Raw genomic sequence first — 54,810 nt, forward strand, 5'->3', positions numbered from 1 at the left:
TCAAGAAGGCCGTCGTCATCCTCGACGAGAAGAAGGCTGCGGCGCTGGCGCATGCTGTCGACGCCGCGGGCACCGGTGCGGTGACCAAGGTCGAGGCCAAGCCCGGAACCCGCAGCCCGTACGCGCCGTTCACGACCTCCACCATGCAGCAGGAGGCCGGTCGCAAGCTCTCGATGAGCGCGAAGCAGGCGATGAGCGTCGCCCAGCGGCTCTACGAAAAGGGCTACATCACCTATATGCGTACCGACTCCGTGGCGCTGAGCACCCAGGCGGTGCAGGCAGCTCGCAGTCAGGCCGTCGCGCTCTACGGCGACACTGCGGTTCCCCTCAAGCCTCGCGCCTACAAGTCGAAGAGCAAGAACGCGCAGGAGGCGCACGAGGCGATCCGCCCCTCGGGTGAGAACTTCCGCACCCCGAAGTCCGTCGCCTCGGAGCTCGATCGCGAAGAACACCGCCTCTACGACCTGATCTGGAAGCGCACCGTCGCCAGCCAGATGGCCGACGCGAAGTACGAGACCACGACCGTCACGATCGCGGTCGACATTTCGGCGGAGCCCAGTGCGGGCGCGCAGAACGCCGAGTTCACCGCGTCCGGCACCGTGTACACCTTCAAGGGCTTCCTCGAGGCCTATGAAGAAGGACGCGATGAGAAGCGCAACGACAAGGATGCCGACGAGAACCAGTCGCTCCCCGTCGTGGCTGTAGGCGACGAGCTTCGCATGTCGGATGCCGAGGCCAAGGGTCACCGTACGACCCCCAAGCCGCGCTTCACCGAAGCATCGCTGGTCAAGGCGCTCGAGGAGCACGGCATCGGCCGCCCCTCGACGTTCGCGAGCATCATCGGCACAGTGATCGATCGAGGCTACGCGACCAAGCGCGGCCAGGCGCTGGTGCCGACCTGGCTCGCCTTCAGCGTGGTCAGACTGCTCGAAGAGCATTTCGCCGACCTGATCGACTACGACTTCACGGCCGCACTCGAAGACGACCTCGACGCGATCGCCCGAGGCGAGCAGAAGCGCGTCGAGTGGCTGCGTTCCTTCTATTACGGATCTGATTCGCACGTCGGCCTCCGCCAGACCGTCGACAATCTCGGCGAGATCGATGCGCGGGCGCTCAACTCCACACCCATCACCGATACCGCCACGCTGCGTTTCGGCAAGTACGGTCCCTACCTCGAGGTCGCGAATCCGGAGGCGCCCGACGAGAAGCCGCGCATCGTCAACGTGCCCGAAGACCTGGCGCCAGACGAGCTGACCGCTGCCAAGGCGCAGGAGCTCATTGACGCGCCGGTCGCCGGCGACCGAGTGCTGGGCACCAACCCGGACAACGGCAAGATCGTCGTCGTCAAGGACGGACGCTTCGGACCCTACGTGCAGGAGAACGACCCGGTGTCCGAGGATGCCGCCGTCGACGAGGCGACCGGCGAGGTCGTCGACGCTCCCAAGCCCAAGCGGGGAGCGAAGAAGGCCGCGGCACCCAAGCAGCGCACCGCCTCGCTGTTCCGCTCGATGTCGGTCGACACGATCGACCTCGACACCGCCCTGCGGCTGTTGAGCCTGCCGCGCGTCGTCGGAGCCGACCCCGAGAGCGGCGAGGAGATCACCGCGCAGAACGGCCGATTCGGTCCGTACCTCAAGAAGGGCACGGACTCCCGGTCGCTCGAGAGCGAGTCGGAGATCTTCGATGTGACGCTCGAGAAGGCGCTCGAGATCTACGCGCAGCCGAAGTACGGTGCCGGTTCGCGCCGTGCGTCGAGTGCGCTCGCCGAGTTCGAGGCCGACCCGGTCAGCAACAAGCCGATCCGCATCCGCGACGGGCGCTTCGGTGCCTATGTCACGGACGGCGAGACGAATGTGACGATCCCCCGCGGGCAGAAGGTCGAGGACATCACCTTCGAGGTCGCGGTGCAGATGCTCGCCGACAAGCGTGCGAAGGGTCCCGCCCCCAAGCGCGGTGCAGCCGCGAAGAAGGCACCGGCCAAGAAGCCCGCCGCCAAGAAGCCCGCCGCGAAGAAGGCGCCGGCCAAGAAGGCACCCGCGAAGAAGCCCGCAGCCAAGACGACGGCGACGGATGCCGAGAAGGCCGCCGCACGGTCCGCAGCAGCGAAGAAGGCAGCGGCGACACGTGCCGCGAATGCGGCGAAGAAGGCCGGTTCGTGACGGCGGAGTCCGGTGTCTGGATCACTCTCGAAGGCGGCGACGGGTCGGGCAAGACGACCCAGGCGAACCTCCTCGCGGATTTTCTTACGGATGCGGGACGCACCGTGGTGCGCACCCGCGAACCGGGTGGGTCGGAGGTCGGCCAGCTGATCCGCGACATCGTGCTGCATCACCGAGGCGACATCGCGCCGCGCGCCGAGGCCCTTCTCTACGCCGCCGACCGCGCACACCACGTCGCGACGGTCGTCCGGCCGGCTCTCACCCGTGGCGAGGTGGTGCTGCAGGATCGCTATCTCGACTCATCCGTCGCGTACCAGGGTGCAGGGCGTGTGCTCGACGGTGAACAGATCCGCAATCTGTCGCTGTGGGCCGCCGAGGGCGCGCTTCCCGACCTCACCGTGCTGCTCGACCTCGACCCCGAGTCGGCGCGCGTTCGACTCGACTCGGCTGACAAGCCCTTCGACAGGCTCGAGGCCGAGAAGACCGAGTTCCACGCGCGGGTCCGCGACGCATACCTCGCCCTGGCGCAAGCCGAACCGGAGCGGTTCCTGGTTCTCGACGCCGCGGCGGCGCCCGAGGTCATCGCCGCGCAGATCCGCGAGCGGGTCGCCACGCTGATCGGCTGAACTGCCCGCTCGGTATGCCACCTTCCGCCGACGACCCGGCGCCTCCGGGGGCCGTTGCCGCGCACGTCGGTGCTCCCGATTAGGCTGAGGGCATGCCCCAGACTGTCGCCGCCCCTTTCCCGTGGGCCGATGTGTGGGGGCAGGATGCGGCGGTCGACACTCTGCGCAACGCCGCATCCGATCCTTCCGCGCTCTCGCACGCCTGGCTGATCACCGGCCCTCCCGGGTCGGGGCGCTCCACGCTCGCGCACGCCTTCGCCGCCGCGCTCGTAGCGGATCACCCCGATGACGAGGCGGCGATGCGTCAGGTCCTCGCGGGAACGCATCCCGATGTGACGGCACTGCGCACCGACAAGGTCATCATCACGATCGCGGAGGCTCGTGCGCTCGTCGAGCGCTCGTACTTCGCGCCGTCGGCCGGCCGCTATCGCGTGATCGTGGTCGAAGACGCCGACCGCATGGTCGAGCGCACCTCCAACGTGCTGCTGAAAGCCCTCGAAGAGCCGCCCGAGCAGACGGTCTGGATCCTCTGCGCCCCGAGCGAAGCCGACCTGCTCCCGACGATCCGTTCCCGTGTGCGTTCGCTGAGACTGCGCGAGCCCGACGTCGCAGACGTCGCGCGTCTGATCACGCTCCGCACCGGTGTCGACGAGGGCATCGCCGAGCAGGCCGCCCGTCATGCGCAACGGCACATCGGCATGGCCCAGCGCCTCGCCACCGATGAGGCTGCCCGTCGTCGCCGCGACGAGACCCTGCGGTCGGTGCTGGGGGTTCGCGGTGTCAGCGACGCCGTCGAGGTCGCCGGGCGCATCATCCAGGCAGCCACGGACGACGCCAAGGCGCTGACCGCCGAACGCGACGCGGCTGAGCGCGCGTCTCTGCTCCGCACGGTCGGCATCGCCGAGGGGCAGGCGGTTCCGCCGGCCCTGCGCTCGCAGATCTCCGCGCTGGAGGACGACCAGAAGAAGCGTGCGACCCGAAGCCTGCGTGACGGCATCGACAGAGTGCTCACCGATCTGCAGTCGCTCTTCCGCGACGTCGTCATGCTGCAGTTCGGCAGAGACGACGAACTGATCAATCGAGAGCTTCGCGAAGATCTGGCCGCGCTGGCAGCGGCCTGGCCAGAGACCCGTACCCTTGTCGTACTCGACCACCTTGCCGACACCCGCCAGTCGCTGGAGCGCAACGTCGCACCGCTGCTCGCCCTCGAGAGCTTGCTCGTGACTGTCACGAGCGGGAGGACACCGTGAACAATCGACCGACTTCCCGCATCCGGCGTGCCGTCGCCGTGATCGCCGGCCTCGCCGCGGCCTCGGTCGCCCTCTCCGGGTGCCTGTACTCGATGATCCCCGAGCAGGCCGAGCCGAAGCCGTCGACCACGAACGCGCCGGACACCGACGGCGTGGCCGAAGACCTGCTGCCGTTCTACGGGCAGACGCTCACCTGGAGCGAGTGCGGCACGGGGTTCGACTGCACCGACGTGACCGCGCCGCTCGACTGGGAGAACCCGGGAGAGGGCGAGATCACCCTCTCGGTCGTGCGTCACCAGGCGACGGGAACATCTCAGGGCTCCCTGCTGACGAACCCCGGTGGCCCCGGCGCCAGCGGTGTCGAACTCATCCGCGACAGCCTCGACTTCGCCGTCGGCGCCGATCTCATCGAGAACTACGACGTGATCGGATTCGACCCCCGTGGCGTCGGAGGGTCGACCGCGGTGACCTGCTTCGATGCTGCGGGCATGGACGACTACCTCTACTCGATCCCCGAGGGCAAGCGGGGGAGTGCGGAATGGGAGGCCGAGCTGCTCGAGTCGCACAGGGAGTTCGCCGATGCGTGCGAGGCGAACAGCGGCGGCATCCTGCCCTACGTCACCACGATCAACGCCGCGCGTGACATGGATCTGATCCGCGCCGTGCTCGGCGACAAGCAGCTGAACTACATCGGCTACTCGTATGGCACGTTCCTCGGCGCGACGTACGCCGACCTGTACCCCGACAAGGCCGGGCGGCTCGTGCTCGACGGTGCGATCGACCCGGCCGTCTCGGGTCTCGACGTCGGCGCGACCCAGGCGCTCGGATTCGAGTCGGCCCTCCGTGCGTACATGCAGAACTGCCTCGACTCGGGCGAGTGCCCCTTCAACGGCACGGTCGACGAGGCCATGGCCGACCTCGGGGCGCTGCTCGCGAGCGTCGACGCGGCTCCGCTCGAGAACGGCGACGGACGCATGCTCGGCGCGGACGCGCTGATGACCGGCATCATCGCGGCACTGTATTCGGCAGACAGCTGGCCGTACCTCACGCAGGCGCTCGACGAGGCGCTGCAGGGTGACCCGACGACGGCATTCTTCCTCGCCGACTTCTACAACGGGCGTGAGAACGGCACCTACCTCGACAACTCGAGCGAAGCGTTCCGCGCCTACAACTGCATGGACTATCCGGTCGAGGACGACCCGGCGGCCGAGGCTGCGACCGAGCAGAAGATCGCCGACGGCGCACCGACCATCGCTCCGTACTGGAGCGGTCCGGACTCCTGCTCGGTGTGGCCGTACCCGCCGACCGGCACGCGTGGCGAGATCAACGCCGAGGGTGCAGGGCCGATCCTCGTGGTCGGCACGACCAACGACCCGGCGACTCCGTACGAGTGGTCGGAGTCGCTCGCCGGGCAGCTGGAAGAGGGCGTGCTGATCACCCGGGTGGGCGAAGGTCACACCGGATACAACAAGGGCAACGCGTGCGTCGACGGCGCTGTCGAGGCGTTCCTTCTCGACGATGTCGTGCCCGAGAGTGACGTCCGCTGCGAGTGATCCTGGCTCGATTCGCGGTGCGGCTCCGGAACGGGTAATATCGATGATCGCGCCGCTTTAGCTCAGTCGGCAGAGCATTTCACTCGTAATGAAAAGGTCGTCAGTTCGATTCTGACAAGCGGCTCCAGCAGGCCCCGTGATGTGAACAACATCTCGGGGCCTTTTGGTTTCCTGCCTTGGGGTGACCGGCGAGGCGGCGTACTCTCGGATCATGAGCACAGCACTTCTGATCGTCGACGTGCAGAACGACTTCACCGAGGGTGGTGCGTTGCCCGTCGCCGGCGGGGACGCCGTGGCATCCGCTGTGTCCGCTTTCCTCGTCGAGCACGCGGCGGAGTACGACGTCATCGTCGCGTCGCGTGACTGGCACGACGCCGAGGGCGACAACGGCGGCCACTTCGACGAGACACCAGACTTCGTCGACTCCTGGCCCGTGCACTGCGTCGCAGGCACGCCCGGCGCCGACTACGATCCGCTGCTGGTGACCGATGCCGTCACGCATCATGTGCACAAGGGGCAGGGACGCCCCGCATACTCGATGTTCGAGGGCGCGACCGAATCGGGCGAGACCGTCGGCGCGATCCTCACGGCCGCGGGTGTTCTGACGGCCGATGTCGTCGGCATAGCCACAGACCACTGCGTGCGGGCCTCTGCGCTCGACGCGGTGGCGCACGGGGTGCGAGTGCGGATCTTCACCGATCTGATCGCGGGTGTGGCGCCTGAGCCGAGTTCGGCGGCTCTCGCAGAGCTGGCTCACGCGGGTGCCGAGCTCATCGAGAGCGACGCTGCGTGACGCGCAGCGTCCTGCTGCTGCGAGCGGTCAACGTCTCGGGTCGCAATCGAGTGCCGATGGCTCAGCTGCGCCAGGTGCTCGCTCCGGTGCTGGGTGAGGTCTCGACCTACATCGCGAGCGGGAACATCGTGTGCGAGCATCCGGATGATCCGACCTCGGCGTGTGCTCGGGTCCGAGCGCTGATCGCGGGCGAATTCGATGTCGACACCCCGGTGATCCTGCGGACGCATGACGCTCTCGTCCACGCTCTCGACACCCATCCGTTCAGCGACGCGTCGGAGAAGCTGCTGCACGCGATGTTCCTCGAGGCACCGGCCGCGCCCGGGGCCGTCGAGGCGCTGCAGCAGCGGCTCGTGCCAGGGGAGCGGATCGCGCTGATCGGCGATGATCTGTGGATCGACTACGCAGAGGGCGGTGTGCACAGCACGCGCCTCACCAAGGCCGTCCTCGATCGAGCGCTCGGTGTCGCCGGCACGGCGCGCAACCTCCGCACGGTCCGAAAGCTCGTCGAGCTGACCGTGTGAACCCCTCCAGGCTCGGAATCAGCCCGAGGTCTCGCGGCTGAGAGCGGCGGGAGGCGTCAATGGGTGTGCCTGCAGGTCGACGCGATGCGTGCCGCAGCCGGCGCACCGGACGTACACGATGACGCCCTCGCTGGTCGGATGCCGTGAGTCCGCGACCCAGGCGTGCTCGTGCGCGGTGGTGATCTGGTGGGGGATCGGCAGGGTGTGCAACGTGGTCATACATCCAGCGTGATGTAATGGCCTTATGCATCTCAACCCTTACGGCGAGTATGCGGTTCTCCTGGCCGCCTCCCTCGCCGATGACTTCCCCGTCGATCGTGCGGGCATCGAGGAGCGCACCCTCGAGATGGGCATGACGATGACGTTCCCGCCCGCCCCAGACGATCACGAACGGGTCCGCGAGGTCGTCGACGACTGGCTGCGGGTCGTCGACGCCGCGGCTCCGGATGCTCGTGCGGAGATCCTCAACGCGCAGATGGTCCGCGCTGCGGCATACCCTCGCCTGACGAATCACGACGGCGAAGGCTGGCACCTGCACTACCGCGACGACGTGAGATCTCTGCCGTATGTGCTGCGGGCGGTCTTCGCGGTCGGCACGTCGTTGCACCTCGTCACGCGTGGCATGGATCGACTGGGCCGCTGCGCGGCCCCACCCTGCACGAACGTGGTCGTCGACGTGACCCGCAACGGGCGGCAGCGGTTCTGTTCGGTGCGCTGTGCGAACAGAGCGGCGGTCCGGCGTCACAGGGCGCGCACTGGCGCCTGACACCGGACCGCCGGGTGTTCAGATCACGCGGTCTGCTCTGCGTGTCGCCCCTCGGCGACCTCTTCGATCAGCTTCGCGTTGAAAGCGGGGAGATCGTCGGGCGTGCGACTGGATACGAGACCCTCGTCGACCACCACTTCTTCGTCGACCCAAGTGGCTCCGGCGTTGCGGAGGTCGGTCGCGAGGCTCGGGTAACTGGTGAGCGTGCGTCCGTCGACCACGCCGGCCTCGATCAGGATCCACGCGCCGTGGCAGATGACGGCGACCGGCTTGTGCTGCTCGAAGAACGAGCGGGCGAGATCGATCGATGCCTTGTCGAGCCGCAGGTGATCGGCGTTCACGACGCCGCCCGGAAGCACGAGAGCGTCGAACTCGTCGGCCTTCGCCGTCTCGGAGGTGAGGTCGACGTGCTGCACGTGACCGTTCTTTCCGGTGATCTGCTGTCCGTCCGGTGCGATGAGCGTGGCGCTCGCGCCCTCGCTCTGCACCGCGTCCCACGGGCTGGTCAGCTCGCTGTCCTCGAATCCGTCTGTCGCGAGGAATGCCACTCGGCTGTCGGTGAGAGTCGCCATGATGCGTCCTTTCGTGGGGTGAGTGTCCCGGATGGGGACGCCACGACTCTCTCGCAGGGTGCTGATGTACTGAAGGGGGTGGCCGGATCCGGCCGACGGTGATAAACGGTGGGCCCCGTGGGGCTCGAACCCACGACCCGCGGATTAAAAGTCCGATGCTCTGCCAACTGAGCTAGAGGCCCGCCCCTCCAGTCTAGGGCGCAAAGAAGGAGCCGCTGACGACGTGTCGCCAGCGGCTCCTTCTCCATCCCACCGACCTCCCCCGAGAGGTGAGACGGCTTACCGAGTGTCAAGCCTCGGTGTTCCCTGGCCTTACTCGGCCGGGGGCATCAGGACCGTGTCGACAAGGTACACGGTCGCGTTGGCGGTCTGAACTCCACCGCAGATGACGGTGGCGTCGTTGACCATCAGGTCGTCGCCGCTGCCGGTGACCTCGAGCTCGGCACCCTGGACCGTGGCGTGCATGCCGGCGATCTCGTCAGGAGCGATCTGGCCGGGAACCACGTGGTACGTCAGGATCGAGCTCAGCGTGGCGCTGTCGGTCTTGAGGGCCTCGATGGTGGCCGGGTCGATCTTCGCGAAGGCGTCGTCGACCGGAGCGAAGACGGTGAACTCGTCGCCGTTCAGGGTGTCGACGAGGTCGACATCCGGGTTCAGCTGTCCGCTCACTGCGGCAACCAGCGTGGTGAGCAGCGGGTTGTTCGACGCTGCGGTGGCGACCGGGTCGAGAGCCATGCCCTCGACGGATCCTGCGCCGTCCGGAACAGCCTCTGCGTAGGCGGCGCAACCGGGGCCGACCAGGTTCGCGGCCGGGTCCATCGTCTCGGTCTCAGGAGCCATCGTCTCGGACGACTCGGGGGCCGTCGACTCCGACGGCTCGTCGGTGGTGGTGCCGCCCATGGAACATCCGGCGAGCACGAATGCGCTCGCAAGACCGAGGGTGATGGCTGCGGTGACCTTCTTCTTGGTGCTGAACATCTCGAGCTCCTTGAGAATCTCAGCCACGGCCTCTCCGTGGCGTTGACAGTCGTTCGGAGCCCCTCCGGGATCGGATGGGAGAAATCGCAAAGATTTTTTCTCGCCGCCGAATCCAATCCGTTTCGGGGGTCCGCGGCGAACAGGTTTCGACGAAGAACACTTAAGAGGACTCGTTTCCGTCACTTTCGGGCGGTGGCTGCACGGGAAAGCGGGGTGAATGCGGCATGCTGTTAGAGATGGTCATCGACGGAATGGACGTACCCGAAGACGGTACGGCTCGGGATGCTGTCGCTGACCTGCTCGTTCGCATCGGCGACGGTGATCAGCGCGCATTCGCGGAGCTCTACGACACTCTGTCCTCCCGCGTCTTCGGCCTCATCCTCAGGGTCCTCGTGAACCGCTCGCAGAGCGAAGAGGTCCTGCAGGAGGTCTTCTTGGAGATCTGGCAATCCGCTTCGAAGTTCGCTCCGAACAAGGGGCAGGGAAGAACCTGGGTGATGACGATCGCGCACCGTCGTGCGGTCGACCGGGTTCGGGCGTCCCAGTCCAGCGCGGACCGAGACGTACGAGCCGGGTTCAGAGATATCGGAGTCGCGCACGACAGTGTCGCGGAGACGGTGGAACTGGGCATCGAGGGCGAGAAGGTCGTTCACGCGCTCTCGGGTCTTCCTGAGGCGCAGCGCGAAGCTCTCGTTCTGGCCTACTACGGCGGTTACAGTCAGAACGAAGTGGCGGTGCTCGTGGGAGCACCGCTGGGGACGATCAAGACACGGATGCGAGACGGGCTCTCGCGACTGAGGACAGCTATGGGGGTGACGGCATGAACGAGCAGGAATTCGCAGAACTCGCAGCAGGAGCAGCGCTCGACGCGCTGTCGCCCGCTGATCAGCAGCCGTATCACGCCGCGCTCGCAGCACACCCGGAATGGCAGCCCATCGTGGATGCCGACGCCGACAGCGCAGGCTTCCTGGCCGACGGCGCGACGCAAGCCGCCCCCTCGCCTGACATCCGCGCCGCCCTGCTCGCACGCATCGCCGTCACCCCGCAGGACGGCGACGTCGTCCTCGCGGACTCGATGACCGACGCCACACCTGACGAGACGACGGATGCCGCACCGGTGACCGACTCAGCGTTCGCCGCGCTCGGTGGAGAGGACGCCCCGAAGGCTCCGGCGCACCGGCTTCGCTTCCTCTTCGCGCTCGCCGCATGCCTCGCGCTGCTCGTGGGCGTGGGAGCGGGAGCGGTCGCTATCAACACCTACATCAACCGACCGGCGAGTGTCGTCGCGCTCGAGGACATCCAGGCGGCCGATGACGCCCAGCAGGCCAGCGTGTCGCTCGAGAGCGGTGGCACCGCGACCGCGCACTGGTCGGCGTCGCTCGGCACCTCCGTGCTCGTGACCGACGGCGTCCCCGCGCTGTCCGAGGGGGAGACGTATGAGCTCTGGTACGTGCGGGGTGAGACCCCGATCCCTGCCGGAGTGTTCGCGGTCGACGACGGATCGGCGACTGCAGTGCTCGATGGCGAGATGCACGCCGGCGACGTGATCGCCGTCACGGTGGAGCAGGCCGGAGGCTCGCCGTCCGGCCTGCCGACGACAGACCCCGTGGTTGTCATTCCCACCGCCTGACCGTGTCGATCACGCGTACCCTGGACTGATGCCCGAGCAGTTCTCGCGTCCTGTGCGCCGCCCCACCAGTGCTTTCGACAACATCGTCAGCACCCACGACCCCGCAGAGGAGACGCGGGTCGCGCATGCGACCGCATCCGCCCTGCTCACCCGTGTGCGCGCGGACGACAGCGGGGTGAGCGCGGACCGACTCGTGGCCTTCACCGCCGAGCACGGTATCGACGAGATCGCAGAGCTGTGGTCCAAGGCCCCGGCGCGAACGTTGCCGGGCGCGCTGTGGCGCCTGTACCTGTTGCAGCTCGCGATACACGGCGATCCGCACACGGCGGCCCTGCTGTACGAGCGTGGCCGGGTCGAGCTGACGTCCGTCGATCCGGTGGTCGCGGGAGCGCCGGTGCCGGCGAACCCCGACGAGCTCGTCACCCTCATCGACACGATCCTCCGTGGCGCGTTCCGTGGCGACTTCGCGGTCGCCCTCGACAGGGCGGCGGCGTTCTGCCGGGTGCAGGCATCCGGTGCGACGCACACCGCCGACGACTACGAGCCGACCGAGCCGTCGCGCGCGAGCGAGCTCACGACGCGGGCGCTTCGACTGAGCAGCTACGCGCAGGACCTGTCGGCCTCAGCAGCGCTCTGGCGCACCGGAGCACTGGTCTGATTCGGCCCGGCTTTCGTGCCCTGGTCCATGACCGGGTATGAAAAGACCGGGCCGCAAGAACGCCTCTCGGCGGAAGGCCGCTCGCAGCGGCAAAAATTGGAGCCCGGGGTTATGCGGCCCGGCCACTCCAGTGTAACAAGATCGCGCTGAAGCTATTCCCGGCCTCTAGGCTCGGATCATGACACGGCGCTTCGCTCTGATGATCGATCCTGCGGCGGCTGACGCCGACCGCTCCGACTTCGCAGACACGTTCACCCTCGTCGATGCCGCCGCCCCGGCACTGAGCGTGGGGGAGCTGAGCACGCAGCGCGGCGACGGAGTGTTCGAATCGATCGGTGTGATCGACGGCCATGCACAGGAGGTCGTGCCGCACCTCGAGAGGCTCGCCCACTCGGCGCAGCTGTGCGACCTGCCGCTACCCAACCAGGCGCAGTGGCATCAGGCCATCGAGCGTGCCGCCGCCCACTGCGAGCAGGGCGAGTACGTCATCAAGCTCATCCTCAGCCGAGGGGTCGAACACGGGCCCACGCCGACGGCCTGGGTCACGGCTGCTCCGGCATCCGACTTCTCTGCTGTGCGCGTGCGGGGAGTCCGCGTCGTCACCCTCGACCGCGGGTACGACCTCGACGTCGCCGAGAAGGCGCCGTGGCTGCTGCTCGGGGCGAAGACCCTCTCGTATGCCGTCAACATGGCGTCGCTTCGCGAGGCGCACCGACGCGGAGCCGACGACGCGATCTTCCTGTCGCGCGACGGCTTCGTGCTCGAGGCGCCGACCGCGTCACTGATCCTGCGCCTCGGCGACCGGTTCGTGACACCGGCACCCAACGGCGGCATCCTGCATGGCACGACCCAGCTCAGCGTCTACGAACACCTCACCGCACGGGGGTTCCTCGCCGAATACGCCCAGGTGCCGGCATCCGACCTGCCACGTGCTGATGCCGCCTGGCTCGTCTCGAGTGTTCGTCTCGCCGTCCCGATCACCGCCGTCGACGGCGTGGACCTGCCTGTCGATCACACTCTCACGGCCGCGCTCAACGAGTATCTCCTCTCACCCCGCGACTGAGACGACGAAACGCCGTGTGACCAGACGGTCTCACGGCGTTTCGAACCCTCGGTTCCGAAGCTGTGCCCGAGAGGAGCGAAGGCTCGAACGGACTGGAGGGGAGGAGGGGTGGAAGCTTATCCGAAGCGACCCGAGACGTAGTCCTCGGTGGCCTGCACCGATGGGGTGGTGAAGATCGCCGTGGTCTCGTCGTACTCGATGAGCTTGCCGGGCTTGCCGGTGCCGGCGATGTTGAAGAACGCGGTCTTGTCGGACACGCGGCTCGCCTGCTGCATGTTGTGCGTCACGATCACGATCGTGTACTCGTTCTTCAGCTCGGCGATCAGCTCCTCGATCGCGTAGGTCGAGATCGGGTCGAGCGCGGAACACGGCTCGTCCATCAGCAGCACCTCGGGGGCGACGGCGATCGCGCGTGCGATGCACAGACGCTGCTGCTGGCCGCCGGAGAGGCTGGAGCCCGGGCGGTCGAGGCGATCCTTGACCTCGTTCCAGAGGTTCGAGCCCCGCAGGGAGCTCTCCACGAGCGCGTCCTGGTCGGACTTCGACATGCGGGAGTTGTTGAGCTTGACGCCGGCGAGGACGTTCTCCTTGATGGACATCGTCGGGAACGGGTTCGGACGCTGGAACACCATGCCGACCTGACGACGCACCAGCACCGGGTCGACGCCGGGACCGTAGAGGTCGTTGCCGTCGAGGAGGACTTCGCCCTGCACGCGTGCGCCGGGGATGACCTCGTGCATGCGGTTCAAGGTGCGCAGGAAGGTGGACTTGCCGCAGCCGGACGGGCCGATGAACGCCGTCACGCTGCGTGGCTGGATCTCCAGGGAGACGCCTTCCACTGCGAGGAAATCGCTGTAGTAGACGTTCAGGTCATTGACTTCGATGCTCTTGGACACTGCGGTTCCTTCAGGATCGGGATCGGACGGCTCAGCGGCCGGCAGTCTTGGGGGCGAACACCTTCGCGACGATTCGCGCGATGAGGTTCAGCACCATGACGATGAGGATGAGGGTGAGGGCGGATGCCCAGGCGCGATCCAGGGCGGCGTCCGGGGCGGTGCCCTGGTTCATGTACTGGTTGTAGGAGAACACCGGGAGGGTCATCATCTGACCGCTGAAGATGTTCGTGTTCATGCTCATGGTGAACCCGGCGGTGAGCAGAAGCGGGGCGGTCTCGCCGATCACGCGGGCGATCGCGAGCATGACCGAGGTGGTGATTCCCGCGATCGAGGTCGGCAACACGACCTTGAGGATCGTGAGCCACTTCGGCACGCCGAGGGCGTATGCGGCCTCGCGGAGCTCGTTCGGCACGATGCGCAGCAGCTCCTCGCTGCCTCGCACGACGACCGGGGTCATGAGCACGGCGAGCGCCAGAGCTCCCATGAAGCCCATCGAGATGCCCGGGCCGAGGATCAGGGAGAACATCGCGTAGATGAACAGACCTGCGACGATCGAGGGGATGCCGGTCATGACGTCCACGAGGAACGTGATGGCCTTCGCGATGCGTCCCCGGCCGTACTCGACCAGGTAGATCGAGGTCATGAGGCCGACCGGGATGGAGATCACCGCGGCCGTGAGGGTCACGAGCAGCGTTCCCCAGATCGCGTGGACGATGCCGCCGCCCTCGCCGACGACGTTGCGCATCGACGAGCTGAAGAACTCGGCATCGAACCGCTCGAGGCCGTTCGCGACGACCGTCCAGAGCAGGGAGACGAGTGGCAGGAGAGCGATCAGGAACGCCGTGGCGACCAGGGCGGTCATGAGGCGGTCGATCGCGTTGCGTCGGCTCTCGGCGATCGAGGAGATCACCGTGATGAGGATCATGTAGAGCACGATCCCGACGATCACGGTGCCGGCGATGTTGAAGTCGGCGAGGTCGCCGCCGACGGAGGCGACGCCGAAGACGATGGCCGAGATGAGGAAGCTGCCGCCGAGCAGCGCCCAGGGGGCCCACTTGGGCAGTTTGCCCGAGGTGAGGGCGACGCTGTGCGACGTGGCGGGAATCGCGGTGAGGACGGTCATGTCAGTTCGCTCCCGAGAACTCGGCGCGGCGCGCGACGATCCAGCGCGCCAGCGCGTTGACCGCGAAGGTCACGATGAAGAGGATCAGGCCCGTCGCGATCAGCGTGTTCACACCGGTGTCGTGCGCCTCCGGGAAGGCCAGCGCGATGTTCGCGGGGATCGGTGTGGGGTTGGTCGAGGTGAGCACCAGGAAGCTGACGACGGCAGAAGGGGAGAGGACCATGGTGACGGCCATCGTCTCACCGAGCGCTCGGCCGAGCGCCAGCATCGCAGCCGAGACCATGCCGCCGCGGGCGAAGGGGAGGACCGCCATGCGGACCGTCTCCCAGCGGGTGGCGCCGAGCGCGAGCGCGGCCTCCTCGTGCAGCTTCGGGGTCTGCAGGAAGATCTCGCGGCAGATCGCGGTCATGATCGGGATGATCATGACCGCCAGCACGAGAGCGGCCGTGAGGATCGTCTTGCCCGTGGGAGAGACCTGACCGCCGAAGAAGGGGATCCAGCTCGCGTTGGCGTTGAGCCAGGCGTAGAACGGCTGGAGGAGAGGTGCGAGGACGAGCCCGCCCCAGAGGCCGAAGACGACCGAGGGGACTGCGGCCAGCAGGTCGATGACGTACCCCAGGAGCGCGGCGAGTCGGCGCGGGGCGTAGTGCGAGATGAAGAGCGCGATGCCGATCGCGATCGGCGCGGCGACGATGAGTGCGATGAACGAGACCCAGATCGTGCCGAAGACGAGCGGGCCGACGTAGGTCCAGAAGGACTCACCGCGGAGGATGTGATTGCCCGAGGTGTCCGCTTCGAGCGCGGGGATGCTCTGGATGATGAGGAAGGCGGCGACCGCCGCGAGGACGACGAGGATGATGGTCCCCGCGCCGAGCGCAGTGCCGGAGAAAACCCGGTCGCCGAGGCGCTGCTTGGCTTTGATCGGTGCGGGCGGCGCTGTGGGCGCCTGCTCGGTCGTGCTCATGGTCTCCCTGTCTCGGGCGGAAGGGTGAAGCCGCGAACCGAGTCGGTGCCCTCGACATCCTGCGGATGCGAGGGCACCGACGTCAGTCCTCAGCCATGGGTGTGGTCTCAGCCGACCTGGATGGTGTCGATCGCGGTGAGGACCTGCTCGCGCAGGCCATCCGAGATCGGGGCGCTGCCGGCGTTGGCCGCCGCGGCGTCCTGGCCCTCGGCGCTGGCCATGTACTCGAAGTAGGCCTTGACGAGCGCAGCCGAGTTCTCGTCCTCGTACTGCTCGCAGCCGATGAGGTAGCTCACGAGAGCGATCGGGTACGCGCCGCCCGTGGCCGAAGCCGGGTCGACGTCGAACACGAGGTCGCCGGCGCCACGGCCCTCGACCAGCGGCGAGTTCTCGACGAGCAGCGAGGCGGCCTCGGCGGAGTACGCGATGTACTCGCCGTCGACGCCGACGTGAACCTGACCGAGGTCGCCGATCTGCGACGCGTCGGCGTAGCCGATGGTGCCGCTGCCGGCGGTCAGCGCCTGGACGACACCGGAGGTGCCCTGTGCTGCCTCGCCGCTGCTGATCGGCCACTCACCGGAGACCTCGTAGGTCCAGACATCGGGCGCGGTCGCCGCGAGGTAGTTGACGAAGGTCTCGGTGGTGCCCGAGTCGTCGGAACGGTGCACGGGGGAGATCGCGAGGTCGGGGAGCTCGACACCGTCGTTCTGGGAGGCGATCGCGTCGTCGTTCCAGTTCGTGATCGTGCCGGCGAAGATGCCGGCGATGGTGGCCGCATCGAGGTTGAGCGTCTCGACACCCTCGACGTTGAACGCCACGGCGACGGGGGAGATGTAGAGGGGGACCTCGACGATGTCGTCGGTCACGCAGGCGCCGAAGCCGCCGGCCGCCACCTCCTCGTCATCGAAGGCGCGGTCGGAGCCGATGAACGTGCTGCCGCCGGAGAGGAAGTTCTCGCGGCCCGTTCCGGATCCGGTGGGCTCGTAGTTGACGGTGACGTCGGGGTTGGCGGTCTGGAACTCGGCGACCCAGGCCTCCTGGGCGGCTGCCTGCGACGACGCGCCGGTGGCGTCGATCGTGCCGGACAGGCTCGATTCGGTCGGCTCGCTGGAGCCGCCGGCTCCGCCTTCGTTCGTGGCACAGCCGGCGAGAGCGAGTGCTGCCACGGCGCCGATGGCGCCGATACGTGCGATTCGGGAGATCTTCACTGTGGATCCTTCGATCTTTGATGTGGTGGGGCCCGGTGCAGGGCACACAGTGACGCTATGTGCGGCGGTTAACGAGACTCTCCCGCTCAGGTGAACGGGAGGTGAACGGCATGAGTCTCTCTGGGGCATGCGAAAGGCCGCATCCGTTGCCGGACGCGGCCTGTGCTGCCGCTCGCAGCGCGCTAGACCTTGGGAATGTGCGTCTCGATCGCGATGATCCCCGAACCCGGATTGGATGCCGAGAGGTGCACGACGGAGAAGGCCGCCGGTTCCAAGGCTGCCGCGCTGCTGACATACGAGCCGCGGACCGTTCCGGTCGCCAGGGCGGTCTCCGTCAGGATTCCCGGGAGCACAGGGCCGTGGCTGCACAGCACGGCCGGCTTGCCCGAGCGCACGCGTCGACCGACGACGGAGCGCAGATCGTCTTCGCCGTCCTCCCAGGCGTCCTGGCTGATCTTCGGTGTGGTGACGGTCTTGCGATCGAGGGCCTTCGCGAGCGGTGCCACGGTCTGCATGCAGCGCACGGCATCGCTCGTGATGATCTTGCGCACCCCGAACGCGCGCAGCGGGCCGACGATCGACCTCGCCTGCCGCAGGCCGCGATCGGTCAGAGGTCGTTCGGCATCCGGGCCGTCCCAGTCGCCGCGAGAGAGCGCCTTCGCGTGGCGCAGCGCGATGATGGGGAACGTGCGCAGCACGCCGTCGTCGACGAGCTGAGCGAAGAAGTCGAGGATCTCGATGTCGACCGGGTAGCTCAGGCGTGCGCGGGCCTTCTTGAGGCTGACCCATTCGAGGGCGGCGATCTCGCGATTCGGCACGAACGTCGAGGCGCGGATCGCGTCGGGCGTCGCCTCCGCCGCCCAGTAGTGCACGACCTTCTGCTTGCTGGAGGGCAGGTGGTAGCGGCTCACACCGACGGGAACTCCGAGGGAGACGCGGATGCCGGTCTCCTCGTGCACCTCCCGCACTGCCGTCTCGGCGAGCATCTCGCCCGGGTCGACCTTGCCTTTGGGAAGCGTGACGTCGCGGTACTTGGTGCGATGGATCAGAAGGATCCGCAGCTTGCCGTCGATGAGTCGCCAAACGACGGCTCCGGCCGCGTAGACGGCCTTGTCCGTCCACTTCGACCGTGTGGCCTTGGTGCTCGCACCGTCGCTCATCGAACCGCCCGTGCGCGACGACGTCGTTGGATCAACCCCATGGTCTTGTCCTGCAGGTCCACGAGGGGCTTGCCCTCGGCATTCTCCGCATGCCTCGTCCAGACTCCGTCGGTCCCGAGGTGCCACGAGGTGGTGCCGGGGTCCATGGCGAGGTCGAAGAAGTCGAGCAGGTCCTTCATGTGGCCGGGGTCGGTGACGCGCACCAACGCCTCGACTCGACGATCGAGGTTGCGGTGCATCATGTCGGCGCTGCCGATGTACACCTGGGCGTCGCCGTCGTTGTGGAACGCGAAGATGCGCGAGTGCTCGAGGTACCGGCCGAGGATGCTGCGAACAGTGATGTTGTCGCTGATGCCCTCGAGGTCGGTGCGCAGGCTGCAGATTCCGCGTACCCAGACATCGACCTTCACACCGGCTGCGCTGGCGCGGTACAGGGCGTCGATGACCTCTTCGTCGACCATCGAGTTCACCTTGATGCGGATGCCGGCCGGCTTGCCGTTCTCGGCATTGCGGCGTTCGTGGTCGATCTGGCGCACGAGGCCCTTGCGCAGGTGGAGCGGAGCTACGAGAAGGCGCTTGAACTTCTTCTCGATCGCATAGCCGCTGAGCTCGTTGAACAGACGGGTGAGGTCCTTGCCGACCTGGGCGTCGGTGGTGAACAGCCCGAAGTCCTCGTAGATGCGGCTGGTCTTCGGGTTGTAGTTGCCCGTGCCGATGTGCGAGTAGTGGCGCAGCACCCCGTCTTCCTCACGGATGACGAGCGCGAGCTTGCAATGGGTCTTGAGCCCGACGAGACCGTAGACCACGTGGACGCCGGCCTTCTCGAGCTTGCGCGCCCAGACGATGTTGTTCGCCTCGTCGAAGCGGGCCTTGACCTCGACCAGCGCCAGCACCTGCTTGCCCGCCTCGGCGGCGTTGATCAGCGCCTCGACGATCGGGCTGTCGCCCGAGGTGCGGTAGAGCGTCTGCTTGATCGCGAGCACGTGCGGGTCGCGCGCCGCCTGCTCGAGGAAAGACACGACGCTGGTGGTGAACGACTCGTACGGGTGGTGCACGAGCACGTCCGACTTGCGGATCGCCTTGAAGATGTCGGCTCGCGTGTTGCTCCCGGTCGGCTGGAACGCGACCGCCGTGGTCGGAAGGTGCGGCGGGTAGCGCAGATCGGGACGGTCGATGCGCGACAGATCGAAGAGACCTCGCAGGTCGAGCGGCCCGGGGAGTCGGTAGATCTCCTGGTCGGTGATCTCGAGCTCGCGCACGAGGAGGTCCATCGTGACCTCGTCCATGTCGTCGGTGATCTCGAGACGGATCGGCGGACCGAAACGGCGACGGAGCAGCTCGGCCTCGAGCGCCTGGATGAGGTTCTCGCTCTCGTCCTCCTCGATCTCGACGTCTTCGTTGCGGGTGAGGCGGAAGGCGTGGTGGTCGAGGACCTCCATGCCGGGGAAGAGGTCGCCGAGGTGGTTCGCGATGAGCTCTTCGAGGGTCAGGAAGCGCTTGATCTCGCCGGTGCCAGGAACCTCGACGAAGCGGGGCAGCATGGGAGGCACCTTGAGGCGCGCGAACTCCTGACGCCCCGTGCGGGCGTTGCGGATGCGGATCGCGAGGTTGAGGGACAGTCCCGAGATGTAGGGGAAAGGGTGCGCGGGGTCGACGGCGAGCGGCATCAGCACGGGGAAGACCTGCGCCCCGAAGTACTCGGAGAGCTTGGAGCGCTCTTCGTCGGTGAGTTCGGACCACTCGGTGATCTCGATGCCGGACTCGGCCAGCGCCGGACGCACGAGCGATTTCCAGGCGTCGGCATGACGCAGCTGCAGCGCGTGCGCCTCGCGGGCGATGTCGGCCAGCGCATCGGCGGGGGAGCGGCCGATGTTGGTGGGCACCGCCAGGCCGGTCACGATGCGGCGCTTGAGTCCGGCGACGCGCACCATGAAGAACTCGTCGAGGTTGCTCGCGAAGATGGCGAGGAAGTTCGCACGCTCGAGTTCGGGGAGCGACGGATCCTCCGCGAGTTCGAGCACCCGCTGATTGAACGCGAGCCAGCTCAGCTCGCGATCGTGGTAGCGGTGGTCGGGCAGGAGCGCGTCGTGGGACTCGATGGCATCGAAGTCGTCATCTTCAGCGTCACCGAGACCTGCGTCGGCGAGTGCGGGATCGATCATGGGGTACATCTAAGCACCGTGAGGTGACGCGCGCGTGAACTGACGTCGTGTGCGTCACCGCGATGCGGCTACCGTCTCCTCGTCGTAGACGTTGAATCGGTACCCGACGTTGCGGACCGTGCCGATGATCTGCTCCTGGTCGCCCAGCTTCGCCCGCAGGCGTCGCACGTGCACGTCGACCGTTCTGGTGCCGCCGAAGTAGTCGTAACCCCACACCTCGCTGAGCAGCTGCTCGCGGGTGAAGACCCGCGATGGGTGTGTGGCGAGGAAGTGCAGCAGTTGGAACTCCTTGTACGTGAGGTCCAGCGGGCGCCCTCTGAGCTTCGCCGAGTAGGACTGCTCGTCGATCGTGACGCCGGACGCCTGCACGCGGGTCGGCTCTGCGACCTCGTCGCGGCGGGCGAGCGCGAGCCGCACGCGGGCGTCGGTCTCGGCCGGGCCGGCGGTGGCGAGAAGCACGTCGTCGATGCCCCAGTCTCCGGACAGCGCGCTCATCCCGCCCTCGGTGACGACGAGCAGCAGCGGCGCGTCCTGGCCGGTGGCGCGCAACAGGCGGCAGAGAGACTTCGCACCGACGAGATCGAGGCGCCCGTCGACGATCACGATGTCGTATTCGGGGGCGCTCACGAGTTGGGCGGGCTCGGCCGGGATCTGGCGCACTCGATGGCTGAGAAGCTCGAGTGCGGGCAGGACCTGCTCCGAGACCGGAGCATTGGTCAACACCAGGACCTGGGCCACACGCACTCCTTCCGGACGGCGGGGTACGCCGTGCCGCAATGATACCGGGCGCTGATGGGTCACAATGGAGTCATGACGGATCCAGCGCTCGCACCGCGTAATGCTTTCGTCGGCGTGCTCATCGTCTGGGCGGTCGCGTTCGTCGCCTCCATCGGCGTGGGCATCTTCGTCGCCGAGGAGTGGCGAGTGCCTTGGCTGCTCGTGGTCTTCGGAGCGATCGTGCTCCTCTCCTTCGCGGTGCAGCTGCAGTACGGGCGCACCCAGGGCTTCATCTTCCGAGTCGGCGCCAGCACGATCGGCGCGCTGCTGCTGATGGGCGTGATCTCGGTCGGCTTCGGTCTCGCCGCTCTCGTCACTTGAGTCGAGAACGAGACACTCGACGCGCTGGAGGGTAAAGTGGAGGCCATGGACCTCGTGGCGCTCGAACTCTTCTTCATCGGACTCCTGGGCCTGGCGAGCCTCGCGATCGCCTTCGTCTCAGTCGTCGTGCTGCGGAACCTCTTCCGCGGCCAGCGCTGAGCATCGTGCTCGAGCTGCCCACAGACCTCCCCGCCGACCTCGCGCCGCTCTCGTGGCTGCTCGGCGTCTGGGAGGGCACCGGCGTCATCGACTATCCGGTCGGCGACGACCGTCTGCAGGGCGAGTTCACCCATCGGGTGAGCTTCAGCCATGACGGCGGTCCCTTCCTGAACTACTCCGCGACCGCGATCCTCGCAGCCGCAGACGGCGGCGCGTCGATCCCGCTCGTGGCGGAGGCCGGCTTCTGGCGTCTGTCCCGCCCGGCCTCCGACGCCGATGCCGGTCCCGCACTGCTGCCGCCGCGAGCCGAGCCGGTCGTCCGGGGTGTCGACGACGTCGAGGCCCTCCGCGCTCCGTCGGGCGGCTTTCCGATCGAGGTCTCGATCGCGCACGCCGACGGGATGCTCGAGCTCTACCTCGGCGAGATCAACGGCCCTCGCATCGACATCGCCTCCGACGCCATCGTGCGCGGAGCCGGGGCCAAGGAGTACGGCGCGGCCACGCGGATGTACGGCCTGGTCGACAACCACCTCCTCTGGGCCTGGGACATCGCGGCCCTCGGAACATCGATGCGGTCGCACGCCTCCGCCAGACTCGCGAAGGTCTGACATGACCGGATTCACCGACATCGCCGGCGCTGTGATCGGCGAGCACGGGATCGCGCACTTCGGCGACGCCTTCCGAGAGCAGCGTCGTCTCGCAGACGGCGCGGCCCTGGTTCCGCTCGACGACCGGGCGGTCATCGAGGTCGCGGGTCCCGAACGACTGGGGTGGCTGGACTCGATCACCTCCCAGGCCGTCGGGCGGCTCGCAGCCGGTGAGAGCACGGAGCTGCTCGTGCTCGACCCGCAGGGGCGCGTGGAGCATGCGGCGGGGGTCGTCGACGACGGCTCGTCGACCTGGCTGATCGCGGATGCCGACGACGCGGAGGCCCTGGCGACCTGGCTGACGCGCATGAAGTTCCGCACCCAGGCGACCGTGACCGTGCGCCCGGATCTGGCGCTGCTCGGCTTCGTCGACGGCGGTGCTGCGGCTCAGCGCGCGACTGCTGCGGCATCCGCTGCATCCGGTGCCCCGCTGATCTGGGCCGACCCCTGGCAGCAGGTGAGTGCGGGCGGGCATCAGTATGCCGAGGTCTCCGATCACCCGGGCGCTGAGCTCGCCTGGAGGGTGGCCATCGCGACGACCGACGCCGCAGATGCGCTCGCCGCGACTCTGTCGTCGGAAGAGGTGGCGGGGCTTCTCGCTGCAGAGGCGCTGCGCGTCGCAGCCTGGCGTCCGCGCTGGTCGGCCGAGGTCGATGAGCGCTCGCTGCCCCACGAATCGGACTGGATCCGCACGGCGGTGCACCTGAACAAGGGGTGCTACCGCGGGCAGGAGACGGTGGCCAAGGTGCACAACCTCGGACACCCGCCACGCAGACTCGCGGCGCTGCACCTGGACGGCAGTGAGGCAGTGCTGCCCGCAGTCGGCGATGCGGTCTACGCCGGCGACGACGAGGTGGGTCACATCACGTCGGTGGCCAGGCACCACGAAGACGGCCCGATCGCGCTCGCGATCCTGTCTCGTCGCACTCCGGTGGGCGATCTGATCGTGCGCGCCGAGGGTGCGGACATCGCTGCGACCCAGCAGGTCATCGTGCCGGCGGATGCGGGTGCCACGGCCGACATCCCTCGTCTCACCCGGCTGTCCCGTCGCCCCAGCGCCCCGGATCCCCGTCAGGCGGGCTGAACCGGGCGGTGCGCGAGGCGCGCGTCAGGGGAGCGGAGCCACGGCATCCCAGGGGAGCGTGAGCTCACCCAGGCGCCACCGGGCCTTGCCGCCCCGCACGGGCCACCCCTGATCGCGCAGAGCGGTGACGGCGGCCAGGAATCGCTGGGTCGCTCCGAAGGTCGACAGCGGCGCCGCTCGGCTCCACTCGCGGTCGAGGTCGACGAGCAGCGCGTGCACACGTTCGCCGGGAACATTGCGGTGGATGAGCGCCTTCGGCAGCCGCTCCGCGACGATGCTCGGATGCTCGAGGTCGGCGAGGCGGAGCGAGATCGTGAACCGCTGCGGCGCTCCCGTCGAGTCCACGTCGACCCAGCTCGACACGCGTCCGATCTCGTCGCAGGTGCCCTCGACGAGCAGCCCGTCACGAGACAGTCGATTCGCCATGGTGCGCCAGGCGCTCGCGACACCGCCCTCGTCGTACTGCCGCAGCACGTTCATCGCCCGGATCACCGCCGGTCGGCGTCCCGCCGGCAGTGGCACCTCGAACCCGCCGCGGGCGAACGACACCCGGAGGTCGGGGGAGAAGGGAGTGCGCGCAGCCTGCACCTCGGCGAGCTGGCGGTTCGCGGTGGCCACCCGTGCCGGATCGATCTCGAGGCCACGCACCTCGGCATCCGCGCGCACACGCTGCAGCCGGGTCGCGAGCTCGAACGCGGTCACGCCGCTGGCTCCATAGCCCAGGTCTATCACCAAGGGGTCCTCGGCTCGGCGGAAAGCGGGGCTCGCCGCGATCCATCGATCAGTGCGGCGCAGACGGTTCGTCCCTGTCGTGCCGCGGGTCGGCCGACCGAGAGGAGATGACGCCATGCGTCAATCCTCGCAGGGCATAGGCGTGGACGCGTCGAGCTGCGCCGATAAACTGACGTCATGACTTCGAAGCGCACCCTGATCCTGCTCCGTCACGGCCGGAGCGAGTGGAACGAACTGAACCTCTTCACCGGCTGGGTGGACGTCCGCCTGAACGAGCAGGGCAAGAAGGAGGCCCAGCGCGGCGGCGAGCTGCTGGCAGAGGCCGGCATCCTTCCCGACGTGCTGCACACCTCGCTGCTCAGCCGTGCGATCCAGACCGCGAACATCGCGCTGGACGCGGCCGACCGCCTGTGGATCCCCGTCACGCGCTCGTGGCGCCTCAACGAGCGCCACTACGGCGCTCTGCAGGGCAAGGACAAGGCGCAGACCCTCGAAGAGTTCGGGCCCGAGCAGTTCCAGCTGTGGCGTCGCTCGTTCGACGTGCCGCCGCCCCTGCTCGACGACGAGAGCGAGTTCAGCCAGGTCGGCGACGTGCGCTACGCCGACATCGACGGCGAGGTGCCCCGCACCGAGTCGCTGAAGCTCGTCATCGACCGACTGCTGCCCTACTGGAACGACGCGATCGTCCCCGACCTCGAGGCAGGCAAGACGGTTCTGGTCACCGCCCACGGCAACTCGCTGCGCGGCCTCGTGAAGCACCTCGAGGGCATCAGCGACGACGACATCGCAGAGCTGAACATCCCCACCGGCATCCCGCTGGTCTACGAGCTCGACGAGAACAACGTCCCCACCGGCCCCGGCCGTTACCTCGACCCCGAGGCCGCTGCCGCCGGTGCCGCTGCCGTGGCTGCGCAGGGCAAGAAGTAGCAGAAGACGACGAAGGGGGCGGATGCTGTCAGCATCCGCCCCCTTCGTGTGTCTCGTGACGGATCAGGCGTGACCGAGCTCGCGCTGCTGCTCGACCGCGAGCGCGATGTCCTCTTCTTCGACGCGCCAGTCGCCGGTCGCCAGGTAGACGACCTTCTTGGCGACGGCCACCGCGTGGTCGGCGAAACGCTCGTGGTAGCGGCTGGCGAGAGTTGCGTCGACGGTCGCGGTCGCCTCGCCCTTCCAGTTGTCGCTGAGCACCTTCTCGAACACACTGGCGTGCAGCTCGTCGATGTCGTCGTCGGTGTTGCGGATGGTGTCTGCCAGGCGCAGGTCTTGAGTGCGCAGCAGCTCTGAGAGAGTCCGTGAGATCTCGACGTCGAGCTCGCCCATCTTGGTGAACGTGCCCTTGAGGCCCTTCGGGATCGCGCGCTCGGGGAAGCGGAGGCGAGCGAGCTGGGCGATGTGCTCGGACATGTCGCCCATGCGCTCGAGCGACGCGCTGACCCGCAGCGCGATCACCACGATGCGCAGGTCGCGAGCGACGGGCTGCTGGCGGGCGAGGATCTCGATGGCCTGCTCGTCGAGTTTGACGGCCAGCTCGTCGATCTTCGCGTCGTCGGCGATGACCTCTTCGGCCAGCTCGACGTCGCTGGTGGCGAACGCACGCGTCGCCTTGTCGATCGAGACCGTGACGAGGTCGGCGATCTCCACGAGGCGGGACTGCAGGTCCTCGAGGGACTGGTGGAAGACTTCGCGCATGTGGGCGCAACCTTTCATTCGGGTCTCGACTGTGGTCACAGCGCGAGACGACTGGGGCGTCCGCGCGGGAGGAGAGGTCCGCGCTCCCGCACAGGCCCGAAAGCGATTGTCTGCCTCGAAGGTTAACGAACGGTGCCCAGTACGTGAATAGTACTTCTCCCGTTGAAGCCAGCGCAGGAGAACCCGCCGATCCGGCGGTGAACGCACTCTACGCTGGGGTTATGACCTTGCCGCAGATCGCGCTGCTCGCGTTGGCCCTCGGCCTCGCGATCGGCATCGGCCTCTCGCTCCTCGTCGCCTGGGCATACCGCGCCAGGGCTCGCGTCGCCGATGAGACGTCACTCGCTGTTCCGGCCGGCGTCACCGCGGTGCTGGGCAGCATGGACGATGCGGCCTGCGTGGTCGATTCGTCCGGCCTCGTGCTCGCCGTCTCCAAGGCGGCCACGAGATTCGGCATCGAGGTGGGGGCGCCGCTCGAGAACCCGGAGCTGCGTCAGCTCGTGCGGGGAGGGCGCAATGAGGGCAGCTCGGCGACCGAGTCGCTGCGCATCACCCGCGGCGGGCTCAGCCTCGACCCGCGGCTGGTGTCGGCTCGTGCGAGTGCGATCAGTCCGCGCATGACACTGCTGATCATCCGCGATGTCACGGAGCAGGAGCGACTCGACCAGATGCGTCGCGATTTCGTGGCCAACACCAGCCACGAGCTCAAGACCCCCGTCGGGGCGGTCACCCTGCTGGCCGAGGCGATCGAGTCCGCGGCAGACGACCCTGCGCAGGTGCGTCACTTCGCCGCGCGGATCTCGGCCGAGGCCACTCGTCTCGGGCAGCTGACCGGCCGCATCATGAGTCTGTCGAGACTCCAGACCGATGATGCGCTGTCGGACGTGCGGCCCGTCTCGATCGACGAGGTGCTGGCGACCGCACTCGAGGCGCATGTCGTGCAGGCCGACTCGGCCGGGGTCGAGCTCGCGCGTGGCGGCGACAGGGGAGTCTGGGTGCACGGTGACTCGCAGATCCTGATCGAGGCGTTCGGCAACCTCATCGCCAATGCGATCGTCTACTCCCCGAAAGGATCCCGCGTGGGCATCGGAGTGAAGGCCGACGACGGCGTCGTCGAAGTCGCGGTGTCCGACCAGGGCATCGGCATCGCGGAGGCGGACCGAGAGCGGATCTTCGAGCGCTTCTACCGTGCGGACGAGGCGAGGTCGCGCCGCACCGGTGGAACAGGACTCGGACTCTCGATCGTCAAGCACGCCACGCAGCGTCACGGCGGTGAGGTGCGGCTCTGGTCGCGCCCCGGACGAGGCTCCACGTTCACCATCAGGCTTCCGAGGATCGATGCTCCCCCGAGCATCGACAGGGACAAGAAGAACAAGAAGAAGCGCGAGCGCAAGGCGGCGAAGGCCGCAGCTCGCGTCCGAAACGGAGAGAACGCATGACCCGCATCCTTCTCGTCGAAGACGAGCCCGACCTCGCCGACCCGCTCGCCTACCTGCTGCGCAGAGAGGGATACGAGGTCGAGATCGCCGAGGACGGCCCGGGTGCACTGACCGCCTTCCGCGAGCGCGGTGCTGACGTCGTGCTCCTCGATCTGATGCTGCCAGGGATGCCGGGCACAGAGGTGTGCCGGCAGATCCGCTCGACCTCCGCCGTGCCGATCATCATGGTCACGGCCAAGGACTCGGAGGTGGACATCGTCGTCGGGCTCGAACTCGGCGCTGACGACTATGTCACGAAGCCCTACTCGTCGCGCGAGCTGCTGGCCCGGATGCGCGCGGTGCTGCGCAGGGTGGTGCAGGCTGACAGCGAGCTCGACGAGCGTGTGCTCGACGGCGGCCGCGTCTCACTCGACATCGACCGCCACACCGTCTCGGTCGCCGGTCAGCAGATCAACATGCCGCTGAAGGAGTTCGAGCTCCTCGAGGTGCTCATGCGCAACTCGGGTCGCGTGCTCACGCGCGGACAGCTCATCGACCGGGTGTGGGGCAGCGACTACTTCGGCGACACCAAGACCCTCGACGTGCACATCAAGCGCATCCGCTCCCGGATCGAGGAGAACCCGGGTGAGCCGGTGATGCTCGTCACCGTCCGCGGCCTCGGCTACCGCTTCGAGGGCTGAACGCGGCGGAACCACAGAAGAGGCCGTCACCCAGGGGTGACGGCCTCTTCTTCAGCGTGTGCGCCGGATCACTCCGAGGGAGCGGGGGCGGCCGTGTCGGACGGGAGCGGCTCAGGCGTGGGGGTCGACTCTCCGGGCTCGGGCTCGGACTCGGCCTCGGGAACCAGGTCGGCGTAATACGGCAGCGAGCCGTCGAGCACCGGGACCTCGGTCTTGGTGCCGGCGCCGTCGCCCGACTGGAAGTGGATCTCGATGGTCGCACCGGGCATGGTGTCGAGGCCGTCGATGCGCAGCGGCTCCTCGCCTTCGGTGCCGAAGCTGACGGTCTTGCCTGCGGGGACCGACACCGTGAAGGGCTTGTCGATGCCGGCGACGGTCATCGTGAGGGTCGCCTTCTCGCTGGTCGGGTTCACGACGGCGGCGATGAAGTTGCCGACCGAGCCGTCTTCGTTCGCGACGACGAACGCGTTGCGCACGTCGAGCGGGCCGTCCGAGTCCGAGATGTTCACGCCGTCCGAGGCGGAGTACTCGATCTTCGTCGACTGCGGCGAGATGAACGTGCAGCCCGTCGCGCCGAGAAGAACGAGGGCGCTGATGGCGGCAGACGCAACAAGGCGCGATTTCACGGGTCCTCCTGAGGTCCGACGGGATATCCGCATCCATTCTATGCGTATGCGGGGTGCCGTCTGAGGACGTGGGGGCGCGAACCTTAGCGCATTCTCCCTGTGGTATCCTTGAGGTTGCCGAAAGGACAAGTTTTTATGCTTTTTGAGGTTGGCGAAACTGTCGTCTATCCGCACCATGGCGCTGCGACCATCATCGAGGTCAAGGAGCGCATCATCAAGGGTGAGGCGAAGAAATACCTGAAGCTCAACGTCACCCAGGGGGACCTCATCATCGAGGTGCCCGCTGAGAACGTCGATCTCGTCGGGGTCCGCGATGTCATCGGCCGAGAGGGCCTCGACGCTGTGTTCGAGGTGCTTCGCGCGCCGTTCACCGAAGAGCCGACCAACTGGTCGCGTCGCTACAAGGCGAACCTCGAGAAGCTCGCCTCGGGCGATGTCATCAAGGTGAGCGAGGTCGTCCGCGACCTGTGGCGTCGGGACCAGGACCGCGGGCTGTCCGCAGGTGAGAAGCGGATGCTGGCCAAGGCGCGTCAGATCCTCATCTCCGAGCTCGCGCTCGCTGAGAAGACCGACGAGGACAAGGCGAGCGCACTGCTCGACGAGGTTCTCGCGTCCTGAGTGGACTGAGAGAAGGCGGATGCTTCGGCATCCGCCTTTTTTCGTGCGCGCCGGTAACGTGAACCTGGTGAGCATCCTTCCCGTTCCTGACACCGCGATCATCGTCGTCGCCGCCGGTTCCGGCACCCGACTCGATGCCGGAGCGCCCAAGGCGTTCGTCGGCATCGACACGCATTCGATCCTGCGCCATGCGCTCGACGGCGTCTTCGCCGCGGCCCCAGCCCAGGTGATCGTCGTCGCACCCGCGGGGCACGAGGGGGACGCCGAGACCGAGCTTCGCGCCGCCGCCGGAGATCGCATCGATCTCGGCAAGGTCGTGACGGGCGGCGACACGAGGCAGGAGTCCGTAGCCTCCGGTCTCGATGCACTCTGGGGCGATGTCACGCGGGTGCTCGTGCACGACGCGGCGCGCGCGCTGACGCCGCCCGAGATCATCGATGCGGTGGCCGCGGCGATCGATGGTGAGGGTGGCGTCATCCCGACCCTCCCGGTCGTCGACACCCTGAAGAGGGTCGACGGCGATGCGGTCATCGCGCCGGTGGATCGCTCCGAGCTCGCCGCCGCGCAGACCCCTCAGGGGTTCCCGCGTGCGCTGCTCGAGGACGCATACGACGCAGCGACGGCCTCCGGCATCGAGTACACCGACGACGCCGCACTGTTCGCCGCCGCCGGGCACCTCGTGCGACAGATCGCCGGGTCGCCTCGCGGATTCAAGATCACCACGCCGGCCGACCTCGAGCGTGCCCGCCATCTGCTGGCGAACGCGCAGAAGCCGGTTGCCGCGCCGATCGCCGCACCCGATTCGACGTGGACCGGCCCCAGGGTCGGGCTCGGCACGGACGTGCACGCGTTCGGCGGAGACGGCGACCTCTGGCTGGCCGGCATCGAGTGGCCGGGGGAACGAGCGCTCTCGGGGCATTCCGACGGAGACGCCGTGGCCCACGCGATGGTCGACGCTCTGCTGGGTGCCGCGGGGCTCGGAGACATCGGCGAGCACTTCGGCACCGCGCACCCCGAGTACGCCGGCGCTCACGCAGAGGTCTTCCTCGCCCGCACCCGTGAGCTTCTCGCCGACGCGGGCTACACGATCGGCAACGTGTCGGTGCAGTTCCAGGGCAACAGGCCGCGCTTCAGCGGTCGCCGTGCAGAAGCCGAGCGGGTGCTGTCGGCAGCACTCGGCGGCGCGCCGGTCTCGGTCACGGCCACCACCACCGACGGATTGGGCTTCCCCGGCCGCGGCGAGGGCATCGCGGTGACGGCGGTCGCCATGGTCCACCCGACCTGACTTTTCCGCTGTGGTGGGAATGCGTCGGCATCCGTCGTCGTTGTCGGACATCGTCGTGCGGAACTCGCACGCGGAGAAGGAGGCGTCATGAGGGTTCTCGTCATCGGAGCCGGCGGGCAGGTGGGTCGAACCGCGGTCGATGCGCTGGACGGTCATGAGATCATCGCCGCGTCGCGCAGCAGCGAGCCCCCGGTGGACGTCACGGACCCGGCGTCGATCGAACGGCTGTTCGCGACGGTCGGACAGGTCGATGCCGTGATCGTCGCGGTGGGAGAGGTTCCGTTCCGGCCGCTCGACGGGCTGAGCCGTGGCGACTACGAATCCGCCTTCCGCGGCAAGGTGCTGTCGCAGCTCGACATCGTGCGCATCGGCACGCCCTTCGTGCGTGACGGCGGTTCGATCACACTGACCTCCGGCATCCTCGCGCGTGAGCCCATCGCCACCGGCGCCGCCGCGTCGTTCGCGAACGGTGCCGTCGAGTCCTTCGTGCTCGCTGCGGCGACCGAGCTGCCGCGCGGCATCCGCATCAACGCCGTGAGCCCCTCGGTGCTCGAGGACGCACCGGCGTACCACTCGTCGTTCCCCGGCTTCGTGCCCGTGTCATCGCACCGGGTCGGACAGGCGTATGCGAAGAGCGTGCTCGGGGTGCAGACGGGGCAGATCTTCTCCGTCGACTGAACCGCTAGGGTCCGATCTGCGGGCGGCGTCCCGGTCCGCGGATGCCACGGCGCATCATCTCCGCTGATCGTGATGGCCTCCGCCGATCGTGACGCGAGGCGATAGCGCACCCAGTCAACGCGATCAGTGGCCCGGTAAGCTTGAGCGGTGACTCTCCGCCTCTACGACACCCGCGCACAGCAGCTGCGCGACTTCGTGCCTCTCGATCCCGAGAACATCACGATGTACGTCTGCGGACCCACCGTGCAGTCCGGCCCCCACATCGGGCACGTCCGCGCAGCGCTGAGCTTCGATCTGCTGCGCCGCTGGTTGACGCACCGGTATGGCCGGGTCACCTTCGTGCGCAACGTCACGGACATCGACGACAACGTGCTCGCGAACGCGACCCACATCGAGCCGTGGTGGGCGCTCGCCTACCGCATGGAGCAGGAGTTCACGGCGGCGTATGCCGGAATCGGCATCCTCGCGCCGACGTATGAGCCGCGCGCGACCGCATCCGTTCCGCAGATGCAGGAGATCATCGAGACACTCATCGGTCGGGGCCACGCGTACCCCGCGCCCGACGGCTCAGGCGACGTCTACTTCGACGTGCGCTCGTGGGCGGACTACGGATCGCTGACGAATCAGTCGATCGACGCGATGGAGGCGGCGGAGGACGCCGACCCCCGCGGCAAGCGCAACCCGCAGGACTTCGCGCTCTGGAAGGGCGCCAAGCCCGACGAGCAGGCGGATGCCACGTGGCAGTCGCCCTGGGGCGCAGGCCGCCCGGGTTGGCACATCGAGTGCTCGGCGATGTCGAAGCGCTACCTCGGCGCGGAGTTCGACATCCACGGGGGAGGCCTCGACCTGCGCTTCCCGCATCACGAGAACGAGCTCGCCCAGTCGACCGCTGCCGGAGACGGCTTCGCGCGGTACTGGGTGCACAACGGCCTCGTGACGGTGGGCGGACAGAAGATGTCGAAGTCCCTCGGCAACTTCACGCTCGCACATGAGGTGCTCGCCGAGCATGACCCGCTCGTGGTCCGCTACGCCCTCGCGGCCGCGCACTACCGTTCGAGCCTCGATCTCTCGGAGTCGTCGTGGACCGAGGCGGAGGCGGCACTGGGGCGCATCCGCACCTTCATCGAGCGTGCACTGCGTGTGCTGCCGAAGACCTTCGGCTGGGCGGAGAAGACACCTCTCCCCGCCGCGTTCGAGGCGGCGTTGGACGACGACCTCGGCATACCGCAGGCGCTCGGCGTCCTGCATGACACGGTGCGTGCAGGAAACGCGGCGCTCGACGCGGGTGACACCGAGACCGCGATGGCGGCGTCGCACGAAGTGCTCGCGATGCTCGATGTGCTCGGGCTCGATGTCGTCGGTGCGACATCGGGGGGCGACGCCACGGCATCCGCTCTCGACGCGCTCGTGCAGACGATGATCACCCAGCGCGCGCAGGCGCGCGCTGACAAGGACTGGGCGGCGGCCGATCGCATCCGTGATGCGATCGCCGCCGCAGGAATCACGCTGGAGGATTCTCCGGCCGGAACTCATTGGAGTATCGATGGCTAAGCCACAGCGCCCCGGCGCAAGCAACGGCAAGAAGAAGGGCCCCACCAAGGGCACCGGCGGACTCGGACGCAAGTCGCTCGAGGGCCGCGGACCGACCCCCAAGGCGGAGGATCGCGCGTGGCACCCCGCCGGCAAGCGCAAGGCGGCAGCCGAGCGCTACGCGGCCTCGGGCGGAAAGGGCAAGCCGGGACAGGGACAGCGTCAGAGCTCGGGCGGCAACCCGAACCGCTCTGCACGCGCCAAGGACAACACCACCGAGGTCGAGGTCGTCACCGGCCGCAACTCGGTGCTCGAGGCCCTGCGTGCGAAGATCCCCGCATCGGCGTTCTACATCGCGCAGCGCGTCGAGATGGACGACCGCGTGAAGGAGATGCTGTCGCTCGCCACCAACCGCGGCATCCCGGTGCTCGAGGTCACGCGCCAGGAACTCGACCGCATGGCCGGGTACGACGGTGTGCACCAGGGCGTCGCGGTCAAGGTGCCGCCCTACGAGTACGCGCACCCGCAGGACCTCCTCGAGGCCGTCATCGACAAGGGTGAGGTGCCGCTGTTCGTCGCCCTCGACGGCATCACCGACCCGCGCAACCTCGGCGCGATCATCCGCTCGACCGGAGCCTTCGGCGGTCACGGCATCATCCTGCCGCAGCGTCGCTCGGCGGGTGTGAACTCCGCAGCGTGGAAGACCAGCGCCGGCGCGGCCGCTCGCGTTCCGGTCGCACTCGCGACGAACCTCACCACGCAGCTCAAGGAATTCAAGAAGCAGGGTGTGTTCGTGCTCGGCCTCGACGGCGACGGCGACGTGCTGCTGCCCGACCTGCAGCTGGCCGACCGCCCCGTCGTGATCGTCACCGGTTCCGAGGGCAAGGGACTGTCTCGTCTGGTCGCCGAGACCTGCGATCAGATCGTCTCGATCCCGATCTCGGCCGTGACCGAGTCGCTCAACGCCGGCATCGCGACCTCGGTCGCGCTCTACCAGGTGTCGACCACCCGCAACGCGAAGAAGTAGGGGAGCAGCTCATGGCTCGCATCGTCGTGCTCGGAGGAACCGGCTACGCCGGACGCCACATCGTCTCAGAGGCGGTGAGCCGCGGCCATGAGGTCATCGCGGTGTCGCGCTCGGAGCCGTCGAACCCCGTGCCGGGTGCGCAGCACGTGCAGGGGTCGGTGCTCGACCTCGCGAGCCTCGGTGACGTCTTCGACGGCGCCGACGCGGTCGTGTCGTCGCTCTCGCCTCGCGGTGACATGGAGAACTCGGTGCTCGATGCCCTCGGCGGCCTCGTCGAGGTGCTGAGCGGCACGCAGACTCGCATCGGCGTGGTCGGCGGCGCCGGCGGGAGCCTCGTCGCTCCCGGTGGACCGCGTCTGTTCGACCAGGGGTTCCCTGAGGAGTACAAGCACGAGGCACAGGTCGGCATCGACTCCCTCGCGCTCCTGGAGAAGGCCGACGACTCGCTCGACTGGTTCTTCGTGCATCCGGCCGAGGTCTTCGGGCCCTGGGCCGAGGGGGAGCGCACCGGTCACTACCGTGATGGCGGCGACGTGATCGTGCGCGACCCGGAGGGCACGTCGTTCATCTCGGGTGCCGACTTCGCCGTCGCCGTGGTCGATGAGATCGAGCAGGGCAACCACCACCGCGAGCGCTTCACCGTCGGCTACTGACTCCGCGCGGTCAGACCAGGTCGCGCCAGTCGACCTCGTCGTCGTCATCGGCGACCGGATGCGTGCCGGTGACGACGGGCAGGCTCATGGTCTCGGTGGGCGGACCCATGATCGTCGCCTCGTCACGGCGGTGCCTCAGCACCTCGTTGATATAGCTCGTCAGCACCTCGGCGAGCGGCACCGAGCGGCCCTGCGCCTGTGACAGGTACCACCGGTGTTCGAGCACCTGGTGGAACACCTCGGCGGGTTCGAGCTTGGCGCGCAGCTCCCACGGGATCGCGCGCACGACGGGCTCGAACACCCGGGTGAGCCACTCGTGCGCGTACATCTCCTCGTCGGCCCACTGCTTCGTCGAGCGAGCGCGGAACTCATCGAGATCGTTGAGCAGCCGGCGAGCCTGGTTCTCTTCGACATCGAGTCCGGTGAGGCGGATGAGGCGGCGCTGGTGGTGTCCGGCATCCACCACCTTCGGCTGGATCTCGACGACCGTGCCGTCCGAGGTGGTCGACATCGACATCTCGTCGATGTCGAAGCCGAGCGCGTTGAGACGTTCGACGCGCTCGGTGATGCGCCAGGTCTCGGCGGAGGCGAATGACTCCTGTGCGGTGAGTTCGGCCCACAGCGAGCGGTATGACGAGACGATGCCGTCGGCGATGGCGACCGCATCGACGCCGTGCTCCAGTCTTCCGCCGGCGGCGAGGTCCATGATCTCACCCGCGATGTTGGTGCGGGCGAGATCGAGATCATAGGCACGCTGACCGTCGGTCAGACCCTCCTCGTGCAGCTCACCGGTCTCGGCATCGACGAGATAGGCCGCGTAGGCACCTGCATCGCGGCGGAAGAGCGTGTTCGACAGCGACACGTCGCCCCAGTAGAAGCCGACGTTGTGCAGGCGCACGAGCAGCACGGCCAGGGCATCGACGAGACGGGTGGCGGTGTCGGGGCGGAGCACGCGAGTGAAGAGCGCGCGGTAGGGCATGGAGAACCGCAGGTGCGAGGTGACGAGGGCAGCGGCGAGCGGCTCGCCGTCGGCATCCGAGCGCCCGGCGATCACGGCGACGCGGTCGACGCAGGGCACGTCGAGCCTGGCGAGGTTGCCGAGCATCTCGTACTCGCGCTTCGCCATCTCATCGGTCGTCTCCTTGACCGCGACGACCTTGCCCGACAGATCTGCGAACCGCACCAGGTGACGCGAGAGCCCCTTGGGGAGCGACACGATCAGCTCGGAGGGCCACTTGGCGAGTGGTGTCGACCAGGGCAGTGCGAGCAGCCCCGGATCGATCGAGCTCGCGGTGATCCGCAGCGCATCCTGCATGTCTCTCCCGTCGGTGGGGGTGGAAAAGAAGAAGCGGCGCGGGCGACCGAAGTCAGCCCGCGCCGCGTCTGTGGATCCGATCAGGCGGCGACGATCGGCTTGTCGTTCAGGCGCACACCCGACTCGATGTCGAACGCGTGCACGTGGCCTGCGTTCGCAGCCAGCGTGACGGTCTCGCCGGCGTTCGGGTGGCTGCGACCGTCGACACGAGCGACCAGGTCGGCGCGCTTGCCGTTGATCTCGGTGTGACCGTAGAGGTAGCCGTCGGCGCCGAGCTCCTCGACGAGGTCGACCATGACCGAGAGGCCCTTGCCGTCGGCGGGGCCGACGGTGATGTCCTCGGGGCGCACACCCACCGTGACCTGCGAGCCGTTCGCGCGGCCCACGGTGTCGCGGTCGAGCGGGACGATCTCGGTTCCGAAGCGCACGCCGCCCTCAGCCAGGTCTGCGCTGAAGAGGTTCATGGCGGGGGAGCCGATGAAGCCCGCGACGAACACGTTCTCGGGCTTCTCGTACAGGTCGCGCGGCGAGCCGACCTGCTGGAGCAGGCCGTCCTTGAGCACGGCGATGCGGTCGCCCATGGTGAGCGCCTCGGTCTGGTCGTGCGTGACGTAGACCGTGGTGACGCCGAGACGACGCTGCAGCGACGCGATCTGCGTACGGGTCTGGACGCGGAGCTTGGCGTCGAGGTTCGACAGCGGCTCGTCCATGAGGAAGACCTGCGGCTGACGCACGATCGCGCGGCCCATGGCGACACGCTGACGCTGGCCACCCGAGAGGGCCTTCGGCTTGCGGGTCAGGTACTCCTCGAGGTCGAGCAGCTTCGCGGCCTCGAGAACGCGGGTCGCGCGCTCTTCCTTGCCGATGCCGGCGATCTTGAGCGCGAAGCCCATGTTCTCGGCGACGGTCATGTGCGGGTACAGCGCGTAGTTCTGGAACACCATCGCGATGTCACGGTCCTTCGGCGGGACATCGGTGACGTCGCGGTCACCGATGAGGATGCGGCCGGCGTTGACCTCTTCGAGGCCGGCGAGCATACGAAGCGAGGTGGACTTTCCGCAGCCGGACGGGCCGACGAGGACGAGGAATTCGCCGTCGGCGACCTCGAGGTTGAGCTTGTCGACAGCCGGGCGGGTTCCGCCGGGGTAGAGGCGGGTGGCCTCGTCGAAAGTCACAGATGCCATTGTGTTTCTCCTTCACCGGCAGGTACGTGCCGGACGATCCGTAGTGATAGAGCGGCGGAGTGATCCGCCGTGACCCCTCATCGGGTCGGAATCAGTATGGCAGAAGCCCGTCCATCTGGGTATTTCTCAGCCTGGCTGGTTAACATCGATCTCGGCCGCGTTTTCGCGGCGTTCGCCGCCCGAGTGGCGTCCGGGGCCACCCTGCCCCCCTGAGACTGTCTAGAGGAACGATGTCGAGCGACGAGACGCCGAACGTCCCCAGCACTCGCAATTCGCGTGAGGCTGTGCGGGAGAAGGCCCAGAAGGTGCACGCCCAGCAGTCGAGGGCGCGCGTGATGCGACGGATCATCCTCGGCGCGATAGCCATAGTCGCCGTGGGTGCCATCGGCACCGCCATCACCCTCGCCGTCTCGGCGCAGGTGTCGAAGCCTCAGCTGAACCCGGGCGGCATGGATGACGACGGCATCCTCGTCTCGGACATCAGCGCGTCGGCGATGTCGGATGAGACGGTCGCACCCCCGGGCCCGGAGGAGACCGAAACGGGTGGCGAGGCCACACCGACTCCGGAGCCCACCACCTCGAGCACGGTCGACATCCACATCTACGTCGACTACCTGTCTCCGGATGCCGGAGAGTTCGAGCGTGCCAACTCGAGGCAGCTCGTCAACTGGATCTCCCAAGGGGCGGCGACCGTCACCTACCACCCGGTCGCGCTGCTCACCGCGAGCTCGAACGGCACCAAGTACTCGCTTCGCTCGGCCGCGGCCGCGGCCTGTGTCGCGACGCACTCGCCGGCGCAGTTCTACGCGTTCAACCACGACCTGCTCGACGACCAGCCGGAGGTCAACACCGACGGCTTCTCCGACGAGGATCTCGCCGCGATCGCCGGCGCCGTCGGCTCCGACAACGTGAAGAGCGTCCGGTCGTGCATCGAGGACCAGGACTACGTCACGTGGGCGAAGGAAGCCACCTCGCGCGCGCTCGAGGGCCCGCTCGTCGGCTCGGATGATCTCGTGCTCACCGCCGCTCCCATGATCGTCGTGAACGGCGAGGCCTACGTGGGTGCGCTCGACGACCCGGGCGAGTTCTCGCAGTTCGTGCTCACCGTCGCCAGCGACGCCTACTACGCCACCGAGACCCCGACGCCGATGCCCACCGAGACCACGGAGCCGGCGCCCTCTGAGACACCCGCGTCGTAGTTCGTCGTCGCCCGCCGCCCATCGCTAAGCTGGGAGGCATCCGCCGACTTGGCGCAATTGGTAGCGCACCGTACTTGTAATACGGGGGTTGCAGGTTCGAGTCCTGTAGTCGGCACTGTCCAGCGGATCTCTGCAAGATGCCGCGTCTTCCGTCCGCGACACGACGCACATCGTCACAGGGGAAATAGCGCGAGCGGGTCACGAGTTGTCCTGAGTATGACTCGCATCGGACACAGTGATCTTGACGTCTTCCCCCTCTCGCTCGGCGGCAACGTGTTCGGCTGGACGGCCGACCGCGATGCATCGTTCGCGGTGCTCGACGCGTTCGTCGACGGGGGCGGCGACTTCATCGACACGGCCGACGTGTACAGCGCCTGGGTGCCGGGCAACCCCGGCGGCGTGAGCGAGACGATCATCGGCGAGTGGCTCTCGTCCCGCAAGCCCGAGGGCGTCGTCGTCGCCACCAAGGTGAGCCAGCATCCGGACTTCATGGGCCTCTCAGCGTCGAACGTGCGGAAGGCCGCCGAAGCGTCGCTCGCCCGCCTCGGCATCGACACGATCGACCTCTACTACGCGCACTACGACGACGAGAGCGTTCCGCTCGAAGAGACGGTCGGTGCTTTCGGCGAACTCGTCGCTGACGGGCTCGTGCGCCACGTCGCCGTGTCGAACTACTCGGCAGACCGCATCCGCGAGTGGGTCGAGACCGCCCGCCGCATCGGCGTCGACCTTCCCGTCGCCGTGCAGCCGCACTACAACCTCGTGCACCGCAACGATGTCGAGGCGACGATCATCCCGGTGGCCCAGGAGTTCGACCTCAGTCTCGTGCCTTACTACTCGCTGGCGAGCGGCTTCCTCACCGGCAAGTACCGCTCGGTCGACGTCGAAGGGCAGGCGTCTCCGCGTGCGTCCGGCGCGGCCAAGTATGCGACCGAGGCGGGGCTGCGGATCATCGACACCCTCGAGGAGGTCGGCGACGCGCACGGCGTCTCGATCGCTGCGACCTCGCTGGCCTGGCTGCGTGCTCAGCCGACGGTCGCCGCTCCCATCGCGAGCGCGCGCACGGTCGACCAGGTTCCCGATCTCCTCGCCGGCGGGCGTCTCGAGCTGACCCCTGATGAGGTCGACGCTCTGAACCGCGTCTCGGAGTGGACCGCGGCGAAGGCCTGAGGCTCCTCGTTCTGCCCTCCGCCCCGAGCTAGGGACCGGAGGGCAGAACGTCGTCGTCGACGAGACCGAGCCGGTGCGCCAGGATCACCAGGTGGATGCGGTCGCGGGATCCGAGCTTCGAGAGGATCCTGCCCACATGCGTCTTGACGGTCGACTCGCTGACGAACAGCGCCTGTGCGATCTCGGCGTTCGTGAGCCCGCGCGCGATCTCGACGAAGACATCGCGCTCTCGGTCGGTGAGCTGGGCGGTGACGTCGTCGGCCACCCGCGCCTGTGGTGCGGGTGGCGCAGCGAGCGTCGGCGTCACATGCTCCAGCAGCATCCGCGTGATCCGTGGCGAGAGCGCGGCATCACCCCTGTGGATGGCGCGGATCGCCGCGATCATCTCGTGCCGTTGAGCGTCCTTCAGCAGGAATCCGCTCGCCCCGGCGCGGATCGCACCGAACGCGTACTCGTCGAGATCGAATGTCGTCAGCACCAGCACGCGGGTCTGCGGGTGCTGGCCGACGATGGCCTCGGTCGCGGCGATCCCGTCGAGCCCAGGCATCCGGATGTCCATCAGCACCAGGTCCGGGCGCTGCTCGGACGCTTGGGCGATCGCGTCGTGCCCGTCTGCGGCCTCGCCGACCACGACCATGTCGGGCTCGGCGTCGAGCACCATCCGGAATCCCACACGGATGAGCGCCTGGTCGTCGACGAGGAGCAGCCTGATCGGCTCTGTCATGGTCTCTCCTTCGGTTCGGTCTCCGGCATGGCGGGAGGCGCGGTGGGGAGCTCTGCGCGCAGCATCCACCGCCCGCCGTCGACAGGTCGAGAGGTGATGGTCCCTCCTGAGTGCGCTGCGCGCTCGGCGAGACCGCGCAGGCCGAACCCCGACGAGCCGACAGGGCCCGCGACGCCGTCGTTCAGGATCTCGATGGTCACCGCATCCGCGGCGTGCGCGAGGCGCACCGCGATCGTCGTCGCCGTCGGTGCGTGCCTCATGGCGTTCGTGACGCCCTCCTGAACGATGCGCCCGACCGCGTGCGCGAGGGCGGGGGAGAGCGATGCGGCCCCCGTGACCGAGAGCGACACCGGGAAGCCGGCTCGCTGCGCCTGAGCCACGGTCTCCTGCGGGGGAATCGGTTCGAGAGGCGTGAGGGGCAGCGGCGAATCGTCGGATCTGAGCACGCCGAGCATCGCCCGCATCTCGGTGAGCGCGCTGCGAGCCGTCTCCGCGGCGGAGGAGGCCGCGGATCGTGCCTGCTCCGGGTCCGGCGTCGCAGCTGCGCCCTCGGACAGCGCGACGATCACGGTGAGCGAGTGCGAGACGATGTCGTGCATCTCACGGGCGATGCGGGCGCGTTCTCCTGCCGCAGCGAGCTGCGCCTGCTGATCGCGCTCGACGAGGAGTTGCCGAGACCGGTCTATCACCGCAGCGAGGTAGCGCTTGCGGCCGCCGACGTTGACGCCGATGAGCGTGCCGATCAACCCGAGCACGAGCGACATGATGACTGCGTTCGCGGCGATCTGCAGAGTGATGACCCCGGAGAGCGTGAGCAGACCGCCGAAGGCGGCGAGCGAGGCGATGCCGATGCCGAAGCCCGTCCATGCGGCCCGCGACGAGCGGTACACCGCGAGCGAATAGCAGGTGACCAGCAGCAGCGGCGAGCCGATCGGCTGCAGTGCGAAGAGGAACCCGGCCTCGAGAGCGAAGGACGCGACGAACGGCACGAGCGGCTGTCGGCGCCGCCACAGGAGCGTCACACAGGCTGCGACGACGGACGCGGGGACCAGGATCGCGACGCCGATGGCGAGAGGCACCGGGAGCTCGCGGGTGATGACACCGGCCGGAGCCAGCGAGAGGAACAGGCACACGAGCGCGATCAGGACGTCGGCGACCACCGGATGCCGTGCCCAGAACCGACGCAGGACGCCAGGTGGACGCGGCAGCCGCAGCCCCTCGTCCTCACGGACTGAGGTGCTGCGGCTGCGCGTGCGGGTCACCGGGCGACTCTACGCGGGTTCATCGTCTCGTGATCTCGCGTCACGCATCGCGCGTGTGGAGCATTGCCCAGGCGGCGAGCATGCCCGCAGCGACCCAGCCGGCCAGGGTGAGGTATGCGACCGGTCCCTCGAGAGCAGCACCCTCGGGAAGGATCGCGCTCTGGGCAGCGGCGACCGGGAGGTAGTTCGCGGCATCCATGACCCAGGCCCAGGCCTCGCCGGCGACCGCGAAGAAGCTTGTGACGATCGGCAGCACGAACAGCAGGCCGACGGTCGCGGCGATCGCTCCGGCGCCCGAGCGCAGGATGAATCCGAACGCGACTCCGATCAGAGCGAACACGGCCATCGCGAGCGACGAGACCACGATCGGCAGGAGCGACGCTGTGGGGTCGCCCCAGTCGATCACCTGGTCTCGCGAGGCGACGACCGCGGAGACTGCGGCGGCCGCTGCCGTGAAGATGATCAGCGATGACACGAACATGAACAGGCCGACCACGACCGCTTTGGCGGACAGCACGGAGCCGCGCTTCGGATTGGCCGCCATCGTCGAGCGGATCATCCCGGTCGAGTACTCGCCGGTCACCGAGATCGCGCCGAGAATGCCGGCGAGCAACATTGTGAACTGGATCGGCATGACGACGGCCTGGATCGGTTCGAAGCCCGGCAGGTCGATCGCCTGGGCGATGAGCACGGCGATGCCGATCGTGAGGATCGCGGCGATGCCGATCGACCACCAGGTCGACCGGAGCGTCGCCAGCTTGATCCACTCGCCGCGCACCGCTCGGACGAACGAGAGGCGGTGGCCGGTGTCGACGTGCTGACGGCGGAGGGGAGGAGCCTGGACGGTCATGAGATCTCCTTGGTGCGGTACTCGACCGAGTCGCCGGTGAGGGCGAGGTACGCGTCTTCGAGCGAACCGGTGGTCGGGGTGAGTTCGTGCAGAGGGATGCCGCGCTCCGCGGCGAGATCGCCGATACGCGATGCGGGCAGACCCACGATGTCGATCAGATCGGGAGCCGAGCTCACGATCTCGACCGACGGGCCGCCGACTGCGGCAGCCAGATCGGCTGCTCGGGGCGTGCGGACACGCACCGTGTTCGTCGTCCACGCTCGGACGAGCTCCTCGAGGGGTGCGTCGGCGAGTACCTTGCCCCGGCCCATCACGATCACGTGATCGGCGGTCTGCGCCATCTCGCTCATGAGGTGGCTCGAGAGCAGCACAGTGCGCCCCTCGGATGCAGCGTGGCGCACGAACTGTCGCACCCAGCGCACACCCTCGGGGTCGAGGCCGTTGACCGGCTCGTCGAGGATCAGCGTGTGCGGGTCGCCGAGCAGGGCCGACGCGATGCCGAGCCGCTGCCCCATGCCGAGCGAGAACTTGCCCGCACGCTTGCGAGAGACGGGACCGATGCCGGCGAGGTCGATGACCTCGTCGACGCGGGATGCGGGGATGCCGTGGGTCGCCGCCATCGCACGCAGGTGATTGCGCGCGGTGCGGCCGGTGTGCACGGCTTTGGCGTCGAGCAGCACTCCCACCTCGGTGAGCGGGGCGCGGAGCTTGCGGTACTCCCGTCCGCCGACGGTCGCGATGCCCGAGGTGGGCCGGTCGAGGCCGACGATCATGCGCATCGTGGTGGATTTGCCCGCGCCGTTCGGTCCGAGGAACCCCGTGACCGTACCCGGCTGCACCGTGAACGACACATCCTGGACGGCTGTCTTGTCTCCGAATCTCTTCGTGAGGCCTTCTGCTGTGATCATGTCTACGACGCTATCGACCGGCGCATCGCCCCCGCGTCCCCCCTGGGTACCGTTCCACGGATGTCAGGGGTCATCCTCTCGGCGGATGCCGGGGTCTGGCCGCCTCAGTCGGCGGGGCGGCCGAAGAGCTCCGGGTCGACCGGCCGTTGAGCTCGGGGCAGTTTCTCGACGACCAGTCGGTACGACTCGGTGACGAGTTCGGTCACGAGGTCCTCTTCGAGCGATGGCCCCGGCATCAGGGTGATCCAGTGCTTCTTGTTCATGTGGTAGCCGGGCACGATGTCGGCGAACGTCTCGCGCAATGCGACGGAGTCGTCGGGGTGGGATTTGAGCGTCACGCGCCCTGTGCCGTCGAGGGGGATCAGCAGGAAGACACGCCCTCGCACCTTGTAGACGTCCCACTCGGGGCCGAACGGGTTGTCGCGCTCCGCACCGGGAAGCTCTTCGGCGCGCGCAGTGGCGGCAGCGCCCAACTGTGTCGAGTCCATGCTCAGAACAGCCGATCCGCGCCCTTGTCGTCTGCGCGGGGCGCGGCCTGGACGCGCTCATCGACCTCGGCCGCCGCGAGCAGCGCCTCGTCGATGATCTCCTTCGTGGGCTCAGCGGTCAGCCAGTCGTCACTCAGTGCTGCGGGGATCAACAGCGGCATCCGATCGTGGATGCCTGCCAGATGCGGGGGAGCCGGGCGCATCACGATCGAGTAGCACGTGAAGGACTCGCCATCGGCCGTTCGCCCTCTCTGGGTGACGGCCGCCATTCCGAAGAGCGCACCGTCGTCGACGACGAACTCGTGCCAGACGCGCTCGGGCTTCTTCATCTCGTACCAACTCGTCGCCGGCACGATACCTCTGGTCTTCAACCCGCCGGGGCGCTCCTGCAGGCGTTCGGAGCGGGTGTTGATCGACGGGAACTTCGAGGGTTCTCCGCCGATCAGGAACCCCCACCAGGCGGGTTCGAGCACGGGCTCGGCCTCGGGCTGCACCACGATCGGGTTGAGGTTGCGCAGATTCCTGCCCGTGGGGCGCACGGTCTCGCGCGCGTTCTGCTCGGCCCAGCCACGGAGACCGTCGAGCACCGCCTCGTCGGCGGCGGCCAGGAGCTCGGTGTCGGTGAACCGGGGGTCAAGTCCGTAACTCGCGCACATGCCGTCAGGGTACGCCCGACCACCGACATCGTGCGCAGGACGGGACGGCCATCCACGCTCGGCTAGGGTCGACAGGTGACCCAGGCCCGACGACTGTCTCCGCCCCTCGCGCTCGGCGGAGCAGTGGCGATCGGCGTCATGACCGCGATTCAGGCGCGCATCAACGGCGTGCTGGGAGTCGAGGTCGACAACGGCATCGTGGCCGGCCTCATCTCCTTCTCGGTGGGACTTGCGGCTCTCGCGGTGGTGATCGCCTGCATCCCCTCGGCGCGTCGAGGCGTCGGACGCCTGGTCGGCGGCATCCGTGATCGGTCGGTCCCGTTCTGGATGCTGCTCGGCGGCGCGTGCGGCGCGCTCACGGTCTCGACTCAGGGCATCACGGCCGGAGTGCTCGGCGTCTCGCTGTTCACGGTCGGCGTCGTCGCAGGACAGACGCTGCACGGGCTCGTGCTCGACCGCATCGGGTTCGGTCCGGCCGGAGTCGTCGCGATCACTCCAGGGCGCGTCCTGGGCGGTGCGCTCGCGCTCGCCGCGGTCGGCATCTCGCTGAGCGGAGACGTCCTGAGCACGGCGCCGCTCTGGATGCTCCTCCTGCCGTTCGCAGCCGGCATCGGCATCGCCTGGCAGGCTGCGACCAACGGTCGGCTGTCGCAGCGAGTGCGCTCGCCCCTCGCGGCGACGTTCATGAGCTTCACCGCCGGCACCGTCGCCCTGCTTGTCGCTGCGGGGATCAGCATCGCGGTGCGGGGTGCGCCCGGCGCACCGCCGACCGAGCCCTGGCTGTACCTCGGCGGATTCCTCGGCGCCGCGTACATTCTGCTCGGCACCTTCATCGTCGCCCACACCGGGGTGCTGCTGATGGGACTCGGGTCGGTGCTGGGCCAACTCGCGGCCTCGGTGATCATCGACCTGCTCTGGCCGGCCGCGGCAGGTCCAGCGCCGTGGCAGATCATCGCGATGGTGGTCGTCGCCGTGGCATCCGTCGCCGCCGCGCTGCCCCGCCGCCGGCGTGACTGACCTACTGCTTCTTCTTCGCCTTCGCCTTCGGCTTGGGCTTCGGCATCCGTGTCACGAGACTGCGCGCATCGACGGGCTTGCGGCGACCGGGCCTGCGGCCTGCGGGCTTGCCGCCGACGTACAGCCACCCGAGCAGGTCCTCGTTCTTGCCGAGGCCGTGGGCCTTCGCGACGGCCTTGGAGCGCGTGTAGTGGCCCGTGCGCCACAGCACGCCGTAGCCGGACTCGTCGAGCAGCAGGCTGAGCATGTGGGCGACACCCGACGCCACGGCCTCCTGCTCCCAGCGGGGCACCTTCTCGCTCTTGCGGTAGCTGGCGACGACCGCGATCAGCAGCGGAGCGCGAAGCGGCTTCGACGAGGGGGACTTGTCGCCCTCGGCCTTCGCGATCGCGGCGCCCAGCAGCTCCCGGTCGGATCCTCGCAGCTCGATCAGGCGCCACGGGCGCAGGGAGGAGTGATCGGCGACGCGTCCGGCGGCTGCGACGAGCTTCAGCAGCTCGTCGCGTGACGGCGCCTCATCGGTGACCTTCGAGGAGGACTGCCGTGCGCGGACGGCCTCGAGGGCGCTCACGACTCTTCTGGAGTGAAGTTCAGGGCGATGGAGTTCATGCAGTAGCGGTCGCCGGTCGGCGTGCCGAAGCCGTCGGGGAAGACATGGCCCAGGTGCGAGCCGCAGTTCGCGCAGCGCACCTCGGTGCGCACCATGCCCAGGGTCGTGTCCTCGATGAGCTGCACAGCGTCGGGGCGGATCGACTCGTAGAAGCTCGGCCACCCGCACCCGGAGTCGAACTTGGTGCCGCTCTTGAACAGCTCCGCATTGCAGGCGCCGCAGGTGTAGAGGCCCGCGCGGCCCTCGTCGAGCAGCTCGCCCGTCCAGGCGCGCTCGGTAGCGGCTTCGCGGAGCACGGCGTACTGCTCCTCGCCGAGTTCGCTGCGCCACTCTTCTTCGGTCTTGTCCACGCTGTACGACATAGGTCCTCCTGGGGTCTGCTCCATTCTCTCGCGTTCAGAGGTGCTCGGCGTCACGAGACAATGGATGCATGACGGATGCCGTGCGGCTGCGCTATCGGCGCTTCGCCGATGAGGAAGCGCCGGGGCGCAGCGACCTGTATGTCGACTGGGCGTCCGGTGTGGCGGACGACCCCGAGATGCAGCGGGTGCTCGCTCGGATTCCCGAGAACCGCAGGCAGCCGCCGCTCGTGTTCGCGGTGACGCGGATGCTGGGCGTCGGCCTCGACCGCTACGACGCCTGGCGTGCTTTCGTGCTGGCCCGCGCCGACGAGGTCGTGAGCGAATGCAGCGACCGGCGTCTGCAGACCAACGAGCCGCTCCGGCTCGCCCCGCTGCTCCCGGTGCTGTCGGAGATCGACGGACCGATCGCGCTGCTCGAGCTCGGGGCCTCCGCGGGCCTGTGTCTGTACCCGGATCGCTACTCGTATCGCTTCGTGGGCTCCGACGGCCGGTTGCGCTCGGCACTCGACCCGGCGGACGGGCCGAGCTCCGTCATGCTGCAGAGCAGAGTCGACGGGCAGCTCCCCGCGATGAGGATGCCGGACATCGCCTGGCGGGCCGGCATCGACCTCGCGCCGCTCGACGCACGAGACGACCGCGATCGGCGCTGGCTGCAGGGGCTCGTCTGGCCGGGCGAGGAAGGTCGGGAGCAGCGGGTGCGGGCGGCGCTCGACATCGCGGAGTCCGATCCGCCCCACCTCGTCGCCGGCGACGCACTCGAGACGATCGATGCGCTCGCCGCCGAGGCGCCCCGCGGTGCCACTCTCGTCATCACGACGCCCGGAGTGCTCGTGCACATCCCGCGAGAGGCGCGCACGGCGCTCGTCGAGCGCATCAGAGATCTCGACGCCCGCTGGGTGACGATCGATCCTCCGGCGCTGCTGGACGTATGGCAGCCGCCCGTGGTCGCGGCGGAGTGGCCCGGCTTCGTCGTGGCGCTCGACGGGGAAGTGCGTGCTGCGGCCGATCCGCTCGGCAGATGGTGGGAGTGGCGCACCGGAGTCGGCGCTTCCGCGACCTAATCTGGTCACATGCTGGGAGATCTGAGCGAGCGGGATCGCGCGATCCTCGCGCTCGAGACCGCGTGGCCGCGGCACAGCGGCGCGAAGGAAGAAGTCGTCCGAGCCCAACTGGGCATGAGCGCCGCCCGCTATTACCAGCTGCTCAGCCGCCTGATCGAGTCCGAGGCGGCACTGGAATACGATCCGATGCTCGTGCGGCGGTTGCGTCGCATCCGTGACGCCAGGTCCTTCCAGCGGGCTGCACGCACGCCGGGTTTCGTGGGCTGACGAGCCGCGCGCCACGCGTCGGCGCCGCTCGATGCGGATACACGGGTCGGTGCCATTAGCATCGAGGAGTGTCAAAGCTCAGCCGAGATCGATTCGACGACGTCCCCCGATCGTCCGGACGCGTCGGGGCGCACCGCGCCGAAGCCCCGGGGATGAACGGCTGGGTGGTCCTCCTCTGGTCGTTCGTGGCCGCCCTCGTGCTCATCATCGGCGGCATCTTCGGCTCGCTCGTGGTGATGGGGCGCATCAGCCTCTTCCCGGAGGCAGTGCCCACCGCGAGCCCGGCCCCTGTCGAGACCGGGGTCGTCGACGTCACCTACTCGTTGATGATCCTCAACGCGTCGCCGGACGAGGGCCTCGATGAGCAGATGCGCGACCTGCTCATCAACAACGGCTGGGCCGCCGATGTCGTGTTCGCGAGCGACAGCGAGAGCCAGGACTTCACGACGACGACCGTCTACTACGTCGCCGAGGAGGACGAGCTCGCCGCCCTCGGCCTTGCGAACCTGATCGGCGGTGCCCAGGTCGAGCAGAGCGACTTCTACTCCGACCTGAACGACACGGGGGCGAAGCAGCTCACGGTGGTCATCGGACTCGATCGTGCGACGACCGCGCCCGACACGCCCGCAGACACTCCTGCTCCGTAGACCGCCGCGCGGTCCGTCCGCGCAGCTTGCACTCGATGGGGTCGAGTGCCAGAATGGCGTTAGCACTCTCTCACTCTGAGTGCTAAACCCAACGTCTACGTCCAGGAGGGACGAAAAAACTCATGGCAAAGATCATTGCTTTCGATGAGGAGGCCCGACGCGGCCTCGAGCGCGGCCTCAACATCCTCGCCGACGCTGTCAAGGTGACCCTCGGCCCGCGCGGTCGCAACGTCGTTCTGGAGAAGAAGTGGGGCGCCCCCACGATCACGAACGACGGTGTCTCCATCGCCAAGGAGATCGAGCTCGACGACCCGTACGAGAAGATCGGCGCGGAGCTCGTCAAGGAGGTCGCCAAGAAGACCGACGACGTCGCCGGCGACGGAACCACCACCGCCACGGTGCTCGCTCAGGCCCTGGTCCGCGAGGGTCTGCGCAACGTCGCAGCCGGCGCTGACCCGATCTCGCTCAAGCGCGGCATCGAGAAGGCCGTCGCGGCCATCACCGAGGAGCTCCTCGCCAGCGCGAAGGAGATCGACTCCAAGGAGCAGATCGCCGCCACCGCATCGATCTCCGCTGCTGACCCCGCCATCGGCGAGCTGATCGCCGAGGCGATCGACAAGGTCGGCAAGGAGGGCGTCGTCACCGTCGAGGAGTCGCAGACCTTCGGCACCGAGCTCGAGCTCACCGAGGGCATGCGCTTCGACAAGGGCTACCTGAACCCGTACTTCGTGACGGACCCGGAGCGCCAGGAGGCTGTCTTCGAAGACGCCTACATCCTCATCGCGAACCAGAAGATCTCGAACATCAAGGACCTTCTGCCCATCGTCGACAAGGTGATCCAGGACGGCAAGGAGCTCGTCATCATCGCCGAGGACGTCGAGGGCGAGGCTCTCGCTACTCTCGTGCTCAACAAGCTCAAGGGCATCTTCAAGTCGGTCGCCGTCAAGGCTCCCGGCTTCGGTGACCGTCGCAAGGCGCAGCTGCAGGACATCGCGATCCTCACCGGTGGTCAGGTCATCACCGAAGAGGTCGGTCTGAAGCTCGAGAACGCCACGCTCGACCTGCTGGGTCGTGCTCGCAAGGTCATCGTCACCAAGGACGAGACCACGATCGTCGAGGGTGCCGGTGAGGCAGACCAGATCGAGGGTCGCGTCACGCAGATCCGTCGCGAGATCGAGAACACCGACAGCGACTACGACCGCGAGAAGCTGCAGGAGCGGCTCGCGAAGCTCGCCGGTGGCGTCGCCGTCATCAAGGCGGGAGCGGCGACCGAGGTCGAGCTCAAGGAGCGCAAGCACCGCATCGAGGATGCCGTGCGCAACGCGAAGGCAGCCGTCGAGGAGGGCATCGTCCCCGGTGGTGGCGTCGCGCTGATCCAGTCGGGCACCAAGGCTCTCGACGCTCTCTCGCTCACGGGCGACGAGGCGACCGGTGCGAACATCGTTCGCGTCGCGATCGAGGCTCCGCTGAAGCAGATCGCCCTCAACGCCGGTCTCGAGCCGGGTGTCGTAGCGAACAAGGTCTCCGAGCTTCCCTCGGGCCAGGGCCTCAACGCGGCAACCGGTGAGTACGTCGACATGTTCGTCGCCGGCATCATCGACCCGGCGAAGGTGACCCGCTCGGCTCTGCAGAACGCAGCGTCGATCGCGGCTCTCTTCCTCACCACCGAGGTCGTCGTCGCTGACAAGCCTGAGAAGGCAGCTGCTCCGATGGGTGACCCGTCGGGTGGCATGGACTTCTGATCCATCAGCACTGACAGAAACGCCCCGACCTCGGTCGGGGCGTTTCTGCGTTCGCGGGTGATCGACCCCGCGGATCAGCGGAACAGGCTCGCCGAGTACTGATCGGCGTCCGCGTACTGCATCGCCGCGCTGCCCAGCGAGTGCCCGATCGATTCGAGCACCTGCTCGACGTGCAACTGCGCTCCTCGCCACTCCTCGGCACACGACTGGAATGCGGCCGACGCGGTGCCGACCCACGTTGCCTGCAGCTGCGTGAGCTGCGACATGAGCGTCGCGGACTCGGTCTGCAGACGCTCCATCGTGGCGAGCGCCGCGCCTTGCGCTGCACCTACTGCTTCCGTGTCGACGGTGATGACGGACATGGGAACTCCTCTCGATTGGTGCTCTGACGATAGGGGAGAGCAGGTCCCCTCATGCGAGGACGGGGAGCCTCCCGACGTCCGCTGTGGAGAACCCGCGCATGCCCCTGGAGGTGCAGGAGCGTCGAGCACGAGCCGCAGGGGTCGGGTCAGAGGTCCAGGCGCTCGAGCGGCTGGGTGTCTTCGAGAAGGTGAGCGGGCGTCGCGCGTGAGGGGGCGAGGGGCAGGGTGACGGTGAAGGTCGCTCCACCACCCGGCGTCTCCGACACCGCGACGCCTCCGTGCAGCGCCTTGACGATGGATGACACGATCGCGAGCCCGAGTCCGGACCCACCGGTCTCGCGTGCTCGTGAGGTGTCGGCGCGCCAGAAGCGCTCGAAGATCTGCTCGCGGATCTGGGGCGGGATTCCCTCGCCGTGGTCGACGATCGCGATGCTCGCCGTACCTCGCACGCGATCCGCATCGACGACGATCTCGATCGGGCTCTCCTCGGGGGAGAACCGACGCGCATTGCCGAGCAGGTTCGTCACCACCTGGCGCACCTTGTTCTCCTCGCCGAGGACGATCGGCGGGGTGCGCACAGGGATGTCTGCGGCTTCGGTGAAGTCGATCGCCGGCACGTCTGCCGCGGAGCTTCGCGAGCGCCGGCGTAGACGGGCGAGCGTCCCGCGGGAGAGTCCACGTGGAGCCGGCATCTCCGGTGCGGCGGGGACGACCGGCGTCGACCGCGTGGTGACATCGATGAGCGGGGCTTCGACCGTGCGATCGATGACGGTCACGGTGCGCGCCGGAGCAGCAGCGCGCAGATCGAGGGCGGCGTCGCGGGCGATGGGGCGCAGGTCGAGTGCCTCGATCTCGGGTTCGCGCTCTTCGTCGAGGCGCGCGAGCGCAAGGAGGTCCTCGACGAGCACGCCCATGCGGATCGCCTCCTTCTCGATGCGCTCCATGGCGCGTGCGGTGTCTTCCTCACCCTTGATCGCACCCATTCGATAGAGCTCGGCGTACCCCCGCACGCTCACCAGAGGGGTGCGCAGCTCGTGGCTGGCATCGCCGATGAAGCGCCGCATGTGCTGCACGGTGCGGTCGCGCTGCGCGAGCGATCCGTCGACGCGATCGAGCATCGTGTTGATCGCGCTGTTCAGTCGGCCGACCTCGGTCGTCGGCTCGAGATCGGTGAGGCGCTGCGTGAAGTCGCCGGCGGCGATCGACATGGCCGTGGACTCGACCTGCCCGAGCCGTCTGAACGTCAGAGTGACGAGCCCGCGGGTCAGCAGAGCGGCGAGGAAGATGGTGACGAAGGTGACCGTGATGTAGATGCCGAAGTACTGGCTGATGATGCGGTCCGCGTATTCGAGCGGCATCGCGACGATCTGGATCCGCAGCGATCCGTCGCCCTCTCCGGGCACTCGCGCGACGGCCGCGCGGAAGCTCGACCCCTCGGTGCCCTCCATCGTGAACGGAGTGTCCTCGTTGGCTTGCACATCGAGGGGCGAGTACGACGAGGGGAAGAGCGGGGCTCCGTTGGCGGAGTTGCCGGTGGTCGTCTGCAGCACGCCCTCGGCGTCGTAGATCGCGACGAAGAAGTCACGGGGTGAGTCGGTCGGGGTGTAGACGGTCCTGCCGTCTTCGTCCGTCACCTCGAAGTACCGATTCGCGAGATCCGCGGACACCAGAGCCGGCAGCTGCGCATCGATGTTCTCGACCAGCGAGTTGCGCAGGATCGGCGCCGTGCCGAGCCCTGCCGCAAGCAGTCCCAGCGCGAGCACGGCGACCGTGACCCCCGTCACCTTGGCACGCAGGCTGATCGACCGCCACCACTTGGTGATCGCGTCAGGCTTGTGCGCCATGCGGACCTCCCTGGAGACGGATGCTGTGCGGCGTCAGCGTGCGGCGGTGAGCCGGACTACTTGCCGACCTTGAGCATGTATCCGAAGCCGCGCTTCGTCTGGATCACCGACTCCTCGGTGTGCGGATCGATCTTGCGACGGAGGTACGAGATGTAGCTCTCGACGATGCCGGCATCCCCGTTGAAGTCGTACTCCCACACGTGGTCGAGGATCTGCGCCTTCGACAGCACGCGGTTCGGGTTGAGCATCAGATAGCGCAGCAGCTTGAACTCGGTCGGGCTGAGCTCGATCGACTCCTTGCCCACGTGCACGTCGTGGGTGTCCTGGTCCATCGACAGCTCGCCGGCGCGGATGATCGACTCCTCGTCGGCCTGCATGGTGCGACGCAGGATCGCCTGGGCCCGGGCGACGATCTCATCGAGGCTGAACGGCTTGGTGACGTAGTCGTCGCCGCCGGCGTTGAGCCCCTCGATCTTGTCGTCGGTGCCGTCCTTGGCGGTGAGGAACAGGATCGGCGCGGTGAAACCCGCGCCGCGAAGACGCTTGGTCACGCTGAAGCCGTTCATGTCCGGAAGCATGACGTCGAGGATGATGAGGTCCGGCTCTTCCTCGAGCACCGCCGAGATCGTGGCGGCGCCATTGGCCACCGTCTTCACCTGGAACCCGGCGAAGCTGAGACCTGTCGAGAGCAGGTCGCGGATGTTGGGCTCGTCGTCGACGACCAGGATGCGCGCATCAGTCATGTCCCCATTATGGTGACTTCGGCCATGCGGATGCTGATTATCCGTCGGAGCGGCGCTTTCGCCCTCCGCGTAGCGGTGCCGTGCAGAGGGTCCGCGACGGTCAGGCCGCGATCGCGTCGGCGTCCATGATCGTGTAGCTGTAGCCCTGTTCGGCGAGAAAACGCTGGCGATTCTGGGCGTAGTCCTGGTCGATCGTGTCGCGGGCGACCAGCGTGTAGAAGCTCGCCGTGTGCCCGGACTGCTTGGGGCGCAGCAGCCGGCCGAGGCGCTGGGCCTCTTCCTGCCGTGAGCCGAAGGAGCCGGACACCTGGATCGCGACGGATGCCTCGGGGAGGTCGATCGAGAAGTTCGCGACCTTCGACACCACGAGCAGCGAGATCTCTCCCTCACGGAAGGCGCGGTAGAGCTCCTCGCGCTCGTCGATGGGCGTGGCGCCTGTGATCTGCGGGGCGTTCAGCGACTGCGACAGCGTGTCGAGCTGGTCGAGGTACTGACCGATCACCAGGATCCGCTCGCCCTCGTGCTTGGCGATGAGCTCGCGCACGGCCGAGATCTTCGCCGGTGCGGAGGCCGCGAGACGATAGCGCTCATCGTCCGTCGCGGCGGCGTACTCGAGCCGGTCGTCCGGCGGCAGGTCGACCCGCACCTCGTAGCAGACGGCGGGGGAGATGAACCCCTGCGCCTCGATCTGCTTCCACGGCGCGTCGAAGCGCTTGGGGCCGATCAGGCTGAACACGTCGCCCTCGCGGCCGTCCTCGCGGACGAGCGTGGCCGTGAGGCCGATCCGACGCCGAGCCTGGAGATCGGCGGTCAGCTTGAAAACGGGAGCGGGGAGCAGGTGCACCTCGTCGTAGACGATGAGGCCCCAATCGAGGGCATCCAGCAGTGCGAGGTGAGCGTACTCGCCTTTCCTCTTCGCCGTGAGGATCTGGTATGTCGCGATGGTGACCGGCTTGACCTCTTTGGCCTGGCCGGAGTACTCGCCGATCTCCTCGGGCGTGAGGCTCGTGCGCTTGAGCAGCTCGTCGCGCCACTGTCGTGCCGAGACGGTGTTGGTGACGAGGATCAGGGTCGTCGTCTTGGTGGCGGCCATGGCCGCCGCGCCGACGATCGTCTTCCCCGCGCCGCACGGCAGGACGACGACGCCCGAACCGTCCCTCGAGAACGCGTCGACGGCGTCCTGCTGGTAGGGGCGGATCTGCCAGCCGTCCTCGGCGAGCTCGATCTCGTGCGGGGTGCCGGGGGTGTACCCGGCGAGATCCTCGGCCGGCCAGCCGATCTTCAGCAGCTCCTGCTTGATCTGCCCACGGGCCCACGCGTCGACGATGAACGTGTCGGGCGCCGGGTGGCCGATCAGCAGCGGCTGGATGCGCTTGTTGTTCGCGACCTGGGCGAGCACCGCGGGGTCTGTCGACCGCAGGATCAGGGTTCCCTCGTCGTCACGCTCGATCACGAGGCGGCCGTACCTGTTCACGGTCTCGCGCAGGTCGACGGCCACCGACGGGGGCACGGGGAAGCGCGACCAGCGATCGAGCGTCTCGAGCATGTCTTCGGCGGTGTGCCCGGCTGCGCGCGCGTTCCACAGTCCGAGCCGTGTGATCCGGTAGGTGTGGATGTGCTCGGGCGCGCGCTCGAGCTCGGCGAAGATCGCCAGCTCGTGGCGGGCGCTCTCAGCGTCGGAGTGGGCGACTTCGAGCAGCACTGTGCGATCGCTCTGGACGATCAGGGGTCCATCAGACATAGCTGTCCAGTTTACTGGGGTATCACGACGGCGGCGCGGATGCTCGACACCGGAAGCGTGCGTTCGACATCCGCCGCGCGATCTCGACCGCGGAGGCGCCCTCCGCCGAGCCCGGTGGCCTCGAGGATGAGCTCTCTCGTCGATCCGTCGGGCATGCCGACGCTCACGCGGAGCACGGCCTTCGCGCGGACCGCGGCCTCGAGCTCGCGGTCGAGCCAGGCCGCATCAGCGTCCGGCCCCTGATGCGAGCGCATGGCGGAGATGAGCGTGGAGAAGTCGGGTGTGGGATCGGGCGTCGCCTCGGAGATCGGATTCCGTGCACCGGCGATCGCGGTTCCGTCCTCGTCGACGAGCGTCGCGGGATATCGAGCGTCCGTGAGCGCCCAGTAGACGGTGTCGCGCCCCACCCGCGTGGTCAGAGAGGCGACGTGCTTCGTGAGCGCGAGCGGCCGCAGCCCCTGGTCGACACCCATCGCCTCGATCAGATGCTGGTCGCTGCTCTCGATGCGCGTGCGTCCGGTCTCGGGATCGATCGACACACGAACCAGGCCATGCCGCTGCGCGGTCTGCGTGACGAGGTAGTGGAGCGGCTGAGGGATGCCGGTCAGCGAGAGCGATTCGAGGAACT

Annotated in this window: 58 protein-coding genes and 3 tRNA genes (2 of these 61 cut by a window edge); 32 read left to right on the forward strand and 29 right to left on the reverse strand. The window is 68.0% G+C overall.

Annotated elements, in window-relative coordinates:
* From topA to ACIOU8_RS07890, 7 genes are all read left to right on the forward strand, one after another.
* Positions 1 to 2,159 carry the 3' portion of a type I DNA topoisomerase gene (gene topA / locus ACIOU8_RS07860; protein WP_400787843.1) on the forward strand. The gene continues 718 nt to the left of window position 1, outside the view, so only the last 2,159 of its 2,877 coding nucleotides appear in the window; the start codon falls outside the window, past its left edge; its stop codon occupies positions 2,157 to 2,159.
* Positions 2,156 to 2,785, forward strand: coding sequence for a dTMP kinase (gene tmk / locus ACIOU8_RS07865; RefSeq protein ID WP_400787844.1), 630 nt, complete (start codon positions 2,156 to 2,158; stop codon positions 2,783 to 2,785). The genes topA and tmk overlap by 4 nt, the downstream gene beginning before the upstream one ends.
* A 92-nt stretch (positions 2,786 to 2,877) precedes the next feature.
* Positions 2,878 to 4,035, forward strand: a complete 1,158-nt coding sequence (locus ACIOU8_RS07870; protein ID WP_400787846.1) for a DNA polymerase III subunit delta' — start codon at positions 2,878 to 2,880, stop codon at positions 4,033 to 4,035.
* Positions 4,032 to 5,588 carry an alpha/beta hydrolase gene (locus tag ACIOU8_RS07875; RefSeq protein WP_400787848.1) on the forward strand — a complete coding sequence of 519 codons (1,557 nt, stop codon included), beginning with the start codon at positions 4,032 to 4,034 and terminating at the stop codon, positions 5,586 to 5,588. The genes ACIOU8_RS07870 and ACIOU8_RS07875 overlap by 4 nt, the downstream gene beginning before the upstream one ends.
* Before the next feature lie 51 nt (positions 5,589 to 5,639).
* Positions 5,640 to 5,715: transfer RNA gene (locus tag ACIOU8_RS07880), tRNA-Thr, on the forward strand.
* Between the two features lie 84 nt (positions 5,716 to 5,799).
* On the forward strand, positions 5,800 to 6,381 hold the full coding sequence (locus ACIOU8_RS07885) for an isochorismatase family protein (protein ID WP_400787850.1): 582 nt from the start codon (positions 5,800 to 5,802) through the stop codon (positions 6,379 to 6,381).
* A complete protein-coding gene (locus ACIOU8_RS07890; protein WP_400787852.1) occupies positions 6,378 to 6,905 on the forward strand; it encodes a DUF1697 domain-containing protein in 528 nt (175 codons plus the stop codon). The genes ACIOU8_RS07885 and ACIOU8_RS07890 overlap by 4 nt, the downstream gene beginning before the upstream one ends.
* Positions 6,906 to 6,923: 18 nt before the next feature.
* Here the strand turns inward: ACIOU8_RS07890 and ACIOU8_RS07895 are convergent, their stop codons facing one another.
* Positions 6,924 to 7,124 (reverse strand): hypothetical protein, encoded by a 201-nt coding sequence (locus tag ACIOU8_RS07895; RefSeq protein ID WP_400787854.1) that lies wholly within the window; start codon positions 7,122 to 7,124, stop codon positions 6,924 to 6,926.
* Between the two features lie 25 nt (positions 7,125 to 7,149).
* On the opposite strand from ACIOU8_RS07895, the gene ACIOU8_RS07900 reads away from it, so the two are divergent.
* Positions 7,150 to 7,671, forward strand: coding sequence for a CGNR zinc finger domain-containing protein (locus ACIOU8_RS07900; RefSeq protein ID WP_400787856.1), 522 nt, complete (start codon positions 7,150 to 7,152; stop codon positions 7,669 to 7,671).
* A 23-nt stretch (positions 7,672 to 7,694) separates the two neighbouring features.
* On the opposite strand, the gene ACIOU8_RS07905 is transcribed toward ACIOU8_RS07900, so the two are convergent.
* The 3 genes from ACIOU8_RS07905 to ACIOU8_RS07915 all read right to left on the reverse strand — a co-directional run bounded on the left by ACIOU8_RS07905 (position 7,695) and on the right by ACIOU8_RS07915 (position 9,221).
* Positions 7,695 to 8,243, reverse strand: coding sequence for a type 1 glutamine amidotransferase domain-containing protein (locus tag ACIOU8_RS07905; protein ID WP_400787858.1), 549 nt, complete (start codon positions 8,241 to 8,243; stop codon positions 7,695 to 7,697).
* A gap of 109 nt (positions 8,244 to 8,352) precedes the next feature.
* Positions 8,353 to 8,425: transfer RNA gene (locus ACIOU8_RS07910), tRNA-Lys, on the reverse strand.
* Positions 8,426 to 8,555: 130 nt separating this feature from the next.
* Positions 8,556 to 9,221 (reverse strand): fasciclin domain-containing protein, encoded by a 666-nt coding sequence (locus tag ACIOU8_RS07915; protein WP_400787966.1) that lies wholly within the window; start codon positions 9,219 to 9,221, stop codon positions 8,556 to 8,558.
* Between the two features lie 224 nt (positions 9,222 to 9,445).
* Between ACIOU8_RS07915 and sigK the strand changes: the two genes are divergently transcribed.
* From sigK to ACIOU8_RS07935, 4 genes are all read left to right on the forward strand, one after another.
* Entirely contained in the window at positions 9,446 to 10,045 is a 600-nt protein-coding gene (gene sigK / locus ACIOU8_RS07920) for an ECF RNA polymerase sigma factor SigK (RefSeq protein WP_400787860.1), read from the forward strand.
* Positions 10,042 to 10,851: an anti-sigma factor domain-containing protein gene (locus tag ACIOU8_RS07925; RefSeq protein ID WP_400787862.1), complete on the forward strand. Its 810-nt coding sequence runs from the start codon at positions 10,042 to 10,044 to the stop codon at positions 10,849 to 10,851. Before sigK ends, ACIOU8_RS07925 begins: the two co-directional genes overlap by 4 nt.
* A 28-nt stretch (positions 10,852 to 10,879) precedes the next feature.
* Positions 10,880 to 11,509, forward strand: coding sequence for a DNA-directed RNA polymerase subunit beta (locus tag ACIOU8_RS07930; protein WP_400787864.1), 630 nt, complete (start codon positions 10,880 to 10,882; stop codon positions 11,507 to 11,509).
* Between the two features lie 178 nt (positions 11,510 to 11,687).
* Positions 11,688 to 12,572, forward strand: coding sequence for an aminotransferase class IV (locus tag ACIOU8_RS07935; RefSeq protein ID WP_400787866.1), 885 nt, complete (start codon positions 11,688 to 11,690; stop codon positions 12,570 to 12,572).
* Positions 12,573 to 12,688: 116 nt separating this feature from the next.
* Here ACIOU8_RS07935 and pstB read toward each other — a convergent pair whose 3' ends face one another.
* The 7 genes from pstB to ACIOU8_RS07970 form a co-directional block, all read right to left on the reverse strand.
* Positions 12,689 to 13,468 carry a phosphate ABC transporter ATP-binding protein PstB gene (gene pstB / locus ACIOU8_RS07940; RefSeq protein ID WP_400787868.1) on the reverse strand — a complete coding sequence of 260 codons (780 nt, stop codon included), beginning with the start codon at positions 13,466 to 13,468 and terminating at the stop codon, positions 12,689 to 12,691.
* 31 nt (positions 13,469 to 13,499) lie between these two features.
* Positions 13,500 to 14,591, reverse strand: a complete 1,092-nt coding sequence (pstA, locus tag ACIOU8_RS07945; protein WP_400787870.1) for a phosphate ABC transporter permease PstA — start codon at positions 14,589 to 14,591, stop codon at positions 13,500 to 13,502.
* 1 nt (position 14,592) lies between these two features.
* On the reverse strand, positions 14,593 to 15,555 hold the full coding sequence (gene pstC, locus ACIOU8_RS07950) for a phosphate ABC transporter permease subunit PstC (protein ID WP_400787872.1): 963 nt from the start codon (positions 15,553 to 15,555) through the stop codon (positions 14,593 to 14,595).
* 107 nt (positions 15,556 to 15,662) lie between these two features.
* Positions 15,663 to 16,763: a phosphate ABC transporter substrate-binding protein PstS gene (locus tag ACIOU8_RS07955; RefSeq protein ID WP_400787873.1), complete on the reverse strand. Its 1,101-nt coding sequence runs from the start codon at positions 16,761 to 16,763 to the stop codon at positions 15,663 to 15,665.
* Positions 16,764 to 16,945: 182 nt separating this feature from the next.
* Complete coding sequence (locus ACIOU8_RS07960) at positions 16,946 to 17,923, reverse strand: NUDIX domain-containing protein (protein WP_400787875.1); 978 nt, start codon at positions 17,921 to 17,923, stop codon at positions 16,946 to 16,948.
* Positions 17,920 to 20,085 (reverse strand): RNA degradosome polyphosphate kinase, encoded by a 2,166-nt coding sequence (locus tag ACIOU8_RS07965; protein WP_400787877.1) that lies wholly within the window; start codon positions 20,083 to 20,085, stop codon positions 17,920 to 17,922. The genes ACIOU8_RS07960 and ACIOU8_RS07965 overlap by 4 nt, the downstream gene beginning before the upstream one ends.
* A 54-nt stretch (positions 20,086 to 20,139) precedes the next feature.
* Entirely contained in the window at positions 20,140 to 20,823 is a 684-nt protein-coding gene (locus ACIOU8_RS07970) for a response regulator transcription factor (protein ID WP_042539745.1), read from the reverse strand.
* 72 nt (positions 20,824 to 20,895) lie between these two features.
* On the opposite strand from ACIOU8_RS07970, the gene ACIOU8_RS07975 reads away from it, so the two are divergent.
* The 3 genes from ACIOU8_RS07975 (at position 20,896) to ACIOU8_RS07985 (ending at position 23,073) form a co-directional block, all read left to right on the forward strand.
* Entirely contained in the window at positions 20,896 to 21,183 is a 288-nt protein-coding gene (locus tag ACIOU8_RS07975; RefSeq protein WP_042539747.1) for a hypothetical protein, read from the forward strand.
* Positions 21,184 to 21,347: 164 nt separating this feature from the next.
* The gene (locus ACIOU8_RS07980) at positions 21,348 to 21,950 is read left to right on the forward strand and encodes an FABP family protein (protein WP_400787880.1); all 603 of its coding nucleotides are present in this window, start codon (positions 21,348 to 21,350) and stop codon (positions 21,948 to 21,950) included.
* A 1-nt stretch (position 21,951) separates the two neighbouring features.
* A complete protein-coding gene (locus ACIOU8_RS07985; protein WP_400787882.1) occupies positions 21,952 to 23,073 on the forward strand; it encodes a YgfZ/GcvT domain-containing protein in 1,122 nt (373 codons plus the stop codon).
* A 24-nt stretch (positions 23,074 to 23,097) separates the two neighbouring features.
* On the opposite strand, the gene ACIOU8_RS07990 is transcribed toward ACIOU8_RS07985, so the two are convergent.
* The gene (locus ACIOU8_RS07990; protein ID WP_400787884.1) at positions 23,098 to 23,922 is read right to left on the reverse strand and encodes a class I SAM-dependent methyltransferase; all 825 of its coding nucleotides are present in this window, start codon (positions 23,920 to 23,922) and stop codon (positions 23,098 to 23,100) included.
* Between the two features lie 60 nt (positions 23,923 to 23,982).
* Here ACIOU8_RS07990 and ACIOU8_RS07995 point away from each other — a divergent pair, with 60 nt between their 5' ends.
* On the forward strand, positions 23,983 to 24,732 hold the full coding sequence (locus ACIOU8_RS07995; protein ID WP_042539756.1) for a phosphoglyceromutase: 750 nt from the start codon (positions 23,983 to 23,985) through the stop codon (positions 24,730 to 24,732).
* Positions 24,733 to 24,795: 63 nt separating this feature from the next.
* On the opposite strand, the gene phoU is transcribed toward ACIOU8_RS07995, so the two are convergent.
* Entirely contained in the window at positions 24,796 to 25,494 is a 699-nt protein-coding gene (gene phoU / locus ACIOU8_RS08000) for a phosphate signaling complex protein PhoU (protein ID WP_400787886.1), read from the reverse strand.
* Between the two features lie 221 nt (positions 25,495 to 25,715).
* On the opposite strand from phoU, the gene ACIOU8_RS08005 reads away from it, so the two are divergent.
* Positions 25,716 to 26,933: a sensor histidine kinase gene (locus tag ACIOU8_RS08005; protein ID WP_400787889.1), complete on the forward strand. Its 1,218-nt coding sequence runs from the start codon at positions 25,716 to 25,718 to the stop codon at positions 26,931 to 26,933.
* Positions 26,930 to 27,613, forward strand: a complete 684-nt coding sequence (locus ACIOU8_RS08010) for a response regulator transcription factor (protein WP_060926595.1) — start codon at positions 26,930 to 26,932, stop codon at positions 27,611 to 27,613. The genes ACIOU8_RS08005 and ACIOU8_RS08010 overlap by 4 nt, the downstream gene beginning before the upstream one ends.
* Positions 27,614 to 27,681: 68 nt before the next feature.
* On the opposite strand, the gene ACIOU8_RS08015 is transcribed toward ACIOU8_RS08010, so the two are convergent.
* On the reverse strand, positions 27,682 to 28,239 hold the full coding sequence (locus ACIOU8_RS08015; protein WP_400787891.1) for a DNA modification methylase: 558 nt from the start codon (positions 28,237 to 28,239) through the stop codon (positions 27,682 to 27,684).
* A gap of 135 nt (positions 28,240 to 28,374) precedes the next feature.
* On the opposite strand from ACIOU8_RS08015, the gene ACIOU8_RS08020 reads away from it, so the two are divergent.
* The 6 genes from ACIOU8_RS08020 (at position 28,375) to ACIOU8_RS08045 (ending at position 34,030) form a co-directional block, all read left to right on the forward strand.
* The gene (locus ACIOU8_RS08020) at positions 28,375 to 28,857 is read left to right on the forward strand and encodes a CarD family transcriptional regulator (RefSeq protein WP_042539766.1); all 483 of its coding nucleotides are present in this window, start codon (positions 28,375 to 28,377) and stop codon (positions 28,855 to 28,857) included.
* A gap of 67 nt (positions 28,858 to 28,924) precedes the next feature.
* On the forward strand, positions 28,925 to 30,142 hold the full coding sequence (gene ispD / locus ACIOU8_RS08025) for a 2-C-methyl-D-erythritol 4-phosphate cytidylyltransferase (protein WP_400787893.1): 1,218 nt from the start codon (positions 28,925 to 28,927) through the stop codon (positions 30,140 to 30,142).
* A gap of 87 nt (positions 30,143 to 30,229) precedes the next feature.
* Positions 30,230 to 30,820 carry a short chain dehydrogenase gene (locus ACIOU8_RS08030; RefSeq protein ID WP_400787895.1) on the forward strand — a complete coding sequence of 197 codons (591 nt, stop codon included), beginning with the start codon at positions 30,230 to 30,232 and terminating at the stop codon, positions 30,818 to 30,820.
* Positions 30,821 to 30,967: 147 nt separating this feature from the next.
* Positions 30,968 to 32,371, forward strand: coding sequence for a cysteine--tRNA ligase (cysS, locus tag ACIOU8_RS08035; protein WP_400787897.1), 1,404 nt, complete (start codon positions 30,968 to 30,970; stop codon positions 32,369 to 32,371).
* Complete coding sequence (gene rlmB / locus ACIOU8_RS08040; protein WP_400787900.1) at positions 32,364 to 33,377, forward strand: 23S rRNA (guanosine(2251)-2'-O)-methyltransferase RlmB; 1,014 nt, start codon at positions 32,364 to 32,366, stop codon at positions 33,375 to 33,377. The genes cysS and rlmB overlap by 8 nt, the downstream gene beginning before the upstream one ends.
* 11 nt (positions 33,378 to 33,388) lie before the next feature.
* The gene (locus ACIOU8_RS08045) at positions 33,389 to 34,030 is read left to right on the forward strand and encodes an NAD(P)-dependent oxidoreductase (protein WP_400787903.1); all 642 of its coding nucleotides are present in this window, start codon (positions 33,389 to 33,391) and stop codon (positions 34,028 to 34,030) included.
* Between the two features lie 10 nt (positions 34,031 to 34,040).
* On the opposite strand, the gene ACIOU8_RS08050 is transcribed toward ACIOU8_RS08045, so the two are convergent.
* Both ACIOU8_RS08050 and ACIOU8_RS08055 read right to left on the reverse strand, forming a co-directional pair.
* Positions 34,041 to 35,345, reverse strand: coding sequence for a DUF4032 domain-containing protein (locus ACIOU8_RS08050; protein WP_400787905.1), 1,305 nt, complete (start codon positions 35,343 to 35,345; stop codon positions 34,041 to 34,043).
* Positions 35,346 to 35,425: 80 nt separating this feature from the next.
* Entirely contained in the window at positions 35,426 to 36,529 is a 1,104-nt protein-coding gene (locus ACIOU8_RS08055; RefSeq protein WP_400787908.1) for an ABC transporter ATP-binding protein, read from the reverse strand.
* A gap of 230 nt (positions 36,530 to 36,759) precedes the next feature.
* Between ACIOU8_RS08055 and ACIOU8_RS08060 the strand changes: the two genes are divergently transcribed.
* The 3 genes from ACIOU8_RS08060 (at position 36,760) to ACIOU8_RS08070 (ending at position 38,898) form a co-directional block, all read left to right on the forward strand.
* Positions 36,760 to 37,728, forward strand: a complete 969-nt coding sequence (locus ACIOU8_RS08060) for a DsbA family protein (protein ID WP_400787911.1) — start codon at positions 36,760 to 36,762, stop codon at positions 37,726 to 37,728.
* Positions 37,729 to 37,770: 42 nt separating this feature from the next.
* Positions 37,771 to 37,843, forward strand: a tRNA-Thr gene (locus ACIOU8_RS08065).
* A 101-nt stretch (positions 37,844 to 37,944) separates the two neighbouring features.
* Positions 37,945 to 38,898, forward strand: a complete 954-nt coding sequence (locus ACIOU8_RS08070) for an aldo/keto reductase (protein ID WP_400787914.1) — start codon at positions 37,945 to 37,947, stop codon at positions 38,896 to 38,898.
* Positions 38,899 to 38,926: 28 nt separating this feature from the next.
* On the opposite strand, the gene ACIOU8_RS08075 is transcribed toward ACIOU8_RS08070, so the two are convergent.
* From ACIOU8_RS08075 to ACIOU8_RS08100, 6 genes are all read right to left on the reverse strand, one after another.
* A complete protein-coding gene (locus ACIOU8_RS08075) occupies positions 38,927 to 39,622 on the reverse strand; it encodes a response regulator (protein ID WP_400787916.1) in 696 nt (231 codons plus the stop codon).
* A complete protein-coding gene (locus ACIOU8_RS08080; protein ID WP_400787918.1) occupies positions 39,619 to 40,884 on the reverse strand; it encodes a sensor histidine kinase in 1,266 nt (421 codons plus the stop codon). The genes ACIOU8_RS08075 and ACIOU8_RS08080 overlap by 4 nt, the downstream gene beginning before the upstream one ends.
* Positions 40,885 to 40,924: 40 nt before the next feature.
* On the reverse strand, positions 40,925 to 41,734 hold the full coding sequence (locus ACIOU8_RS08085) for an ABC transporter permease (RefSeq protein ID WP_400787920.1): 810 nt from the start codon (positions 41,732 to 41,734) through the stop codon (positions 40,925 to 40,927).
* Complete coding sequence (locus tag ACIOU8_RS08090) at positions 41,731 to 42,642, reverse strand: ABC transporter ATP-binding protein (protein ID WP_400787922.1); 912 nt, start codon at positions 42,640 to 42,642, stop codon at positions 41,731 to 41,733. The genes ACIOU8_RS08085 and ACIOU8_RS08090 overlap by 4 nt, the downstream gene beginning before the upstream one ends.
* A 104-nt stretch (positions 42,643 to 42,746) precedes the next feature.
* Positions 42,747 to 43,130 (reverse strand): MmcQ/YjbR family DNA-binding protein, encoded by a 384-nt coding sequence (locus tag ACIOU8_RS08095; protein ID WP_400787924.1) that lies wholly within the window; start codon positions 43,128 to 43,130, stop codon positions 42,747 to 42,749.
* 2 nt (positions 43,131 to 43,132) lie between these two features.
* Positions 43,133 to 43,786: an SOS response-associated peptidase family protein gene (locus ACIOU8_RS08100; protein WP_400787926.1), complete on the reverse strand. Its 654-nt coding sequence runs from the start codon at positions 43,784 to 43,786 to the stop codon at positions 43,133 to 43,135.
* A 75-nt stretch (positions 43,787 to 43,861) separates the two neighbouring features.
* On the opposite strand from ACIOU8_RS08100, the gene ACIOU8_RS08105 reads away from it, so the two are divergent.
* Complete coding sequence (locus ACIOU8_RS08105; protein WP_400787928.1) at positions 43,862 to 44,803, forward strand: DMT family transporter; 942 nt, start codon at positions 43,862 to 43,864, stop codon at positions 44,801 to 44,803.
* 1 nt (position 44,804) lies between these two features.
* On the opposite strand, the gene ACIOU8_RS08110 is transcribed toward ACIOU8_RS08105, so the two are convergent.
* Together ACIOU8_RS08110 and msrB are read right to left on the reverse strand one after the other, a co-directional pair.
* Complete coding sequence (locus ACIOU8_RS08110) at positions 44,805 to 45,374, reverse strand: nitroreductase family protein (protein WP_400787930.1); 570 nt, start codon at positions 45,372 to 45,374, stop codon at positions 44,805 to 44,807.
* Positions 45,371 to 45,775: a peptide-methionine (R)-S-oxide reductase MsrB gene (gene msrB, locus ACIOU8_RS08115; protein WP_400787932.1), complete on the reverse strand. Its 405-nt coding sequence runs from the start codon at positions 45,773 to 45,775 to the stop codon at positions 45,371 to 45,373. The genes ACIOU8_RS08110 and msrB overlap by 4 nt, the downstream gene beginning before the upstream one ends.
* 68 nt (positions 45,776 to 45,843) lie before the next feature.
* On the opposite strand from msrB, the gene ACIOU8_RS08120 reads away from it, so the two are divergent.
* The 4 genes from ACIOU8_RS08120 to groL all read left to right on the forward strand — a co-directional run bounded on the left by ACIOU8_RS08120 (position 45,844) and on the right by groL (position 49,492).
* Complete coding sequence (locus tag ACIOU8_RS08120) at positions 45,844 to 46,836, forward strand: DUF2332 family protein (protein WP_400787934.1); 993 nt, start codon at positions 45,844 to 45,846, stop codon at positions 46,834 to 46,836.
* A gap of 9 nt (positions 46,837 to 46,845) precedes the next feature.
* On the forward strand, positions 46,846 to 47,103 hold the full coding sequence (locus ACIOU8_RS08125; RefSeq protein ID WP_400787936.1) for a DUF3263 domain-containing protein: 258 nt from the start codon (positions 46,846 to 46,848) through the stop codon (positions 47,101 to 47,103).
* Between the two features lie 68 nt (positions 47,104 to 47,171).
* Positions 47,172 to 47,750 (forward strand): LytR C-terminal domain-containing protein, encoded by a 579-nt coding sequence (locus ACIOU8_RS08130; RefSeq protein WP_400787938.1) that lies wholly within the window; start codon positions 47,172 to 47,174, stop codon positions 47,748 to 47,750.
* Between the two features lie 122 nt (positions 47,751 to 47,872).
* Complete coding sequence (gene groL, locus ACIOU8_RS08135; RefSeq protein ID WP_400787940.1) at positions 47,873 to 49,492, forward strand: chaperonin GroEL; 1,620 nt, start codon at positions 47,873 to 47,875, stop codon at positions 49,490 to 49,492.
* Positions 49,493 to 49,566: 74 nt separating this feature from the next.
* On the opposite strand, the gene ACIOU8_RS08140 is transcribed toward groL, so the two are convergent.
* The 5 genes from ACIOU8_RS08140 to ACIOU8_RS08160 all read right to left on the reverse strand — a co-directional run.
* Positions 49,567 to 49,854 carry a WXG100 family type VII secretion target gene (locus ACIOU8_RS08140; protein WP_400787942.1) on the reverse strand — a complete coding sequence of 96 codons (288 nt, stop codon included), beginning with the start codon at positions 49,852 to 49,854 and terminating at the stop codon, positions 49,567 to 49,569.
* A gap of 146 nt (positions 49,855 to 50,000) precedes the next feature.
* Positions 50,001 to 51,698, reverse strand: a complete 1,698-nt coding sequence (locus ACIOU8_RS08145) for a sensor histidine kinase (RefSeq protein WP_400787944.1) — start codon at positions 51,696 to 51,698, stop codon at positions 50,001 to 50,003.
* Between the two features lie 56 nt (positions 51,699 to 51,754).
* Positions 51,755 to 52,441, reverse strand: coding sequence for a response regulator transcription factor (locus ACIOU8_RS08150; RefSeq protein ID WP_042539813.1), 687 nt, complete (start codon positions 52,439 to 52,441; stop codon positions 51,755 to 51,757).
* Between the two features lie 100 nt (positions 52,442 to 52,541).
* A complete protein-coding gene (locus ACIOU8_RS08155) occupies positions 52,542 to 54,182 on the reverse strand; it encodes a DNA repair helicase XPB (protein WP_400787947.1) in 1,641 nt (546 codons plus the stop codon).
* A gap of 11 nt (positions 54,183 to 54,193) precedes the next feature.
* Positions 54,194 to 54,810, reverse strand: the 3' portion of a protein-coding gene (locus ACIOU8_RS08160) for a helicase-associated domain-containing protein (RefSeq protein WP_400787950.1). It continues 1,093 nt past the right edge of the window; 617 of the gene's 1,710 nt are visible here — the last part of the coding sequence; its start codon lies off the right edge, out of view — the gene reads right to left on this strand; the stop codon is at positions 54,194 to 54,196.

It is taken from the genome of Microbacterium sp. NPDC087589, from assembly GCF_044743635.1.
Taxonomy (GTDB): domain Bacteria; phylum Actinomycetota; class Actinomycetes; order Actinomycetales; family Microbacteriaceae; genus Microbacterium.

Coding starts and splice junctions, on each gene's coding strand:
- ACIOU8_RS07870 (WP_400787846.1), top strand. CDS start 2,878: ATGCCCCAGACTGTCGCCGCCCCTTTCCCGTGGGCCGATGTGTGGGGG.
- ACIOU8_RS07885 (WP_400787850.1), top strand. CDS start 5,800: ATGAGCACAGCACTTCTGATCGTCGACGTGCAGAACGACTTCACCGAG.
- ACIOU8_RS07895 (WP_400787854.1), bottom strand. CDS start 7,124: ATGACCACGTTGCACACCCTGCCGATCCCCCACCAGATCACCACCGCG.
- ACIOU8_RS07900 (WP_400787856.1), top strand. CDS start 7,150: ATGCATCTCAACCCTTACGGCGAGTATGCGGTTCTCCTGGCCGCCTCC.
- ACIOU8_RS07905 (WP_400787858.1), bottom strand. CDS start 8,243: ATGGCGACTCTCACCGACAGCCGAGTGGCATTCCTCGCGACAGACGGA.
- ACIOU8_RS07915 (WP_400787966.1), bottom strand. CDS start 9,221: ATGTTCAGCACCAAGAAGAAGGTCACCGCAGCCATCACCCTCGGTCTT.
- sigK (WP_400787860.1), top strand. CDS start 9,446: ATGCTGTTAGAGATGGTCATCGACGGAATGGACGTACCCGAAGACGGT.
- ACIOU8_RS07925 (WP_400787862.1), top strand. CDS start 10,042: ATGAACGAGCAGGAATTCGCAGAACTCGCAGCAGGAGCAGCGCTCGAC.
- ACIOU8_RS07930 (WP_400787864.1), top strand. CDS start 10,880: ATGCCCGAGCAGTTCTCGCGTCCTGTGCGCCGCCCCACCAGTGCTTTC.
- ACIOU8_RS07935 (WP_400787866.1), top strand. CDS start 11,688: ATGACACGGCGCTTCGCTCTGATGATCGATCCTGCGGCGGCTGACGCC.
- pstA (WP_400787870.1), bottom strand. CDS start 14,591: ATGACCGTCCTCACCGCGATTCCCGCCACGTCGCACAGCGTCGCCCTC.
- pstC (WP_400787872.1), bottom strand. CDS start 15,555: ATGAGCACGACCGAGCAGGCGCCCACAGCGCCGCCCGCACCGATCAAA.
- ACIOU8_RS07960 (WP_400787875.1), bottom strand. CDS start 17,923: ATGAGCGACGGTGCGAGCACCAAGGCCACACGGTCGAAGTGGACGGAC.
- ACIOU8_RS07965 (WP_400787877.1), bottom strand. CDS start 20,085: ATGATCGATCCCGCACTCGCCGACGCAGGTCTCGGTGACGCTGAAGAT.
- ACIOU8_RS07975 (WP_042539747.1), top strand. CDS start 20,896: ATGACGGATCCAGCGCTCGCACCGCGTAATGCTTTCGTCGGCGTGCTC.
- ACIOU8_RS07985 (WP_400787882.1), top strand. CDS start 21,952: ATGACCGGATTCACCGACATCGCCGGCGCTGTGATCGGCGAGCACGGG.
- ACIOU8_RS07990 (WP_400787884.1), bottom strand. CDS start 23,922: ATGGCGTCATCTCCTCTCGGTCGGCCGACCCGCGGCACGACAGGGACG.
- ACIOU8_RS07995 (WP_042539756.1), top strand. CDS start 23,983: ATGACTTCGAAGCGCACCCTGATCCTGCTCCGTCACGGCCGGAGCGAG.
- phoU (WP_400787886.1), bottom strand. CDS start 25,494: ATGCGCGAAGTCTTCCACCAGTCCCTCGAGGACCTGCAGTCCCGCCTC.
- ACIOU8_RS08005 (WP_400787889.1), top strand. CDS start 25,716: ATGACCTTGCCGCAGATCGCGCTGCTCGCGTTGGCCCTCGGCCTCGCG.
- ACIOU8_RS08010 (WP_060926595.1), top strand. CDS start 26,930: ATGACCCGCATCCTTCTCGTCGAAGACGAGCCCGACCTCGCCGACCCG.
- ACIOU8_RS08020 (WP_042539766.1), top strand. CDS start 28,375: ATGCTTTTTGAGGTTGGCGAAACTGTCGTCTATCCGCACCATGGCGCT.
- ACIOU8_RS08030 (WP_400787895.1), top strand. CDS start 30,230: ATGAGGGTTCTCGTCATCGGAGCCGGCGGGCAGGTGGGTCGAACCGCG.
- rlmB (WP_400787900.1), top strand. CDS start 32,364: ATGGCTAAGCCACAGCGCCCCGGCGCAAGCAACGGCAAGAAGAAGGGC.
- ACIOU8_RS08045 (WP_400787903.1), top strand. CDS start 33,389: ATGGCTCGCATCGTCGTGCTCGGAGGAACCGGCTACGCCGGACGCCAC.
- ACIOU8_RS08050 (WP_400787905.1), bottom strand. CDS start 35,345: ATGCAGGATGCGCTGCGGATCACCGCGAGCTCGATCGATCCGGGGCTG.
- ACIOU8_RS08055 (WP_400787908.1), bottom strand. CDS start 36,529: ATGGCATCTGTGACTTTCGACGAGGCCACCCGCCTCTACCCCGGCGGA.
- ACIOU8_RS08060 (WP_400787911.1), top strand. CDS start 36,760: ATGTCGAGCGACGAGACGCCGAACGTCCCCAGCACTCGCAATTCGCGT.
- ACIOU8_RS08070 (WP_400787914.1), top strand. CDS start 37,945: ATGACTCGCATCGGACACAGTGATCTTGACGTCTTCCCCCTCTCGCTC.
- ACIOU8_RS08075 (WP_400787916.1), bottom strand. CDS start 39,622: ATGACAGAGCCGATCAGGCTGCTCCTCGTCGACGACCAGGCGCTCATC.
- ACIOU8_RS08085 (WP_400787920.1), bottom strand. CDS start 41,734: ATGACCGTCCAGGCTCCTCCCCTCCGCCGTCAGCACGTCGACACCGGC.
- ACIOU8_RS08090 (WP_400787922.1), bottom strand. CDS start 42,642: ATGATCACAGCAGAAGGCCTCACGAAGAGATTCGGAGACAAGACAGCC.
- ACIOU8_RS08095 (WP_400787924.1), bottom strand. CDS start 43,130: ATGGACTCGACACAGTTGGGCGCTGCCGCCACTGCGCGCGCCGAAGAG.
- ACIOU8_RS08100 (WP_400787926.1), bottom strand. CDS start 43,786: ATGTGCGCGAGTTACGGACTTGACCCCCGGTTCACCGACACCGAGCTC.
- msrB (WP_400787932.1), bottom strand. CDS start 45,775: ATGTCGTACAGCGTGGACAAGACCGAAGAAGAGTGGCGCAGCGAACTC.
- ACIOU8_RS08120 (WP_400787934.1), top strand. CDS start 45,844: ATGACGGATGCCGTGCGGCTGCGCTATCGGCGCTTCGCCGATGAGGAA.
- ACIOU8_RS08125 (WP_400787936.1), top strand. CDS start 46,846: ATGCTGGGAGATCTGAGCGAGCGGGATCGCGCGATCCTCGCGCTCGAG.
- groL (WP_400787940.1), top strand. CDS start 47,873: ATGGCAAAGATCATTGCTTTCGATGAGGAGGCCCGACGCGGCCTCGAG.
- ACIOU8_RS08140 (WP_400787942.1), bottom strand. CDS start 49,854: ATGTCCGTCATCACCGTCGACACGGAAGCAGTAGGTGCAGCGCAAGGC.
- ACIOU8_RS08145 (WP_400787944.1), bottom strand. CDS start 51,698: ATGGCGCACAAGCCTGACGCGATCACCAAGTGGTGGCGGTCGATCAGC.
- ACIOU8_RS08150 (WP_042539813.1), bottom strand. CDS start 52,441: ATGACTGATGCGCGCATCCTGGTCGTCGACGACGAGCCCAACATCCGC.
- ACIOU8_RS08155 (WP_400787947.1), bottom strand. CDS start 54,182: ATGTCTGATGGACCCCTGATCGTCCAGAGCGATCGCACAGTGCTGCTC.